This is a genomic window from Methylobacterium sp. J-043, from assembly GCF_022829505.1.
GTDB classification, from domain to species: Bacteria; Pseudomonadota; Alphaproteobacteria; order Rhizobiales; family Beijerinckiaceae; genus Methylobacterium; species Methylobacterium extorquens_A.
In genome coordinates, this window is record NZ_JAKSYB010000026.1 from 1 (window position 1) to 55,279 (window position 55,279).

The 55,279-nt window shown below is 69.3% G+C and carries 55 protein-coding genes (1 of these 55 cut by a window edge); 29 read left to right on the top strand and 26 right to left on the bottom strand.

The annotated features are described in order from the left end of the window. Together MKK50_RS02425 and MKK50_RS02430 are read left to right on the top strand one after the other, a co-directional pair. A partial coding sequence (locus tag MKK50_RS02425; RefSeq protein ID WP_499020156.1) for a carbohydrate porin occupies positions 1 to 1,245 on the top strand: 1,245 nt, incomplete at its 5' end. A 76-nt stretch (positions 1,246 to 1,321) separates the two neighbouring features. Next, positions 1,322 to 2,374, top strand: coding sequence for an aliphatic amidase (locus MKK50_RS02430; protein ID WP_253370815.1), 1,053 nt, complete (start codon positions 1,322 to 1,324; stop codon positions 2,372 to 2,374). 72 nt (positions 2,375 to 2,446) lie between these two features. Here MKK50_RS02430 and MKK50_RS02435 read toward each other — a convergent pair whose 3' ends face one another. Next, positions 2,447 to 3,046 (bottom strand): L,D-transpeptidase, encoded by a 600-nt coding sequence (locus MKK50_RS02435; RefSeq protein WP_253374027.1) that lies wholly within the window; start codon positions 3,044 to 3,046, stop codon positions 2,447 to 2,449. Between the two features lie 441 nt (positions 3,047 to 3,487). On the opposite strand from MKK50_RS02435, the gene MKK50_RS02440 reads away from it, so the two are divergent. The 4 genes from MKK50_RS02440 to MKK50_RS02455 all read left to right on the top strand — a co-directional run bounded on the left by MKK50_RS02440 (position 3,488) and on the right by MKK50_RS02455 (position 9,289). After that, the gene (locus MKK50_RS02440; RefSeq protein ID WP_499020465.1) at positions 3,488 to 3,856 is read left to right on the top strand and encodes a hypothetical protein; all 369 of its coding nucleotides are present in this window, start codon (positions 3,488 to 3,490) and stop codon (positions 3,854 to 3,856) included. A 379-nt stretch (positions 3,857 to 4,235) separates the two neighbouring features. Further along, the gene (locus MKK50_RS02445; RefSeq protein ID WP_499020159.1) at positions 4,236 to 5,576 is read left to right on the top strand and encodes an efflux RND transporter periplasmic adaptor subunit; all 1,341 of its coding nucleotides are present in this window, start codon (positions 4,236 to 4,238) and stop codon (positions 5,574 to 5,576) included. Between the two features lie 78 nt (positions 5,577 to 5,654). After that, on the top strand, positions 5,655 to 8,819 hold the full coding sequence (locus MKK50_RS02450) for a multidrug efflux RND transporter permease subunit (protein WP_499020161.1): 3,165 nt from the start codon (positions 5,655 to 5,657) through the stop codon (positions 8,817 to 8,819). Between the two features lie 146 nt (positions 8,820 to 8,965). Next, positions 8,966 to 9,289 carry a GIY-YIG nuclease family protein gene (locus MKK50_RS02455; RefSeq protein ID WP_499020162.1) on the top strand — a complete coding sequence of 108 codons (324 nt, stop codon included), beginning with the start codon at positions 8,966 to 8,968 and terminating at the stop codon, positions 9,287 to 9,289. 57 nt (positions 9,290 to 9,346) lie between these two features. Here the strand turns inward: MKK50_RS02455 and MKK50_RS02460 are convergent, their stop codons facing one another. From MKK50_RS02460 to MKK50_RS02475, 4 genes are all read right to left on the bottom strand, one after another. Beyond that, positions 9,347 to 9,652, bottom strand: coding sequence for a hypothetical protein (locus MKK50_RS02460; RefSeq protein ID WP_253370821.1), 306 nt, complete (start codon positions 9,650 to 9,652; stop codon positions 9,347 to 9,349). After that, positions 9,649 to 11,130, bottom strand: coding sequence for an Asp-tRNA(Asn)/Glu-tRNA(Gln) amidotransferase subunit GatA (gene gatA / locus MKK50_RS02465; protein ID WP_499020166.1), 1,482 nt, complete (start codon positions 11,128 to 11,130; stop codon positions 9,649 to 9,651). Before gatA ends, MKK50_RS02460 begins: the two co-directional genes overlap by 4 nt. Before the next feature lie 96 nt (positions 11,131 to 11,226). Further along, positions 11,227 to 11,514, bottom strand: a complete 288-nt coding sequence (gene gatC / locus MKK50_RS02470; protein ID WP_499020167.1) for an Asp-tRNA(Asn)/Glu-tRNA(Gln) amidotransferase subunit GatC — start codon at positions 11,512 to 11,514, stop codon at positions 11,227 to 11,229. Positions 11,515 to 11,704: 190 nt separating this feature from the next. Beyond that, complete coding sequence (locus tag MKK50_RS02475) at positions 11,705 to 11,836, bottom strand: hypothetical protein (protein ID WP_499020169.1); 132 nt, start codon at positions 11,834 to 11,836, stop codon at positions 11,705 to 11,707. Between the two features lie 214 nt (positions 11,837 to 12,050). Here MKK50_RS02475 and MKK50_RS02480 point away from each other — a divergent pair, with 214 nt between their 5' ends. Both MKK50_RS02480 and ruvX read left to right on the top strand, forming a co-directional pair. Beyond that, positions 12,051 to 12,629: an SMI1/KNR4 family protein gene (locus tag MKK50_RS02480; RefSeq protein WP_499020172.1), complete on the top strand. Its 579-nt coding sequence runs from the start codon at positions 12,051 to 12,053 to the stop codon at positions 12,627 to 12,629. Beyond that, complete coding sequence (gene ruvX / locus MKK50_RS02485; RefSeq protein WP_499020174.1) at positions 12,626 to 13,123, top strand: Holliday junction resolvase RuvX; 498 nt, start codon at positions 12,626 to 12,628, stop codon at positions 13,121 to 13,123. Before MKK50_RS02480 ends, ruvX begins: the two co-directional genes overlap by 4 nt. On the opposite strand, the gene MKK50_RS02490 is transcribed toward ruvX, so the two are convergent. From MKK50_RS02490 to MKK50_RS02520, 7 genes are all read right to left on the bottom strand, one after another. Next, positions 13,120 to 13,800: a DJ-1/PfpI family protein gene (locus MKK50_RS02490; protein ID WP_499020176.1), complete on the bottom strand. Its 681-nt coding sequence runs from the start codon at positions 13,798 to 13,800 to the stop codon at positions 13,120 to 13,122. The genes ruvX and MKK50_RS02490 overlap by 4 nt on opposite strands. A gap of 127 nt (positions 13,801 to 13,927) precedes the next feature. Continuing rightward, complete coding sequence (locus tag MKK50_RS02495; RefSeq protein ID WP_499020179.1) at positions 13,928 to 15,079, bottom strand: hypothetical protein; 1,152 nt, start codon at positions 15,077 to 15,079, stop codon at positions 13,928 to 13,930. Further along, positions 15,076 to 15,909, bottom strand: a complete 834-nt coding sequence (locus MKK50_RS02500) for an SGNH/GDSL hydrolase family protein (protein WP_499020182.1) — start codon at positions 15,907 to 15,909, stop codon at positions 15,076 to 15,078. The genes MKK50_RS02495 and MKK50_RS02500 overlap by 4 nt, the downstream gene beginning before the upstream one ends. A gap of 319 nt (positions 15,910 to 16,228) precedes the next feature. Further along, entirely contained in the window at positions 16,229 to 17,422 is a 1,194-nt protein-coding gene (dprA, locus tag MKK50_RS02505; protein WP_499020183.1) for a DNA-processing protein DprA, read from the bottom strand. A gap of 31 nt (positions 17,423 to 17,453) precedes the next feature. Beyond that, on the bottom strand, positions 17,454 to 18,062 hold the full coding sequence (gene plsY, locus MKK50_RS02510) for a glycerol-3-phosphate 1-O-acyltransferase PlsY (RefSeq protein ID WP_499020185.1): 609 nt from the start codon (positions 18,060 to 18,062) through the stop codon (positions 17,454 to 17,456). Then, positions 18,059 to 19,363, bottom strand: coding sequence for a dihydroorotase (locus MKK50_RS02515; RefSeq protein WP_499020187.1), 1,305 nt, complete (start codon positions 19,361 to 19,363; stop codon positions 18,059 to 18,061). The genes plsY and MKK50_RS02515 overlap by 4 nt, the downstream gene beginning before the upstream one ends. A 5-nt stretch (positions 19,364 to 19,368) precedes the next feature. Next, positions 19,369 to 20,316 (bottom strand): aspartate carbamoyltransferase catalytic subunit, encoded by a 948-nt coding sequence (locus tag MKK50_RS02520; protein WP_499020190.1) that lies wholly within the window; start codon positions 20,314 to 20,316, stop codon positions 19,369 to 19,371. Between the two features lie 274 nt (positions 20,317 to 20,590). Between MKK50_RS02520 and MKK50_RS02525 the strand changes: the two genes are divergently transcribed. From MKK50_RS02525 to topA, 4 genes are all read left to right on the top strand, one after another. Beyond that, the gene (locus MKK50_RS02525; RefSeq protein WP_253370845.1) at positions 20,591 to 20,902 is read left to right on the top strand and encodes a hypothetical protein; all 312 of its coding nucleotides are present in this window, start codon (positions 20,591 to 20,593) and stop codon (positions 20,900 to 20,902) included. Positions 20,903 to 21,065: 163 nt separating this feature from the next. Then, entirely contained in the window at positions 21,066 to 21,938 is an 873-nt protein-coding gene (locus tag MKK50_RS02530) for a cytochrome b/b6 domain-containing protein (protein ID WP_253370847.1), read from the top strand. Beyond that, a complete protein-coding gene (locus tag MKK50_RS02535; RefSeq protein WP_499020193.1) occupies positions 21,935 to 22,897 on the top strand; it encodes a molybdopterin-dependent oxidoreductase in 963 nt (320 codons plus the stop codon). The genes MKK50_RS02530 and MKK50_RS02535 overlap by 4 nt, the downstream gene beginning before the upstream one ends. 148 nt (positions 22,898 to 23,045) lie before the next feature. Continuing rightward, positions 23,046 to 25,778, top strand: coding sequence for a type I DNA topoisomerase (gene topA / locus MKK50_RS02540; protein ID WP_499020194.1), 2,733 nt, complete (start codon positions 23,046 to 23,048; stop codon positions 25,776 to 25,778). Between the two features lie 341 nt (positions 25,779 to 26,119). Here the strand turns inward: topA and trmB are convergent, their stop codons facing one another. The 3 genes from trmB to MKK50_RS02555 form a co-directional block, all read right to left on the bottom strand. After that, a complete protein-coding gene (trmB, locus tag MKK50_RS02545; RefSeq protein ID WP_499020196.1) occupies positions 26,120 to 26,857 on the bottom strand; it encodes a tRNA (guanine(46)-N(7))-methyltransferase TrmB in 738 nt (245 codons plus the stop codon). Between the two features lie 9 nt (positions 26,858 to 26,866). After that, complete coding sequence (gene metK / locus MKK50_RS02550) at positions 26,867 to 28,042, bottom strand: methionine adenosyltransferase (RefSeq protein ID WP_499020198.1); 1,176 nt, start codon at positions 28,040 to 28,042, stop codon at positions 26,867 to 26,869. A 203-nt stretch (positions 28,043 to 28,245) separates the two neighbouring features. Continuing rightward, the gene (locus MKK50_RS02555) at positions 28,246 to 28,653 is read right to left on the bottom strand and encodes a helix-turn-helix domain-containing protein (protein WP_253370855.1); all 408 of its coding nucleotides are present in this window, start codon (positions 28,651 to 28,653) and stop codon (positions 28,246 to 28,248) included. A gap of 732 nt (positions 28,654 to 29,385) precedes the next feature. Between MKK50_RS02555 and MKK50_RS02560 the strand changes: the two genes are divergently transcribed. From MKK50_RS02560 to MKK50_RS02580, 5 genes are all read left to right on the top strand, one after another. After that, positions 29,386 to 30,258 (top strand): DNA-binding protein, encoded by an 873-nt coding sequence (locus MKK50_RS02560; protein WP_499020467.1) that lies wholly within the window; start codon positions 29,386 to 29,388, stop codon positions 30,256 to 30,258. 6 nt (positions 30,259 to 30,264) lie between these two features. Continuing rightward, entirely contained in the window at positions 30,265 to 31,767 is a 1,503-nt protein-coding gene (locus tag MKK50_RS02565; RefSeq protein WP_499020199.1) for a M48 family metalloprotease, read from the top strand. Between the two features lie 70 nt (positions 31,768 to 31,837). Continuing rightward, entirely contained in the window at positions 31,838 to 32,743 is a 906-nt protein-coding gene (locus MKK50_RS02570; RefSeq protein ID WP_499020200.1) for a glycosyltransferase family protein, read from the top strand. Continuing rightward, entirely contained in the window at positions 32,740 to 33,672 is a 933-nt protein-coding gene (locus MKK50_RS02575) for a glycosyltransferase family 2 protein (RefSeq protein ID WP_499020202.1), read from the top strand. The genes MKK50_RS02570 and MKK50_RS02575 overlap by 4 nt, the downstream gene beginning before the upstream one ends. A gap of 107 nt (positions 33,673 to 33,779) precedes the next feature. Further along, positions 33,780 to 35,531, top strand: a complete 1,752-nt coding sequence (locus tag MKK50_RS02580) for a sensor histidine kinase (RefSeq protein WP_499020204.1) — start codon at positions 33,780 to 33,782, stop codon at positions 35,529 to 35,531. Positions 35,532 to 35,600: 69 nt separating this feature from the next. Here MKK50_RS02580 and MKK50_RS02585 read toward each other — a convergent pair whose 3' ends face one another. After that, positions 35,601 to 36,593 carry a hypothetical protein gene (locus tag MKK50_RS02585; protein WP_499020206.1) on the bottom strand — a complete coding sequence of 331 codons (993 nt, stop codon included), beginning with the start codon at positions 36,591 to 36,593 and terminating at the stop codon, positions 35,601 to 35,603. A gap of 370 nt (positions 36,594 to 36,963) precedes the next feature. Here MKK50_RS02585 and MKK50_RS02590 point away from each other — a divergent pair, with 370 nt between their 5' ends. From MKK50_RS02590 to MKK50_RS02610, 5 genes are all read left to right on the top strand, one after another. Next, positions 36,964 to 37,563: a superoxide dismutase gene (locus MKK50_RS02590; protein ID WP_015823480.1), complete on the top strand. Its 600-nt coding sequence runs from the start codon at positions 36,964 to 36,966 to the stop codon at positions 37,561 to 37,563. Between the two features lie 109 nt (positions 37,564 to 37,672). Further along, positions 37,673 to 38,239 (top strand): hypothetical protein, encoded by a 567-nt coding sequence (locus tag MKK50_RS02595; RefSeq protein ID WP_499020208.1) that lies wholly within the window; start codon positions 37,673 to 37,675, stop codon positions 38,237 to 38,239. Positions 38,240 to 38,384: 145 nt separating this feature from the next. Next, positions 38,385 to 39,914: a murein biosynthesis integral membrane protein MurJ gene (gene murJ / locus MKK50_RS02600; protein ID WP_499020210.1), complete on the top strand. Its 1,530-nt coding sequence runs from the start codon at positions 38,385 to 38,387 to the stop codon at positions 39,912 to 39,914. Positions 39,915 to 39,951: 37 nt separating this feature from the next. Continuing rightward, positions 39,952 to 40,626, top strand: a complete 675-nt coding sequence (locus tag MKK50_RS02605) for a haloacid dehalogenase type II (protein ID WP_499020212.1) — start codon at positions 39,952 to 39,954, stop codon at positions 40,624 to 40,626. A gap of 97 nt (positions 40,627 to 40,723) precedes the next feature. After that, the gene (locus MKK50_RS02610) at positions 40,724 to 41,062 is read left to right on the top strand and encodes a hypothetical protein (protein ID WP_253370875.1); all 339 of its coding nucleotides are present in this window, start codon (positions 40,724 to 40,726) and stop codon (positions 41,060 to 41,062) included. Positions 41,063 to 41,102: 40 nt separating this feature from the next. Here MKK50_RS02610 and MKK50_RS02615 read toward each other — a convergent pair whose 3' ends face one another. Further along, positions 41,103 to 42,872, bottom strand: coding sequence for a carbamoyltransferase family protein (locus MKK50_RS02615; protein WP_499020213.1), 1,770 nt, complete (start codon positions 42,870 to 42,872; stop codon positions 41,103 to 41,105). Positions 42,873 to 43,145: 273 nt separating this feature from the next. Here MKK50_RS02615 and MKK50_RS02620 point away from each other — a divergent pair, with 273 nt between their 5' ends. Further along, positions 43,146 to 43,832 carry an HAD family hydrolase gene (locus tag MKK50_RS02620; protein ID WP_499020216.1) on the top strand — a complete coding sequence of 229 codons (687 nt, stop codon included), beginning with the start codon at positions 43,146 to 43,148 and terminating at the stop codon, positions 43,830 to 43,832. 441 nt (positions 43,833 to 44,273) lie between these two features. After that, positions 44,274 to 44,528, top strand: a complete 255-nt coding sequence (locus MKK50_RS02625) for a hypothetical protein (RefSeq protein WP_253370881.1) — start codon at positions 44,274 to 44,276, stop codon at positions 44,526 to 44,528. A gap of 284 nt (positions 44,529 to 44,812) precedes the next feature. Here MKK50_RS02625 and MKK50_RS02630 read toward each other — a convergent pair whose 3' ends face one another. The 3 genes from MKK50_RS02630 to argH form a co-directional block, all read right to left on the bottom strand. Then, a complete protein-coding gene (locus MKK50_RS02630; RefSeq protein WP_499020218.1) occupies positions 44,813 to 45,487 on the bottom strand; it encodes an invasion associated locus B family protein in 675 nt (224 codons plus the stop codon). Between the two features lie 155 nt (positions 45,488 to 45,642). After that, on the bottom strand, positions 45,643 to 45,954 hold the full coding sequence (locus MKK50_RS02635; protein WP_499020220.1) for a hypothetical protein: 312 nt from the start codon (positions 45,952 to 45,954) through the stop codon (positions 45,643 to 45,645). 124 nt (positions 45,955 to 46,078) lie between these two features. Further along, positions 46,079 to 47,470, bottom strand: coding sequence for an argininosuccinate lyase (gene argH / locus MKK50_RS02640; RefSeq protein ID WP_499020221.1), 1,392 nt, complete (start codon positions 47,468 to 47,470; stop codon positions 46,079 to 46,081). A gap of 39 nt (positions 47,471 to 47,509) precedes the next feature. Between argH and tlpA the strand changes: the two genes are divergently transcribed. From tlpA to MKK50_RS02655, 3 genes are all read left to right on the top strand, one after another. Then, positions 47,510 to 48,163 (top strand): thiol:disulfide interchange protein TlpA, encoded by a 654-nt coding sequence (gene tlpA, locus MKK50_RS02645; RefSeq protein ID WP_499020223.1) that lies wholly within the window; start codon positions 47,510 to 47,512, stop codon positions 48,161 to 48,163. A gap of 89 nt (positions 48,164 to 48,252) precedes the next feature. Continuing rightward, the gene (gene nhaA, locus MKK50_RS02650; RefSeq protein ID WP_499020225.1) at positions 48,253 to 49,494 is read left to right on the top strand and encodes a Na+/H+ antiporter NhaA; all 1,242 of its coding nucleotides are present in this window, start codon (positions 48,253 to 48,255) and stop codon (positions 49,492 to 49,494) included. Between the two features lie 85 nt (positions 49,495 to 49,579). Beyond that, positions 49,580 to 49,927 (top strand): hypothetical protein, encoded by a 348-nt coding sequence (locus MKK50_RS02655; RefSeq protein WP_056202906.1) that lies wholly within the window; start codon positions 49,580 to 49,582, stop codon positions 49,925 to 49,927. Between the two features lie 36 nt (positions 49,928 to 49,963). Here the strand turns inward: MKK50_RS02655 and MKK50_RS02660 are convergent, their stop codons facing one another. Then, positions 49,964 to 50,359 carry a PRC-barrel domain-containing protein gene (locus MKK50_RS02660; protein WP_499020226.1) on the bottom strand — a complete coding sequence of 132 codons (396 nt, stop codon included), beginning with the start codon at positions 50,357 to 50,359 and terminating at the stop codon, positions 49,964 to 49,966. Between the two features lie 126 nt (positions 50,360 to 50,485). On the opposite strand from MKK50_RS02660, the gene mepA reads away from it, so the two are divergent. After that, a complete protein-coding gene (mepA, locus tag MKK50_RS02665; RefSeq protein ID WP_253370893.1) occupies positions 50,486 to 51,415 on the top strand; it encodes a penicillin-insensitive murein endopeptidase in 930 nt (309 codons plus the stop codon). Positions 51,416 to 51,583: 168 nt separating this feature from the next. On the opposite strand, the gene msrA is transcribed toward mepA, so the two are convergent. Next, positions 51,584 to 52,243, bottom strand: a complete 660-nt coding sequence (msrA, locus tag MKK50_RS02670) for a peptide-methionine (S)-S-oxide reductase MsrA (protein ID WP_499020228.1) — start codon at positions 52,241 to 52,243, stop codon at positions 51,584 to 51,586. A gap of 175 nt (positions 52,244 to 52,418) precedes the next feature. Between msrA and MKK50_RS02675 the strand changes: the two genes are divergently transcribed. Then, on the top strand, positions 52,419 to 53,483 hold the full coding sequence (locus tag MKK50_RS02675) for a PAS domain-containing protein (protein ID WP_499020230.1): 1,065 nt from the start codon (positions 52,419 to 52,421) through the stop codon (positions 53,481 to 53,483). 10 nt (positions 53,484 to 53,493) lie between these two features. Here the strand turns inward: MKK50_RS02675 and MKK50_RS02680 are convergent, their stop codons facing one another. From MKK50_RS02680 to cpdR, 4 genes are all read right to left on the bottom strand, one after another. Then, positions 53,494 to 53,967 (bottom strand): DUF1178 family protein, encoded by a 474-nt coding sequence (locus tag MKK50_RS02680; protein WP_499020232.1) that lies wholly within the window; start codon positions 53,965 to 53,967, stop codon positions 53,494 to 53,496. Between the two features lie 20 nt (positions 53,968 to 53,987). Beyond that, positions 53,988 to 54,833 (bottom strand): carbon-nitrogen hydrolase family protein, encoded by an 846-nt coding sequence (locus MKK50_RS02685; protein ID WP_499020234.1) that lies wholly within the window; start codon positions 54,831 to 54,833, stop codon positions 53,988 to 53,990. Then, positions 54,830 to 55,087: a glutaredoxin 3 gene (grxC, locus tag MKK50_RS02690; RefSeq protein ID WP_499020235.1), complete on the bottom strand. Its 258-nt coding sequence runs from the start codon at positions 55,085 to 55,087 to the stop codon at positions 54,830 to 54,832. The genes MKK50_RS02685 and grxC overlap by 4 nt, the downstream gene beginning before the upstream one ends. A gap of 111 nt (positions 55,088 to 55,198) precedes the next feature. After that, positions 55,199 to 55,279 carry the 3' portion of a cell cycle two-component system response regulator CpdR gene (cpdR, locus tag MKK50_RS02695; protein WP_003603128.1) on the bottom strand. It continues 276 nt past the right edge of the window, so 81 of the gene's 357 nt are visible here — the last part of the coding sequence; the start codon falls outside the window, past its right edge — the gene reads right to left on this strand; it ends in the stop codon at positions 55,199 to 55,201.

The window sequence follows — 55,279 nt, forward strand, 5'->3', positions numbered from 1 at the left end:
CCGTGGGCCACCCACATGGCCGAGCGCGGGCTCACCTTCGACATCAACATCTACAACTTCTACCAGGCCAACCCGTCGGCCGGCCTGCGCACCGGCGAGCAGTCGAACTCGACCTACTTCGTCCTCTCCATGACCGCCGACATGCAGCGCATCGCCAACATCAGTGGCGGCACCATCAAGTTCACCCAGACCTTCTTCGGAAACGTCCGCAACCTCAACATGGCCGCCGACATCGGCGACACCACGGTCGGCTACCAGCCGCCGTTCAACCCCAACAACAATCGCCTCTCGCTGCTGACTTACCAGCAGAAGCTCCTCGACGACCGCCTCGTCATCGAGGTCGGCCGCACCCATCCGGACCGCTACTACGGCCTGCCGCCGTGCAACTCGATCAACTCCTGCTTCCAGGACCTGTTCTACATCAATGCCGGCTTCACCTCGCCGCTCTACGCGGTCTGGGGCGCCAACGCCGCCTACCAGCTCTCGCCGACGAGCTACGTCCAGGCCGGCGCCTTCTCGGTGAACCCCGGCACCAACGCGCTCTCGGGCTACGATTTCGGCTACGAGCGGCTCTCGGGCGCGCTGGTGATGACCGAGATCGGCACCAAGACCGACTACACCATGACCGCCTATCCCGGCCGCGCCTCGCTCACCGGCTTCTTCAACACCGCCGATCACGACGACAACTTCAAGACGGTGTTCGGCACCTCGAAGGGCCTGAACCCCGGCGCCCCGGTGCTGCAGAAGAACGGTACGTCCGGCATCGTGCTCACCGGCACGCAGACGGTCTGGCGCGCCGACGGCGGCCTCGTCGCCAACCCGCACCCCACCGCGATCTCGCTCTATACCGGCACGGGCTATTCCTTCGACCCGACCGTGCCGATCCGCTTCAACTCGTTCGTCGGCGTGCGCCTCGACGCGCCCGACCAGAGCCGGCCCAACGACAGCTACGGGCTGAAGATGAACTGGCAGCGTTTGTCGGAGAACTACACGCAGTTCCTGGCGGATGCCAACTTCATCTCGGGCGGTTCGGGCGCCCCGTACTCACGCGACAAGTTCGTGTTCGAAGCCAACGCACACTTCGACGTCGGCGCGGGCGTGATCATCGAGCCGGTGGTGCAGTACGTGGTCAACCCGAACACGTTCTGGAACCCCTTCACCGCGCGGCGGGCGCGTGACGGCTTCTACGCCGGCGCCACCCTCGTCGTCCCGCTCGGCACTCTCCTCGGCCTCGCGCCGGGCTAGTCCTCGCCGCAAGCGAAGAAAGAGGGGCTCGCGCGACGAGCCCCTCCCCTCAATACCAACCGGAGGAAACACCGCCATGATGCACGGTGATATCTCGTCGAGTCAGGACAGCGTCGGCGTCGCCGTCGTGAACTACAAGATGCCCCGGCTGCATACGAAGGCCGAGGTGCTGGAAAACGCCAAGAAGATCGGCGACATGATCATCGGGATGAAGGCCGGTCTGCCGGGCCTCGATCTGGTGATCTTCCCTGAATACTCGACCCACGGCATCATGTACGACGCGGGCGAGATGTACGAAACTGCCTCCGCCATCCCCGGTGCGGAGACCGACATCTTCGCCGATGCCTGCCGCAAGGCGAAGGTGTGGGGCGTGTTCTCGCTCACCGGCGAGCGCCACGAGGAGCATCCGCATAAGGCGCCCTACAACACGCTCATCCTGATGAACGACCAGGGCGAGATCGTGCAGAAGTACCGCAAGATCATGCCCTGGACCCCGATCGAGGGCTGGTATCCGGGTGATCGCACCTATGTCTCCGACGGCCCGAAGGGGCTCAAGATCAGCCTCATCATCTGCGACGACGGCAACTACCCCGAGATCTGGCGCGACTGCGCCATGCGCGGCGCCGAACTCATCATCCGCTGCCAGGGCTACATGTACCCGGCCAAGGAACAGCAGGTTCTGATCTCGAAGGCGATGGCGTTCGCCAACAACACCTACGTCGCGGTCGCCAACGCCGCCGGCTTCGACGGCGTCTACAGCTACTTCGGCCACTCGGCGATCATCGGCTTCGACGGGCGCACGCTCGGCGAGTGCGGCGAGGAGGAGATGGGCATCCAGTACGCGGCGCTGTCGAAGTTCCTGATCCGCGACTTCCGCGCCCACGGCCAGTCGGAGAACCACCTCTTCAAGCTGCTGCACCGCGGCTACACGGGCATGATCAACTCGAAGGAGAACCGGCACGGGATGTCGGAATGCCCCTACGACTTCTACCGCCGCTGGATCGAGGACCCCGACGGCACCCGCGACGCGGTGCGCGCCATCACCCGCTCCAGCGTCGGCACCGAGGAATGCCCGATCGAGGGCATCCCCTTCGTCGGCAAGGGCGAAGGCCCGCCCGATCCGCGCTGAGCTCTTCGGCTGGCCCCGGCGGAACGCGAACTTCCAACCTCCTCGCCTCTTAACGGCGAGGAGGTTCTACATTCAGTCCTTCACAACCACCTTCGTGCCGACCTTCACGCGGTCGTAGAGATCGACCACGTCCTTGTTGGTCATGCGGATGCAGCCCGAGGACACCGCCGCGCCCATCGTCTCCGGCTCGTTGGAGCCGTGGATGCGGTAGAGCGAGGAGCCGAGATACATGGCGCGGGCGCCCAGCGGGTTGTCCTGGCCGCCGGCCATGTAGCGCGGCAGGTCCGGGCGGCGGGCGAGCATCTGCGACGGCGGGCGCCAGGCCGGCCATTCCTTCTTGCCGGTGATCGTCTTCGTGCCCGACCACGAGAAGCCGCGCCGGCCCACGCCGACGCCGTAGCGGATCGCCTCGCCACGGCCGAGCACGTAGTAGAGCCGGCGCTGGCTCGTGGAGATCACGATCGTGCCGGGCTTCTCTCCACCGGCATAGGCCACCGTGTCGCGCGGGATGGCCTGTGTCTTGAAGACGTTGATGAAGTCCGCGAGCGGCCCGCTGTCGAGCGGATTGGCGCGGGCCGGCACGAGGGTGGCCGCCGCGAGGGCGCCACCGAGGGCAAGCGTTGCGGCCAGGCGCGGCAGCGCGGAGCGGTTCGGCCGGAGGCGACCAGGCAGGGATCGGGTCGACAAGACGTTCAGTCCTCCTCGAAGGGGCTGCGCTGCAAGAGAGGGCAGCGGCAGGCGCATCGAGCGCTTTAGGGCCGGCCGTCGGGGCAGGAGGAAGGCAAGGGTGTGGGTTTTCGGCAACGCCTGCGCCGAAACGTCCGACCCGTCTGGAACAGGGTGCGGCCCGGCACATCGGCTCACCGCCGAAGCATGCTCGGCAGGATGAAAGGCCGGAGGGCTGTTCCGGGAGGCCGATCAAAATTGCCAGTGCAACTGTTCGAAGCCGCTTGAGCGAAGCCCAAATCCGCCATCCCGAAGGGATCAGCCGGATTTGGTATAAGGCCAGCAAAGAACCAGACCGATCGCTTTCGAGCGATGGCCCTGGCTAGAACGCCGCAGTCGATTGCGCGGGAAGGTTTCATCCACCACAATGATGTCACCGTGACCATCATGAACCGCCACGCCACAACGGGCCGCGCCCCGGCCGACCGACCGGCCCGCATCGTCCTGTCGACCCTGGTCGGGCTGCTGAGCCTGCTCGTCGTCATCGGATTGCCGACCGACGGCTCTGCCCTCGGTGGGATCCCGCAGGCCCGCGGTGCGGTGACGTTCGAGCAGCGCCCCGACACGGACCCGCTCACCAGTGTTCGGATCGGCCACGCCGTGCTCGATCTCGACGAGGTGGCGGGCGTGGGGCGCATGAGCGCGATCGTTCCGGGTTTCGACCGCGCGCAGGCATCGTCCCTTCCCCGCCCCATCTCGGATCGAAGCCCCACCGCCGCCGAGCGCGGTCAGCCCGAGCGTCCGCCCCGGGTCTGACAGGTGCGTCGTCTCGGTCGTGCGGGCGTTGCAAGGCGATGGGGTGATGGCGCGGTGCCGATCCGCGCCGTCGTCGGATTGCCAAACTTCGCGCCCAGGATGCACCGCGACCATGGTTGGCTGTCCCGCACAGCCGATTCCCGATGCCTCCGGCATCTTACGTCCAGGGCCTTCGATCTCCGATCGTCGCGGCGGCCCGGTGATTGCAACGGCGCGCGAGGCCGACCCGGCCTCCCCCGTCATCCGTGACGCGCGGTGACGCTCTCCTTCCGGGAGACCGCCGGCCGCGTCACGGCATCGTCCCGAAAGGTGGCCGCCGGCTTTCGGAAACAGACGATGTGAAAACAAGAGCCGAGAGCATCGTAGGAGTAATTCCATCGTGACGCCGTCTCCCCAGTCGCCCGGCAGCAGCCCCGGCCCCGCCAAGGCCGGAAGCCGCCGCAACCGCTGGTCCCTGCCGGCCTCTCTTCTCGTCGGTGCCCTCCTCGTCGCCGTCTCGGCCTGCAACGAGCAGAAGGCCGCCGCACCCGTGCCGCTGCCCCCGCCGGAGGTCAGCGTCGTCAGCGTGCGTCCGCAGCCGATCCCCTATGTCCGCGACCTGCCCGGCCGCGTCGCGCCGATGCGCATCGCCGAGGTGCGCTCCCGCGTCTCGGGTCTGGTGATCCGGCGCCTGTTCGAGCAGGGCAGCCACGTCAACGAGGGCGACGTCCTCTACAAGATCGACCCGGCCCCCTACCAGGTGGACCTCGCCAGCGCCGAGGCGACGCTGGCCAACCGGGAGGCCGCCCTCGTGCTGGCCAACCAGCAGGCCGACCGCCTCGAAACGCTTCTTGCCCGCAACACCGCGAGCCAGGCGCAGTACGACACGGCGTTCGCCGCCAAGAAGCAGGCCGAGGCCGAAGTCGCCGGCGCCAAGGCGGCCCGCGACCGGGCACGGCTCAACCTCTCCTGGACCGATGTGCGCGCGCCGATCTCCGGCCGCATCGGACGGGCGCTGCTCACCGAGGGCACGCTGATCGAATCCGGCATCACCGGTGTGCTCGCCACGATCCAGCAACTCGACCCGATCTACGTCGATATCACCCAGTCGGTGGGCGAGTTGAACAAGCTGCGCCGGGACATCGCCTCGGGCGAACTCGCCAAGCTCGCCGCCGACACCGCCAACGTCCACCTCATCATGGACGACGGCACGCTCTACGGCTCGGCCGGGCGCCTGCTGTTCTCCGACGTCACCGCCGACCCGAGCACGGGCCAGGTCACGTTGCGGGTGCAGTTCCCCAACCCGCACAACGAGCTGTTTCCCGGAATGTATGTCCGCGCCCGGATCAAGCAGGGCATCGACTCGGACGCCATCGCCGTGCCGCAGCAGTCGATCCAGCGCACCAGTGACGGCAAGCCCGAGGTCTGGGTGGTCAAGCCCGACGGCAAGGTCATGCTCCAGCCGGTCGAGGTCGGCCCCGTGGTCGGCGGCAACTGGCTGATCCGCGAGGGCCTGGAGGGCGGCGAGAAGGTCGTCGTCGAAGGCTTCCAGAAGATCACCGCGGGCATCCAGGTGAAGACCGTCCCCTGGAAGACGGAGACCTCCGCCGACGAGGGCAAGCCGATCGACGCCGACAGTCACGACACCGACGGCCGGGAGACGAGCGGCAAGGAGACGAACGGGAAAAGTTCGGCTGCGACCGATCCGGCCACCCAGCCCGTCGCCCAGTTCGCCGACTGATCCTTTCCCAAACATCGCGCGGCCGGCGGGCGTCCCGACGCCACGCCGGCCCGATGACATAGGACATCAACGCGCCTCATGGCTCGCTTCTTCATCGACCGGCCGGTCTTCGCCTGGGTCGTCGCCCTGTTCATTCTGCTGGGCGGCGCGCTCTCGATCCCGCAACTGCCGATCGCCCAGTACCCGATCATCGCGCCCCCCGCGATCGCGCTCTCGACCTCCTATCCCGGCGCCTCGGTGGAGAATCTCTACACCGGCACGACGCGCCTCATCGAGGACGAGCTCAACGGCGCGGCCAACATCCTGAGCTTCGAATCGGCCTCCGACTCGTTCGGCGTTGTCGAGATCACCGCGAGTTTCCAGCCCGGCACCGATCCCGGCTATGCCGGCGTCGAGGTGCAGAACCGCTTGAAGCGCGTCGAGGCGCGCCTGCCGGCCGAGGTGCGCCAGCAGGGCATCCTCGTGGAGGAGGCCTCCGCTGCGACGCTGAACATCATCACCCTGGTCTCCACCGACGGGAAGACCGACGAGGTGGGTCTCGGCGACTTCCTGATCCGCAACGTCATCAACGAGATCCGCCGCATCCCCGGCGTCGGCCGCGCGACCCTCTACTCGACCGAGCGGGCGCTGCGGATCTGGATCGATCCGGACAAGCTGCGCGGCTACTCCCTCAACGCCGCCGACGTGACCAAGGCGATCGGCCGGCAGAACGTGCAGATCGCCTCAGGCGCGGTCGGCGCGCAGCCGAGCCCGGAGCGCCACGCCGTCAACTTCCCCATCGTCGTCAAGGGGCAGATGACTGAGCCGGAGGCGTTCGGCGCCGTCGTCCTGCGCGCCAATCCCGATGGCTCCAACGTGCGCCTGCGCGACGTCGCCCGGATCGAACTCGGCGGCGACGACTACAAGTTCACCACCCGCCTCAACGGCGGCCCGGCGGCGGGCATCTCGGTGACGCTGGCACCCGACGGCAACGCCATCGAGACGGCGAAAGCCATCCGCGCCAAGATGGTGGAGCTGTCGCAGTTCTTCCCCGACACGGTGAAGTGGGACATCCCCTACGACATCACGCCCGCGGTCGATGCCTCGATCGAGAAGGTGCTGCACACGCTGGTCGAGGCGGTGGTGCTGGTCTTCATCGTGATGTTCGTGTTCCTCCAGAACATCCGCTACACCCTGATCCCGACCATCGTCGTGCCGATCGCGCTGTTCGGCACCTGCACCGTCATGCTGCTCGCGGGCTTCTCCGTGAACGTGCTCACCATGTTCGGCATGGTGCTGGCCATCGGCATCCTCGTCGACGACGCCATCGTCGTGGTCGAGAACGTCGAGCGCATCATGAACGAGGAGGGGCTGCCTCCGAAGGAGGCGACCCGCAAGGCCATGAGCCAGATCACGGGGGCGATCATCGGCATCACCCTAGTGCTGGTGGCCGTGTTCATCCCGATGGCGTTCTTCCCCGGCTCGGTCGGCATCATCTACCGGCAGTTCTCGATCGCGATGGTGACCTCCATCGCCTTCTCGGCCCTGCTCGCCCTGTCGCTGACCCCGGCGCTCTGCGCCACGATGCTGAAGCCGATCGAGAAGGGGCACGGCCACGCCAAGGGCGGCGTGTTCGGTGTCTTCAACCGCTTCGTCGATCGGGAGACCGCCCGCTACGGCCGCGGGGTGGCGTGGTTCATCGGCAAGTCCGGCCGGGTGATGCTGATCTATCTCGTGCTGGTGGCGGGCGTGGCCTACGCCTTCATGCGCCTGCCCGAGGGCTTCCTCCCGCTCGAGGACCAGGGCTTCTTCACCGTCGACATCCAGACCCCGCCGGGCTCCTCCTTCAACCGCACCGAGGCTGCGGTGAAGCGGGTCGAGGAGCATCTCCTCGCCCAGCCGGGCGTGGCGACGATCACCGTCATCAACGGCTTCTCGTTCTCCGGCCAGGGCCAGATGACGAGCCAGGCCTTCGTGACGCTCAAGCCGTGGGGCGAGCGCGACGCGGAGAACTCGGCCGCCCGGCTGGTCGAGGGGACCAACAAGGCGCTCGGGAGCTACAAGGATGCGGTGATCCAGGCGCTGGAGCCGCCGCCGATCGACAACCTCGGCAACGCCTCGGGCTTCTCGTTCCGCCTTCAGGACCGGGCGCAGAAGGGCTACTCGGCGCTGATGGCGGCGCAGGAGCAACTGCTCTCGCTGGCGCGTAAGAGCCCGGTGCTGACGAAGGTCTATGTCGAGGGCCTGCCGCCCGCGCCTGAGGCCGAACTCATCATCGACCGCGAGAAGGCGGCCGCCCTCGGCGTCGATTTCGAGGACATCAACAACACGATCCAGGTCAATCTCGGCTCGGTCTACGTCAACGACTTCCCGAATCGCGGCAAGATGCAGCGCGTGATCGTGCAGTCCGAGGATCTCCAGCGCCTGCACGCCTCCGACCTGCTAAACTACTCGGTCAAGAACGCGCAGGGGACGATGGTGCCGATGTCGTCCTTCGCCGACCTGAAATGGGGCGTCGGCCCGGCCCAGATCATCGGCTTCAACGGCTACCAGTCGGTGCGCATCACCGGCGATCCGGCCCCCGGCTACACCTCCGGCGACACCATCAAGGAGATGGAGCGGCTGATGACCTTCCTGCCGAAGGGCTTCGGCTACGCCTGGACCGGCCAGTCGCTCCAGGAGAAGGAGGCCGGATCACAGGCCTCGCTGCTGCTGGCGCTGTCGGTCTTGATCGTGTTCCTGTGTCTGGCCGCGCTCTACGAGAGCTGGTCGATCCCGATCTCGGTGCTGCTGGTGATTCCGCTCGGCGTCATTGGCTCGGTGGCGGCGGTGTATCTGCGCGGCATGCCCAACGACGTCTACTTCAAGATCGGGCTCATCACGATCATCGGCCTCTCGGCCAAGAACGCGATCCTGATCGTGGAGTTCGCGCGTGATCTGTGGAAGCCCGGCACCAACATCGTCCAGGCGACGATCCAGGCGGCGACGCTCCGCTTCCGCCCGATTGTGATGACTTCGCTCGCCTTCATCTTCGGCGTGGTGCCGCTGGCTATCGCGACCGGCGCCTCCTCGAAGAGCCAGCAGGCGATCGGCAGCGGCGTGATGGGCGGCATGATCTCGGCCACCGTGCTCGCGGTGTTCTTCGTGCCGGTGTTCTTCGTGGTGGTGATGCGCCTGTTCCGGCGCAAGGACGTCGCCGCGGGTGAGAACGCCGAGGCGGTGCCCGCTCCGGCGCATCAGGGGCACTCGGTGCCGGCGGAGTAGCGGATGGGAGGGGCGGTGCGCGCGCTTCGAGGTACGCGTGCCGCGCGCACCTCAGTATGAGGAGCGGGGGGTGGATCCCATATCCGTTGAGCCGGGAGGGTGGATCCGACAAGCTGCCGGGCCGCTTCTCTTCCGCTGAGGCCGCCTTGACCGCCTTCGTCGACATGCTGCGTTGCGCCGACGGCAGTGACGATGTCGGCTCGGCCCGAGGTGAATCTCTCGACGGGCGGCTGGCTGAGCATCAGGCCGGAACGCGTGTCGGCGACACCTATCACCGTCGGCCGGTGTCGCTCGTCTACGCCGAGTGGTTCGACCGCATCACCGATGCGATCGCGGCCGAGCGACGGATCAAGGGCTGGAGCCGTGCCAAGAAGGAAGCGCTGATCGCAGAGGATTGGGACAGGGTGCAGTTCCTGGCGAAGCGCCCGTCCGCCCGCGTCCGTTCATCCAACCCAAGCACCTCATCCTGAGGTGCCGCGAAGCGGCCTCGCAGGATCCTTCAGGTATCACGACGGGATTGGCAGCCTTCAGCGCTTCAGAACCCGCCGCGCGCCATACCCGGCTACTGCCCAGAGAAACGCCGAGACCGTCCGCACCGGAAAGAACGTCGGCAGGTCAGCGGCGACGGGGGCCGGCCAGGGCAGGCCGATCCGCGTCACGAGCCACGCGAACAGCACCGAGATCCCCAAAGCGGCGATGGCCGCGATGAAGACCTTGCCGAACTGATCCGCCTTCCATCCGAGGAACACGGCGATCAGGATCAGAAGGGGATCGAACCCGGCGAGGATCCAGACCGAGAACGAATAGACCGGGACGACGGGGGCGGCGTTCACGCCCACCACGCCTTCGGCAGGCTGATCCGACCGGCCGCATTCTCGATGGTCTGCGCGGCGGCGAACAGCGTCTCCTCGTCGAAGGGGCGCCCGATGAGCTGGAGGCCGAGCGGCAGCCCCTGCGCGTCGAGGCCGGCCGGCACCGAGATGCCGGGCAGGCCGGCCATGTTCACCGTCACCGTGAACACGTCGTTGAGGTACATCTCGACCGGGTCGGCCGACGCCATCTCGCCGATGCCGAACGCCGCCGACGGGGTTGCGGGGGTGAGGATCGCATCGACGCCGGAGGCGTAGGCCGCCTCGAAGTCGCGCTTGATCAGCGTGCGGATTTTCTGCGCCCTGACGTAGTAGGCGTCGTAATAGCCCGCCGAGAGCACGTAGGTGCCGATCATGATACGCCGCTTCACCTCGCGGCCGAAGCCGGCGGCGCGGGTGTTCTCGTACATCCCGGCAATATCCTTGCCGGGCACGCGCAGGCCGTAGCGCACGCCGTCGTAGCGGGCGAGGTTCGAAGAGGCCTCGGCCGGCGCTACGATGTAATAGGCCGGCAGCGCGTATTGCGTGTGCGGCAGCGAGATGTCCTTGATCGTCGCGCCGGCCTCCCGCAGCCAGTCCGCGCCCTGGTCCCAGAGGCGCTGGATCTCGGCGGGCATGCCCTCGACCCGGTATTCCCGCGGGATGCCGATGGTGAGACCCTTCACGCCACGCGCAATCGCGGCCTCGAAGTCGGGCACCGGCACATCGACCGAGGTCGTGTCGCGCGGGTCGTGTCCGGCCATGGAGCCGAGCAGGATCGCGCAATCCTGCACCGTGCGGGCGATGGGGCCGGCCTGATCGAGCGAGGAGGCGTAGGCGATGATGCCCCAGCGCGAGCAGCGGCCGTAGGTTGGCTTGATGCCGACGGTGCCAGTGAAGGCGGCGGGCTGGCGGATCGAGCCGCCGGTATCGGTCGCGGTGGCGCCGAGGCACAGATGGGCTGCCACGGCCGCCGCCGAACCGCCGGACGAGCCGCCGGGCACCAGCGGCGCCTCCGAGCCCTGGCGGCGCCAGGGGGAGATCGTCTTGCCGTAGGCGCTGGTCTCGTTGGACGAGCCCATGGCGAACTCATCGAGGTTGAGCTTGCCCAGCATCACCGCGCCGTCGCGCCAGAGCTGGGACGAGACGTTCGACTCGTAATGCGGCTCGAACCCTTCGAGGATCTTCGAGCCCGCGGTGGTGTGCACCCCTTGCGTCGCGAACAGATCCTTGATGCCGAGCGGAAGGCCTTCGAGCGGGCGCGCCTCGCCCTTGGCGATCTTCTGGTCCGAGACCTCGGCCATCTTCAGCGCGCGGTCCGGCGTCGCGACGATGAAGGCGTTGAGCGCCTGCGCCTTGTCGATGGCCTCGAGATGCGCCTGCGCGATCTCGCGGGCCGAGAAATCTTTGCCCTTCAGCCCGTCGCGAGCCTCGGCCAGGGTGAGTTCGTTGAGTGCCGTCATGCCCGTTCCAACTGTCTGCCAGGTATCCGCACCGATCCCGCGGGCGCGTGGCGTCTCGCGGGTGGCAGAGGAGCCGCTCCGTCGCGTCCCAGGGGACTACTCGACGACCTTCGGCACGAGAAAATAGTTGTCCTCGGTCTCGGGGGCGTTGGCGACCACGTCGCTCGCCCGGCCGCCGTCGTTCACTACGTCGGCACGCTTCTTCATGCGCATCGGGGTGACGGAGGTCATCGGCTCGACGCCCTCCACATCCACCGCGCTGAGTTGCTCGACGAAGGCGAGGATCGCGTTGAGCTCCCCCTTCAGCGGTCCGACCTCCTCGTCGGTCACCGCGATGCGGGCCAGATGCGCGATGCGCCGTACCGTTGTCTCGTCGACCGACATGCCGCCCGCGTCGCCTCGCCTGCCGTGAGCGCGGGTGAAAAACCTCGCGCCGGGATCCGCCGGGCTATAGCACCCGCCTTCGCGCAGGGGCAACGCGCACTCGAACGATCGATACCAGCATCGCCGTGGTTTCTTTCCGGCCGCGATCGCCGGTTGCCGAACTCCGCGCGATGACCCTGCGGAGGGCCGCTCAGACGATGACGTGGCCCCGCGTCGACGGCATGTCCACGGTGATGCCGGGGCGGCGGTAGCGGTCGGCGTTGTAGGCCCCGACGCAGAGGACCTCCAGGGCGAGCGCCAGCATCAGCACGTGCCGCCGCATGAGGCGGCGGGATCGGCCGGAGACAGGAGGGCTCGGCGTCGGCGTGAGGGGCACGGGGCGGTTCCGGCATCGTTAACGAAACCTTAACACCGCTTTCCGCTTTCCGCTCCATCCCGGGAGGGGCGACCACCCGCCATGGTTAATCTGGGCGGTGGACAAGTCCGCGCGGGCGGGCGTAAGCCCCTCCCTTGTCGGGGTGCGAGGAGGACGGGGCATGTGGGACAGCGTCTTCCGGGAATTGCGTCCGGGGCTGACGTCCAGCGAGGCGGATCTCGCCCGTGCCGAGGCCGAACTCGGCTTCCCCCTCCCCCAGAGCTACCGCAACTTCGCGCAGAGCTGCGGCGCCGGGCGGATCGGCGGGCATCTGCGCATCTTCACCCCGGTTCCGGTGGAGGCGGCGGATCTCGGCTCGCGGGCACACCTGATCTCGCACGGCGTGGCGCTCGCCCTCGACGGCCTGCGCGACGAGGGCAGCGACGAGCCGCACCGCTTCACCATCGAGGGTGATGCCGATGCCGGGCTGATGGAGCGGGCCTGCTTCTTCGGGCAGACCGAGCGGGGCGATTTCCTGTTCTTCGACGTGACGCCGGGCTTTCCCGAATACGACATCTGGGTGCTGTGCGCTGATCTGGAGACGGTGCATTTCGGCGGTGCCGATCTGCCCACCTTCCTGCGCGGGCTCCAGGGCCTCGAGATCCTGCACATCCTCGGCGACGGGGAAGGCCCGCTGCCCGCGACTTTCGCGGGCGACGAGGCGGCGGCCCTCGAACAGCTCGGAGCGGCGGCTTCGTGAACCGGGAGGAGATGGCAGCCTTCGTCGAAGCCTCGGCCGGCGCACCGCGCCTGATCGGGCTCGACCTCGGCACCAAGACCATCGGAATCGCCCTGTCCGATGTCGGCCGGCAGATCGCCTCGCCGCTGGAGACGATCCGGCGGGTGAAGTTCACGCCCGACGTGGCGCGGATCGTAGCGCTCTGCGCGACGCACGCCGTCGGCGGCCTCGTGATCGGCCTGCCGCTCAACATGGACGGCTCCGAAGGCCCCCGGGCCCAATCGAGCCGGAGCTTTGCCCGAAACCTCAAGCCGCTGTTGCCGCTGCCGGTCCTGTTCTTCGACGAGCGCCTCTCCACCGCCGCCGTCACCCGCACGCTGCTCGAAGCCGACGCCTCGCGGGCGCGGCGCGGCGAACTCGTGGACAAGCTCGCCGCCGCCTACATCCTGCAAAGCTGTCTCGACGTAATGGGCGGAATGTTTTCGGGCGCGGCCGAGGAGGCGGACGGGTTTTAACCCCGTGCCTGCGTGAGGCGGGCCACGATCGCCTCCCGCTCCCGGCGCGTCGCCGACAGCCGCTCGCGGGCGGCCGCGAGAACCTCCGGACCGGCGGTCTCGGGGCGGCCGGCATCGAAGGGCGGGGCCGGGGCGTATTCCTGCTGGAGCTGGATCGCCTGTGCGGTCGCCGCGTCGGTGAGTTCGGCCGCGAGCGTCAGACCGAAATCGATGCCCGCCGTCACGCCGCCGCCGGTGATCAGGTTGCCGTCGCGTACGACACGCCCCTGCGTCGGGATCGCCCCGAAGGAGCTCAGCAGATCGTGCGCCGCCCAGTGCGTGGTGGCGCGCCTGTCCCGCAGCAGTCCCGCCGCGCCGAGCACCAGAGCACCGGTGCAGACGGAGGTGAGGTAGCGGGCGCTTCGCGCCTGACGGCGCAGGAAGTCGAGCGTCTCGGCATCCTCCATCAGCGGGTTCACCCCCGCACCGCCGGGTACGCAGATCACGTCGAGGACCGGGCATTCGGCGAAGGTGAGTGTGGGCGTCAGCACGAGGCCGGTGGCGCTCGCGATCGGTTCCAGCGCCTTCGCAACGAGATGGACGCGGGCGCCCGGCACCATGGCCAGTACCTCGTAGGGCCCGGTCAGGTCCAATTGCTGTACCTGGGGGAAGACGAGGAAGCCGATCTCGATCGTCATAGTCCTCAATCCTCCGCTCAAAAACGCCTCGAGCCGTCGAGCTGATTGCATCAGGCCGGCGTCTCTAGGTCCCTGTTTTGACGCGCATTCTTTCGACGAACCGGCGACCGCTTCGTCGGAATGCGCTCTACCGCAGATAGATCACGCTGTAGAGCGAGGCGCGCAATTCGTCCTCGTCGAGCCAGACCCGGCCGAGGTCGCAGCGCTCGGCGATGCCCGGCCGCATCCGGGCGCAGTACTCGCCGGTATTGTCCTGCAGATGGTACTGGCAGCGCCCACCCACTTTGCGCCGGGCGATGATCGGGCTCGAATGGTCGGCGGCGATATCCGGGTCCTTCGGCAGGCGTTCCTCCAGCACGTACCAGGAATAGCCCACCACCGGCAGGCGCCCCCGGTCGAGGGCGTAGTCGATCATCCCCATCAGCCGGTCTGTGCCGGCCGTGAGGCCGGGCTCGCGGCGGGCGGCCTTGTCCATGAAGTCGAGCTGGTTGTCGGCGATCGAATCCGAGACCGGGACCAGCGGCACCGGCAGGGGCTGGCGGCGGCAGCGCCGCTCAACATGGGCGATCCAGCCGGCATTGAAGGCATCGGTCGCCGGATCGCGCAGTCGCGGCACCGTCCCGCCGAGGCTGCGCCACGAGATTTTGGGGGCGGCGACGCGGCTGCGCCAGCGCAGGGCTCCGAAGGTGCGCGCGTGCTGGCCGTAGCCGTCGAAGGAAGGAAGGTCACGGTCCGTGCAGAGGCCGCCGAGGTTGTAGAGAAGGGTCGCCGCCTCCTCCTGCCCGTCCTCTAGCTTGTCGAAATAGGGCTTGCGGCCCGGGTTGCGCTCGCGGCTCGCCTCGGTGTCGTTGCGGCTCTCGGCGATCTCCTCTGCGAGGTCGGGATGCCGGCGCAGGTAGCTCCGCAAGGCACGGTCCCGGCTGCGTTCGAGGCCCGCCGGGTCGGCGAAGTAGTATCGGGTGGCGACATCCAGCGCCGAGACGGTGACCCCGACGCGCTGCGAGATCATGTCGGCGGTGGCGTAGGCAAAGCAGATCGCGCTGTCGCCCTGGCTCATCGGCGACAGGGCCGGGTTGGGGCTGATCCGGTCGTCGAGCGGATGCGTGCCGGGCCGGCGGGCCGGCGCCACCACGGTCACGTCGTCACAGGTCGGGTTGCGGGTCGTGCGCGGGTTTTCGGGCAGCAGCCGCAGATCGATCGCCCCGGCGGGCGCCGCCGCGAGCAGAAGGCCGATCGCGAAACAACAGGCGACGCGGGCCGCCCCGGATGATGGCCTCAATCCGTCCCCGCCTCGGCGAGCGCGACCGGTGCCGCTTCGGCCCCGTCGAGCACCGCGTCCTGCGCGGCCTCGGCGAGCAGGGCGTAGCCGCCATCGGCCATGTGCAGGCCGTCGCTGGCGAACAGTTCGGTGCGGGTCAGCCGGCCCTGCCCGATCCAGTCGCGCATCAGGTCGGAGCGGCGGATCACCGGGACGCCGAGCTCGGCGCCGAGGGTGCGCACGGCGTCGCGGAACCGGTCGGCACCGGGCGTGGCGTCGAGCGCCGGACACCATTGCGGCTCCATCAGAACCACGTCGATCCCCGCCGCGCGGATGCGCTCCAACGCCGCCTCGGTGGCCTCGCGGAAGTGATCGAGGGAGACGCCGCGCAGGGCGTCGTTGCTGCCGGTCTGCCAGATCACGAGATCGGGCCGGGGCGCGATCACGTCCCTGTCGAGCCGGGCCAGCATCTCGTCCACCGCCTCACCGCCGATGCCGCGGTTGGCGACCGTGATCTTGCTGCCGAGATGCGGCAGGGCGCGTCGCAGACCCGCTTCGAGGCGAGCGGGATAGGCAGCGGCGGGCGTCGAGGCGCCGATGCCTTCCGTCGAGGAGGAGCCGAAGGCGACGATGCTCAACGGTCCGCCCAGGGCGATCTTCTGGGCGACGTGCGGAAGGCCGGTCGGGGCCGCATCCTCGAACAGGCCGAGATCGAAGTCGAAGCCGAGATCGAGGTGTTGCGGCAGCAGGTCGGCGTAGGCGAGCACCGCGGTCGAGGAGAGGGAGAGGGCCAGTATCAGCGCCGACGCGCCGACGAGCCGCCGCGGACGTCCCCTCGAGACCGGCTGCATCCGAGCCTGACGTAGAAACCGTACCACCGTTCGAGCCCCCGCCCGCGGGCCGCCTCGATTGGGGGCCTTCGCGGAATGACTGATATCGACCCTTCTAACCGAACCGAGGCCGGATGACGGCCCAATAATCGTGATTCGCCACAGTCGCAATGCGCAGTGTTTGATAGAGTCTTAAGTGCGAGACTCGGATCAAAGATTTGTTCGTCATAGAAGCCGTTTGTTCGACGCCAGCTTGAGGTCTGAGGGGCGTGTTCGAGCGCAGCAACGGGTGCTGCCTGGCTCCTGTATCATGGGCCTCCAGGGCCAGGGATCGACCGTGTCACGCCCGCGAAACCAGGGAGACCGTCCCGCTGCCGTGCCGCTCGATTTGGCCGTCGAGTTCCAGTTCGAGCAGCGTCGTCTGCACGATCCGAACCGGCAGGCCGGTGGAGCGGGCAAGCGCATCGGTCCCGACCGGTGTCGGGCTAAGGCACGCGATCAGCCGCGCGCGGTCGTCCCCGGGCTCGGGCGGATCCTCGACCGACTCCGCCGCAGCGGGAAACAGCGGCAGGGCGGTCTCGGCTCGTCCGTCGAAATCCATCTCGTCCCAGTAATCGGGCGTGCCCCAGCTTTCCGAGCGGTCGTTCAGGCCGTCCGCTTGCGGCGCGTCCCCGGCGATCAGCGGATCGAGCACCGAGAGGACGTGCTCGACCTCCGAGACCAGCGTTGCACCCTGGCGGATCAGGTCGTTGGTGCCCTCCGCCCGCGGATCGAGCGGCGAGCCGGGCACCGCGAAGACTTCCCGGCCCTGCTCCAGCGCGAAGCGGGCGGTGATGAGCGAACCGGAGCGGCGTGCGGCCTCCACGACAACGGTGCCGAGGCTGAGGCCGGAGATGATGCGGTTACGGCGGGGAAAGTCGCGCCCGCGCGGCACCCAGCCCATCGGCATCTCGGCGACCACCACCCCGCCCTCCCCCACGATCTCCTCGACGAGGCCGGCATGGTTCTCCGGATAGATCCGGTCCTGCCCGCCTGCGAGGACCGCGACGGTGCCGGTGACCAGCGTGGCCTTGTGGGCGCGGGCGTCGATCCCTCGGGCGAGCCCCGAGACTACGACGAGACCGGCTTCGCCGAAGCCGCGGGCGAGCCGCTCGGTGAAGGCGAGGCCGGCGGTCGAGGCATTGCGCGAGCCGACGATGGCCACCGACGGCTTGAGAAGCGTGGCCGGATCGCCGCGCACCGCGATCAGCGGCGGCGCGGTGTCGGTGGCGTGCAGCGCCTTCGGATAGGCCGCCTCGCCCATGGCGAGGAAGCGGATGCCGAGGCGGGCGGCGGCGGCCATCTCGCGCTCGGCCTCCGCCTTCGTGGGCGGGACGGCGCGCTTGCCCGCCCGCTTCGTCAGGTCCGGCAGGGCGTCGAGGGCGGCCGATGCGCTGCCGAAACGGTTGATCAGGCCGCGGAAGGTGCGCGGGCCGATGCCGTCGGTGCGGATCAGGCGCAGCCAATCGAGGCGTTGCGCGTCGGTGAGCTGCATCGATCCCCCTCCGTCCGGGAGGGGGCGGCGCTCACCCCTTCTTCCCGATCCGCCCTTCGGTGCCGGCGGCGAGGCGGCGGATGTTGGGCGCGTGCTTCCACCATAGCAAAGCTGCGAGCACGAGGAAGAGCGCTGCAACCATTCCGTGTCCCAGCGCCCACAGGATGAGCGGCGTGGCGGCCGACGCCACGAGCGCGGCGAGTGAGGAGTATTTCAGGGCAAAGGCGAGCCCGAGCCAGATCGCGGCGAAGGCGGCCAGCGTCAGCGGGCTTAAGCCCAGCAGCACGCCGATGAAGGTCGCTACGCCCTTGCCGCCCTTGAAGCCGAGCCAGACCGGAAACAGGTGGCCGAGGAAGGCACCGAGGCCCGCGGCCAAAGCCGGCCCCTCGCCCCAATGGCTTGCCGCGAGTACCGGCAGCGTGCCCTTGAGCGCGTCGCAGAGCAGCGTCGCGGCAGCGAGGCCCTTGCGGCCGGTGCGCAGCACGTTGGTCGCGCCGATGTTGCCCGATCCGATCGCCCGCACGTCGCCGAGACCCGCGAACTTCGTGAGGATCAGCCCGAAGGGAATCGCACCGCAGGCGTAGCCCAGGACGAGGGCCGCGATGAGGACCGGCCAGCCGGCCGCGAGAAGCGTGGTCATGCGGCGATGGCCGAGAGGGCGGAGCGGTGGACGATCCGGCCGGCCACCAGCGTCAGCACCGCCGCGCCCTGAAGACGCGCCTCGTCGAAGGGCGAGTTCTTGGAGCGCGACTTCAGCTGCCGCTTGTCGAGCAGGTAGGGCAGATCGGGGTCGATCAGCACGAGGTCGGCGGGTGCGCCTTTCTCCAGCCGCCCCGCCTCGCGGCCGAGCAGCGCAGCGGGGTTCGCCGAGAGGGCCTTCAGGAGCGTTCCCAACGGCACGTCGCCGGTATGGAGCAGGCGCAAGGCGGCCCCGAGCAGGGTCTCGATGCCGAGCGCGCCATCCGCGGCCTCGGCGAACGGCAGACGCTTGGTCTCGACGTCCTGCGGGTTGTGGTCGGAGACGATGACGTCGATCACGCCTTCATTCAGGGCGGCGATGACCGCCTTCCGGTCGTCCTCGCGGCGCAAGGGGGGCGAGAGCTTGCAGAAGGTGCGGTAGTGGCCGATGTCGCCCTCGTTGAGCACGAGGTTGTTGACCGACACGCCGCAGGTGACGGGCAGCCCTGCCTCTTTTGCCCGCCGCACGATCTCGACGGAATCGGCGCAGGAGATCATCGCCGCGTGGTAGCGCGCGCCGGTGAGGCGAACGAGCCGGATGTCGCGTTCCAGCATCACCGTCTCGGCCTCGCGGGGGATGCCGATCAGGCCGAGGCGGGAGGCCATCTCACCCTCGTTCATCACGCCTTCGCCGACGAGGTCCGGCTCCTCCACATGCTGCATCAGCAGCGCGCCGAAATCGCGGGCGTAGGTGAGCGCGCGGCGCATCACCTGCGCGTTGGTCACGGCTTTCAGCCCGTCGGTGAAGGCAACGGCGCCGGCTTCCGCCAGCAGGCCGAACTCGGTCATCTCGCGCCCCGCCAGCCCCTTGGTGATCGCGGCGGCGGGCAGGACGTTGACGCTTGCCGTGTCGCGGGCGCGGCGCAGCACGAAATCGACGATGGCCGGCCCGTCGATGACGGGATTGGTATCGGGCATGCAGACCAGGGTCGTCACGCCGCCGGCCGCTGCAGCGGCGCTCGCCGAGGCCAGGGTCTCGCGATGCTCCGCGCCCGGCTCGCCGACGAAGGCGCGCAGGTCGATCAGGCCCGGCGCGAGGGTGAGACCCCCGCAGTCGATTTTTTGGGCACCCTCCGGCGTGTCGGGGGCGGCACCCCAGGCGACATCGGCGATGCACCCGTCGCGCACGAGCACGGCGCCGGGACCCTCGCGGCCGGAGGCCGGATCGAGGAGATGGGCGTTGGAGAGGACGAGCGCGCTCATGGGTGTCACCCGTTCGGCAAGTGGGTCGCCAGCGCTTCCAGCACGGCCATGCGCACGGCGACGCCCATCTCGACCTGCTCGCGGATCAGAGACTGTGCCCCGTCGGCGATGTCGGAGGCGATCTCGACGCCGCGGTTCATCGGACCCGGATGCATCACCAGCGCGTCGGGCTTGGCCAGCGCCAGCTTGTCGCCGTCGAGGCCGTAATAGCGGAAATACTCCTTCACCGAGGGCACGAAGGAGCCGTTCATCCGCTCGCGCTGGAGGCGCAGCATCATCACGATGTCGCAGCCCTTCAGCCCCGCGCGCATGTCGGTGAATACCTCGACGCCGAAGCGCTCGATGCCGGTGGGCAGCAGGGTCGAGGGGCCGATCACCCGCACCCGGGCGCCGAGCGCCTGAAGCAGGATGATGTTGGAGCGTGCCACCCGCGAATGCAGGACGTCGCCGCAGATCGCGACCTGAAGCCCCTCGATGCCGCCCTTGTTGCGGCGGATGGTGAGCGCGTCGAGCAGCGCCTGGGTCGGGTGCTCGTGGGCGCCGTCACCGGCGTTGACCACGGCGCAATCGACCTTGCGGGCCAAGAGATGCACCGCGCCCGCCGCGTGGTGGCGCACCACGATGATGTCGGGCCGCATGGCGTTGAGCGTCGCGGCCGTATCGATCAGCGTCTCGCCCTTCTTCACCGAGGACGAAGCGACCGACATGTTCATCACGTCGGCGCCGAGGCGCTTTCCCGCAAGTTCGAACGAGGATTGCGTGCGGGTCGAGGGCTCGAAGAACAGGTTGATCTGCGTGCGGCCCCGCAGGACGGTGCGCTTCTTCTCGACCTGCCGCGACAGGGCGACGGCGGCGTCGGCGCGCTCCAGCAGCGATTCGATGTCCGGCCGGCTCAGGCCTTCGATGCCGAGCAGGTGCCGGTGCGGGAAGGCGGGTGCGGTCTGAGCGGTCATGCGGCGGTTCTGGCGTCGGCTCCGCGCTATAGGTGTCTGGGAGAGGCCCGGCAAGGCGCAGGCGTATCCGGTTGGCCGGCGTGGGCGATGGCGCCAGGGATAACGGTCTCACCCCGTCGCAGCTGAGAGATTTTCTTGGTCATCGCGAGCCCGTGATCGAGAAAAATTTGAACGAACCGGCCTCGCTTCCGTTTCCCCAACATCTGTCGGGGCTTGAGCGCGTCGAATGCCTGTCCCGGTATTCGCCTGCCTGCCCGGAAACGAAAGGTAGCCTATGAACACGCGACTTCTCCTGACCGCCGGTGCGCTCTCGCTCGGTCTCGCTCTCTCGTCCGGCGCCTACGCCCAGGGCATGCAGCGGGGCGGTATGGAGCCCGGCATGGGAGGCCAGATGGGCGGGCAAATGGGTGGCCAGATGGGCGGCCAAATGCAGCAGGGCGCCATGGGCGACGACATGGGCCAGGAGCAGCGCCCGATGAAGCGCAGCTCCAAGAAGATGAAAAAGCCGATGAAGAGCAAGAAGATGATGCGCTCGAAGCGCATGAATTCCGGCTCCGGCATGGAGTCCGGCGCGGGCGGGATGTGATCCCCACGTCACCTGACTGTGACCAACTCGCCATCTAGGCGACCATCGGCCCGCCCGGTTAGACCGGGCGGGCTTTTTCGTGTCGAACGAAGCCTTTCAAGTCCTCCCGCGCCGAGCGGTTCGCCCGCCCGGCATGGGTTGCTGCAATAGGAACAGCCGCGCCGTGGCCGCAGGATCGACGCTCTCGGGGCCGGACATCGTGGAGACGGTACGGCGACGCTGGATGTTCCGCCATCCGCTGGTGATCCGGCTGGCGCACTGGCTCAACGTGGTCTGCCTCGCCATCCTGCTGATGAGCGGGTTGCAGATCTTCAATGCCCATCCCGCGCTCTATTGGGGCGCGGCCTCGACCTTCGACACACCGTTCGTCGCGATCACCGACGACCAGCGGGACGACGGCACGCCGCGCGGCATCGTCTATGTCGCCGGTCACACCTTCGAGACGACGGGCGTGCTCGGCCTGTCGAACCTCAACGGCCAGCCCACGGGCCGCGCTTTCCCCTCGTGGTCGACCCTGCCGGCGCACCAGGATCTCGCCACGGGGCGGCGCTGGCACTTCCTGTTCGCCTGGGCCTTCGTCATCAACGGGCTGATCTATCTGCTCTACGGAATCGGCACCGGGCAGCTGCGGCGGCGCCTCGTGCCCGACGGCGACCAGATGCGCGGGTTCGGCTCCTCGATCCGCGAGCACCTGACCCTGCACTTTCCGGAAGGCGACGAGGCCAAGCGCTACAACGTGCTGCAGAAGCTCTCCTACCTCGTCGTGGTGGCCGTGCTGCTGCCGTTGATGGTGCTCACGGGGCTCGCCATGTCGCCGGGCGTCAACGCCGTGGTGCCCCTGCCCGACCTGTTCGGCGGCCGGCAATCGGCCCGCACGATCCACTTCATCGTCACGAACCTGCTGGTGCTGTTCGTGATCGTCCACGTCCTGCTCGTGCTGCTCTCCGGCGTGGCCAACAACATGCGCAGCATGATCACCGGCTGGTTCGTGATCGAGCGCAAGAAGCTTCCCGCCGGTTCGGGAGAGACCCCATGATCCCCCGCCCCATGTCCTCCCGCCCCGTGGCCCCCCGCCTCCAGATCCCCCGCCCTCATCGCCGCGGTTTCCTCACCGCGGCGGCCGGTCTCCTCGGTGTTTCGGCGCTCGGTGGCTGCGACCGTTTCGCCGCGAGCCCGACGGGGCAGCGGGCCCTGAAGGCGGGCGAGGATGCCAACCTGTTCGTGCAGCGTCTGCTGCTCACGCCGTCCTCGCTCGCCAAGGAGTTTCCGGATTCCGAGATCTCGCCCTGGTTCAAGCCGAACGGCACGATCGAGCCGCCGGACCGGGCCTACAAAACGCTGGCCGCCAAGAGTTTCGACGGGTTCAAGCTGCGCGTCGACGGCCTCGTCGAGCGGCCCCAGGATCTCAGCCTCGCCGATCTGAGGGCCCTGCCCGCCCGCACCCAGACCACGCGGCACGATTGCGTCGAGGGCTGGAGCGCCATCGGCAAGTGGACCGGCGTGCCGCTCGCCGAGGTGCTGCAGCGGGCCGGCCTGAAGCCGAAGGCCCGCTACGTCGTGTTCCACTGCGCCGACACGATGGAATACGCCATGAGTAGCGGGGAGGACGAGGCGGAACCGGAAAAGACCGCCAATCCCGGCATGGAGACGCGACCGGAGGGGGCCGAGAATCAGGCGAGCGATTCGCAGGCCGCAGGCGCGGAGGCACCGAAGCCTGAGGACGAGGAGAGCCAGGGCACGCCGGTTCGCTACTACGAGAGCATCGATCTCACCGACGCCTATCACCCGCAGACCATTCTCGCCTACGACCTGAACGGCCAAGCGCTGCCGGTCTCGAACGGCGCGCCGCTACGCCTGCGGGTTGAGCGCCAGCTCGGTTACAAGCAGGCGAAATACATCATGCGGATCGAGGTCACCGAGGGCCTGACCGGCATCGGCGACGGCAAGGGCGGCTACTGGGAAGACCGCGGCTACGAGTGGTACGCGGGGATTTAAGGGTAGGTCCGGCGCGTTCACCCGATTTGACAACGCCGCGCGGCTCACCCACTTCTGCGCGGCGCGAGAGCCGGCCTCCGACCGGTACGCATCCGCGCCATTCCCAAAACCGTATCTGCGGTGAGGCTCTGGCGAGAGGCAGAGGTTCATGAAAGTCGTCGTCGTCGAGTCGCCGGCCAAGGCCAAGACGATCAACAAATACCTGGGGCGCGATTACGAGGTTCTGGCCTCTTTCGGCCATATCCGCGATCTGCCGGCCAAGGATGGCTCGGTCGATCCGGAGGCCGACTTCGCCATGATCTGGGAGGTGGAGGATCGCGGCGCCAAGCGCGTGTCCGAGATCGCCCGCGCCGTGAAGGGAGCCGAGAAGCTCATCCTCGCGACCGACCCGGATCGCGAGGGCGAGGCGATCTCCTGGCACGTCATCGAGGCGCTCACCGCCCGCAAGGCGTTGAAGGGCATTCCCGTCGAGCGCGTGACCTTCAACGCCATCACCAAGGCGTCGGTCGACGCGGCGATGAAGAAGCCGCGCCAGATCGACCAGGCCCTGGTCGATGCCTATCTCGCGCGCCGTGCCCTCGATTACCTCGTCGGCTTCAACCTCTCGCCGGTGCTGTGGCGCAAGCTGCCCGGTGCCCGCTCGGCCGGCCGAGTGCAGTCGGTGGCGCTCCGCCTCGTGGTCGAGCGCGAGATGGAGATCGAGCGCTTCAAGGCCCGCGAGTACTGGTCGATCGTCGCCACCCTGGTGACGGAAGCGGGCGGCGTGTTCGAGGCGCGCCTCGTCGGCGCCGACGGCAAGCGCATCCAGCGCCTCGACGTCGGCAATGCCGAGGAGGCGGCGGCGTTCAAGCGCGACCTCGAACTCGCGACCTTCCAGGTGGCATCCGTCGAGGCCAAGCCCGCCAAGCGCCACCCGCAGCCGCCCTTCACCACCTCGACCCTGCAGCAGGAGGCCTCGCGCAAGCTCGGCATGGCCCCGGCGCAGACCATGCGGGTCGCCCAGCGGCTCTACGAGGGCGTGGATGTCGGCGGCGAGACCGTCGGCATCATCACCTACATGCGAACCGATGGCGTCGATATGGCGCCGGAGGCGATCCAGGACGCCCGCCGGGTGATCGGCCGCGAGTTCGGCGACGACTACGTTCCGGGTGCGCCGCGCAAGTACCAAGTGAAGGCCAAGAACGCGCAGGAGGCCCACGAGGCCGTGCGCCCGACCGATATGGGCCGGTTGCCGAAGCAGATCGCCCGCTATCTCGAGCCGGAGCAGGCCAAGCTCTACGAACTGATCTGGACGCGCACCATCGCCAGCCAGATGGAATCGGCCGAGCTGGAGCGCACCACCGTCGAGGTGAGCGCGAATGTCGGCCCGCGCCGGATCGACCTGCGCGCCACCGGTCAGGTCGTGAAGTTCGACGGCTTCCTCGCCCTCTACCAGGAGGGCAAGGACGATGAGGAGGACGAGGATTCCAAGCGTCTGCCGGCGATGAAGGCGGGCGACGCCCTCAAGCGCGAGCGCATCGCCTCGACCCAGCACTTCACCGAGCCGCCGCCGCGCTACTCCGAGGCCAGCCTCGTGAAGCGGATGGAGGAACTCGGCATCGGCCGGCCCTCGACCTATGCCGCGGTGCTGCAGACCCTGCGCGACCGCGAATATGTCCGCATCGAGAAGAAGCGCCTCCAGCCGGAGGACAAGGGGCGGCTCGTCACCGGCTTCCTCGAAAGCTTCTTCAAGCGCTACGTCGAGTACGATTTCACCGCGAGCCTGGAAGAGCAGCTCGACCGGGTCTCGAATGCCGAGATCGATTGGCGCTCGGTGCTGCGCGACTTCTGGCGCGACTTCTCGGCGGCCATCGGCGGCACCAAGGAGTTGCGCGTCGCGGAGGTTCTCGAGGCGCTCAACGGCCTGCTCGGGCCGCACATCTTCCCCGAGAAGGCGGATGGCGGCGATCCGCGCGCCTGCCCGACCTGCGGGGCGGGTCAGCTCTCGCTCAAGCTCGGCAAGTTCGGCGCCTTCATCGGCTGCTCGAACTACCCCGAGTGCAAGTACACCCGCCAACTCTCGGCCTCGGGCGTCGAGGGTGAGGGCGACGGCTCCTCGGCCGAGGGCGGACAGCCCGGCGTGCGGGTGCTCGGCGACGATCCGGCCACCGGCCTGCCCGTGACCCTGCGCGACGGGCGCTTCGGGCCGTTCGTGCAGCTCGGCGAGGCGAGTGCCGAGAAGGGCGCGGAGAAGCCCAAGCGCTCCTCGCTGCCCAAGGGCACAAGCCCTAGCAGCGTGACCCTGGAGATCGGCCTACGCCTGCTGTCGCTGCCGCGCGAGGTGGCCAAGCATCCCGAGACCGGCGAGCCGATCCTGGCCAATCTCGGGCGCTTCGGCCCCTACGTGCAGCACGGAAAGACCTACGCCAATCTCGGCAAGGACGACGACGTGCTGGAGATCGGCGCCAACCGCGCCATCGACCTCATCGTCGCCAAGGAGCAGGGCGGCGGGCGCGGCCGTCCCTCGTCCGATCCCGGCCGCACGCTCGGCCAACATCCGGACGGCGCCGCACTCGTGGTCAAGGCCGGCAAGTACGGCCCCTATGTCAGCGACGGCTCGGTCAACGCGACGCTGCCGAAGACGATGGCCGCCGAGAGCCTGACGCTGGAGCAGGCGATCGACCTCGTCAACGCCAAGCGCGCCTCCGGCGGCGGCAAGAAGCCGGTCCGCAAGACGGCGGCCCGCGCCCGCGCCCCGGCGAAGAAGGCGGAAGCCGGCGAGGCGAAGAAGCCGGCCGTGCGCAAGACGGCGGCCAAGCCGACGACCGAGGCGCCGGCGACGAAGGCCGCTGCCAAGCCGGCGGCTGCGAAGAAGGCTACTGCGAAGACGAAGGCGGGCTGACACGGTCCCCGCTTGATTCAAGCGGGGACCGTGTCAGCGAGCCCGCGCGGCGCCTGAGCGACGTCCAAATCCGCCATCCCGAAGGGATCGAACGGATTTGGTACGAGGGCTGCTTGAAGCGGCTGCTTCCTCCGGATGTCGGGTCTTTCTCGACGTCCGGACTACGGATTGCCCTTCATCCGGGTCGAGAGGGCGCACAGACGATTTCGCCGCTCGTCTTCTGCTCTCATCGCGAGCGACAGCGAACTGCTCCAGCCACGCGACCTTTCAAAGAAAGGCTGCGTCGCTGGAGCAGTTCAGCGTCGCTCGGTGATGACGGCGTGGAGTGTTGGGCAGCCGGATCAGTCCGTGCCGACCCGCTCGAACGTGAGGTAGCTCGGCCACCGGCTGGCCGCGAGGGCCTTGGCCTCGTAGCGGGTGCCCGGCCAACCCGCGAACGGCTTGCGCCAGTCGTCTGCGGTCTCGGCCGTCCAGCGCAACTGCGGGCAGCGGGCGGCGCGGACCAGGGTCCAGCCCGCGTAATCGTCGATGTCGCTGGCAAAGCGGAAATGGCCGCCGGGGCGCAGAACGCGCGCGATCTCGGCGAGCGAAGCGTCCGACACGAATCGGCGCTTGCGCTGGCGGCGCTTCGGCCAGGGGTCGGGATAGAGCAGGTAGACGCGGGCGAGGCTCGCATCCGGCAGGGCGGCGAGCAGGGCTGTCGCATCCTCGTCCCAGACGCGGACATTGCGCAAGCCGCGGTCGTCCACTGCGCGCAGCAGCTTGACCACGCCGTTGACGAAGGGCTCGCAGCCGATGATGCCGGCTTGGCGGTGGGACTCGGCCTGGGCTGCGAGGTGCTCGCCGCCGCCGAAGCCGATCTCGAGCCAGACCTCGTCGACCGGCCCCGGAAACAGGCTTGGCGGGTCCAAAAATTCGCCGCGCTCGGGCAGCGCGACGCGTAAGTGCGGCAGTGCCCCTTCGAGGCGCTGCTCCTGCCCCGGGCGAAGGCGCTTGCCCTTGCGGCGCCCGTAGAAGGCCCGCTCGGTCTCCGCCGTCCCGCCCGTCTCGGGAGGGATGTCCGCATCCCTCCCCATCATGGTTCGGGCCTAGAACGCCGACTTCAGCTTGTCGGCCAGATCCGTCTTCTCCCAGGAGAAGCCGCCGTCGGCATCGGGCTCGCGGCCGAAATGGCCGTAGGCCGAGGTGCGGGCGTAGATCGGCTTGTTGAGCTGGAGTGCCGTGCGGATGCCGCGGGGCGAGAGATCGAGCGCGTCCATCAGCACGCCTTCGAGCCGGGCCTCGTCCACGGTGCCGGTGCCGTGCAGATCGACGTAGATCGACAGGGGCTTGGCCACGCCGATGGCGTAGGAGAGCTGGATCGTGGCGCGGCGGGCGAGGCCGGCGGCGACGACGTTCTTGGCCAGATAGCGGGCGGCATAGGCGGCCGAGCGATCGACCTTGGTCGGGTCCTTGCCGGAGAAGGCGCCGCCGCCGTGGGGCGCCGCGCCGCCGTAGGTGTCGACGATGATCTTGCGGCCGGTGAGGCCGGCGTCGCCGTCGGGGCCGCCGATCACGAACTTGCCGGTCGGGTTGACGTGCCAGATGGTGCTCTCGTTGACCCAGCCCTGCGGCAGGGCCTTGAGGATGTAGGGCTCGACGATGGCGCGCACGTCGGCGGAGTCGAGCGACTCGTCGAGATGCTGCGTCGAGAGAACGATCTGCGTCACCTCGACCGGGCGGCCGTCGGCGTAGCGCACGGTGACCTGGCTCTTGGCATCGGGGCCGAGCTTGGCCGCATCACCCTGCTTGGCCTTGCGCGCGTCGGCGAGGTCCTTGAGGATTTTGTGGGCGTAGAAGATCGGGGCCGGCATCAGGGCCGGGGTCTCGTCGGCGGCGTAGCCGAACATGATGCCCTGGTCGCCCGCGCCCTCGTCCTTGTTGCCGGCGGCGTCCACGCCCTGCGCGATGTCGGCGGACTGCGCGTGCAGGTAGATGGCGACGTCGTTGTTCTTCCAATGGAAGCCCGACTGCTCGTAGCCGATGTCGCGCACGGCCTCGCGGGTCAGTTCTTCCAGATCCTTGAAGGTCACGGAATCGGGGCCGCGCACCTCACCCGCGATCACGACGCGGTTGGTCGTCGTCAGCGTCTCGACGCCGAGGCGCGCCTCCGGCATCGCCGCGAGATAGGCATCGACCACGGTGTCCGAGATCCGGTCGCTCACCTTGTCGGGGTGGCCTTCGGAGACGGATTCGCTGGTGAAGAGGTAGTCGGAACGAGGCATCGTGTGCACCCCCGATTGTCGGGCGCGCCTCGTATGTCACGGCGCTTACCCTGGTCTCCAGAGGCGCGGCTTGTCGCATCGCCGTTTCGGACGGTCAAGCCGGAATGGCGAAATCGTCCGTTTTAACGAACGCTGACGTGAGAGCTCTCGCCCTGTGCGTCCGTGCCCGCCACGGGTCGTGCGGGCGTCCCCTGCCCGATCAATCAGCCCTTGAGTTCCTGGCTCAGGATCTCGACGGCGGCGGACAGTTCGCGGCGCTGCTGCTCGGTGAAGGTTTCGGTGAACTGCCGGGCGAACGCACGGGCAAGATCGGACCACGGCTCAACAGCGTAGGCTTGCTGGCCATTGTCCGAGAAGCCGCGTTCCGTTTCCGGGTCCGGATGGGGAATGCCATCGAGAAAGTCCGAGACCGGGGTATTGGTGAGGCGGCCGAGGATCGCAAGATGAACCGCGCTGATCCGGTTGACGCCTTTCTCGTACTTCTGGAGCTGCGCGGCAGACATCCCGAAGCTATCGGCGACAGCGCGCTGCGTCAGTTTCGAGCGTTTTCGCTGCTCGGCAATGCGACGTCCGAGAAGGACGTCGCGCTCATCGGTCTTCTGGCCTGCCATTTTCGTTCTGCCCAAGCTCTTTCGGGCGATGCTTCGAACGAAAACTTTCCTGTTGCAAGGGCGCTTCGGAGGCCAATCGCGACGACACACCTGTTATGTCATTTGTTATAGATGCGGCGTGGCGTCGCACTCAGATCGCAGGAAGTATCGAATGTTCGCCTGCAATCTCAGGCAGTGAAACGATTGGCGTCCCCGGCAGGGCTCGAACCTGCGACCCCAGGTTTCATACCACTTCGACTTTCGCCGCCACGCTGTTCGCGCGTTCGTGGTCTGGACTATCCCTTCACCGTGAGCTTCGAACGAAGCCTTTAGGTGCCACCCGTCTAGTCTCTACACCTTCCCTCGGACCGTGACCGGACCTCGGGCTTGGCTCGGGATCGGCAGGGCGCCGCAGCGCCGGAAGCTTTCCCCGAATTTGAGCGGATCCGCCGTGCGGTTTCCCATCACGGCGCCCAATTGTGGAGTTTAGGAAACCTGTGCTCTGTCCAGCTGAGCTACGGAGACGACCGTTCAGGCTTAGCATCATCGCAGGGGGGCGCCAACCGCTCCGGCCTGGGCCGTCGACGATTGTATGGGAAGAGCCGGAGCACGCGTTCGGCGAGCTGTTGCTTGGGAGGCGCACGGGCCGGCAATCCGCGATTGCGCGCCGGCGGTGCTCTCGCGTGCCGCGATCCGAGCACTTTTCGCGCGGCATCCTCGCCTGAATCGAAAGGCCGAGCGCGAACGGTGACGATGTTGCCCGGTGATGGTCACGAGATCGGCCCGCATGGGGGGCCTCATGGTGGGAGCCGGACGAGCCGAGGCGGCGCCCCGGCTCTCGTCTGCCTGCTCGCCGCCACCTGCGGCGCGCCCGGCAACGCGTCGAGCGCTCCGCGGATGGACGAGGCATGCCGGCAGGCCGCCTCGGTTGAGGACCGCCTTGCCGACATCGGAGCCAGGGGCGAGCTGCATTTCGCATCCGGCCGCCGGGCCGTGCTCTCCGGGCTGCGCTGGCCCGACGAGCCGGCGTTCGACGCGGCTGCGCGGGGCTGGCTGAACGCCTTTCGCGGCGCGTCCCTGGTTTTGACCGAGCGCGGCGCCGAGGACCGCTGGGGCCGCCGTCACGCTGACGCGATCACGGGCGGGATCGCGGGCGAGGCGGAGCCGGTCGATCTCGCCGGAGGACTGGTTGCGGCCGGGCTTGCCTATGCCGATGCTGGCGAGGCCGACACGCTCTGCCGCCCGGCGCTTCGCGCCGTTGAGGCGGTGCCGCGGGCGGCCGGGCTCGGTCTGTGGGCCGGCGGCCCGCTCGCGGCGACGGATGTGGCGGCGCTGAGCGCGCGCGCCGGGCGCTTCACGGTGGTGGAGGGTCGCATCCTGCATGTCGGCGAGCGGTCGGCCCGAACCTATCTCGACTTCGCGCGCCGGGGCGGGCAAGGCTTGACCGTAACCGTGCAGAAACGCTCTTGGCGGATTCTGGGTGAACAGGGTTTGTCTGCGGCCACGCTGAGGGGCCGCCTCGTGAGAATCCGCGGCATGGTCGAGATCGGTCGGGGGCCGTTCATCGATCTCGCTGGCGTCGAAGGCATCGAGGTTGTCGAGGGGGAGCAGGCGCTGCGGCGCTAGAACGGCATGACGGGGGATCGGCAACACACATCGAGGCGGCGGCGCATGCGCGGGGGCGGCCCTCGGGAACTTGCGCGGCTGGCCGCGCTGGCCATGCTTGCGGGCTCGCTCGCGGCCTGCGCCGCCGACCAGACCGGAAGCGTGCTGACGCCGGCGGTCATCAAGGTGCCCGAGCAGGCACCGAAGACCACGGGGCGCGCCCGGTCGGACGAGGCGGACCACGCCAAGCTCGTGGCCTCGTTCGGCGGCGAGTACCGCGCGCCCGCCGCTCACCGGCTCATCACCGAGATCACCGACCGGCTCGTGCGGGTCAGCGACCGGCCGGAGGAAAGCTACGCGGTCACGCTGCTCGATTCGCCCGTCGTCAATGCCTTCGCCCTGCCGAGCGGCCGGCTCTACGTCACCCGTGGCTTGCTGGCGCTCGCCGGCGACAGCTCGGAGGTCGCGGCGGTGCTCGCGCATGAGATCGCCCACGTGACCCTACGCCATGCCACCGCCCGCAGCGAGATGGCCCTGCGCTCGCAACTCGTCAGCCGCGTGGTCGCCGACGTGCTGAACGACCCCGTTACGGGGGCGCAGCTCGAGAGCCAGTCGAAGTTCACCCTCGCCCGCTTCTCCCGCGAGCAGGAGCTGGAGGCCGACACCAACGGCGTGCGCGTGCTCGCCCAGGCCGGCTACGATCCCTTCGGTGCCGGCCGCTTCCTCGACGCGCTCCAGCGCACCATGGCGCTTAAGGCCGGCAACGGCAGCGCGGCTGAGCCCGACATGCTCGCGACCCATCCGGCGACCGCCGAGCGCATCGCGCTCGTCACCCGCGCGGCCCGGCGCATCGGCGCCCCCGGCCTCGGCGCCGACGACCGAGCCCGCTACCTCGCGGCGATCGACGGACTCGCTTACGGCGACAATCCCGGCGAGGGGCTGGTGCGCGGGCGCCGCTTCCTGCATCCGGGCCTCAATATCGCCTTCGAGGTGCCGGACGCCTTCGCCATCGAGAACACCCGCAACGCCGTGCTCGGCACGACGCCGGAGGGCAGCCGCCGCCTGCTGTTCGATCAGGTCGAGGCGAGCGGCGACCGCAGCCTGGAGGATGTGCTGCGCGCGACCTGGAACGACGCCATCGAGGCGGGTTCGGTCGAGAATCGCATCGTCGGCGGGCGCTCGGCCGCCACCGCCCTGTCGCGGGGCAAGGATTGGACGTTTCGGCTGGCGGCGATCCGCATGGGCGAGACCACCTACCGCATGATCATGGCGGCCAAGGGCGCGACCGACCCCGAGCCGGCCTTCCGCCGCTGGCTGGAGAGCCTGCGCCCGATCGAGCCGGAGGAGACCGCCGCCCTCAAGCCGGCGCATCTGCGGATCGTCACCGCCGCTCCGGGCGACACCGTGGAGGGGCTGGCCCGCCGCATGAGCGTGCCCGACCGCGCCGTCGATCGCTTCCTCGTGCTCAACAGCCTGCAGCGCGGTGCGGTGGTGAAACCCGGTCTGAGCTACAAGCTCGTCGTCGAGTGAGGTGCGAGGCCGTCGGGGTTGCACGTTCAGAGGCCGGCGCTTAGGCCCTTGGCCGCAAAACAGGTCCGACGTGCAGCGCTCCGATCCCTCCGCCGACACCGCCGTCGCGGTCGTCTTCTTCCGTCCCTCCCCTGAGCAGGTGGCGCGGATCGTCGAGCGCTTTGCCGGGCGCTTGCCCGTTCTCGTCTACGACAATGGCGGCATCCCGCCCGAGGCGCTGGCGCAGTTGCGGTGCGCGGAGGAGCTCACGCGGCTCGGCGAGGGCCGCAACCGCGGCATCGCCGCCGCCCTCAACGCGCTGGCCGAGGCGGCGACGGCTGCCGGGTTCCGCCGCCTGTTCCTGCTCGATCAGGATGCCGACGCCACCGTGGAGACGGCGCGGGCGCTGGGCCACGCCCTCGACCGGGCCGTGGGCGCGGACCCGCCCCCTGCCCTCGTCGGCCCGGCGCCCGCGCCAAAGCCCGGCCACAAGGCACCGGTCTATCCGCCGCGCTCCGGCGTGACGCCCCGCAAAAACCTTCGGCCGGTCGAATTCCTGGCGACCTCCGGCTCGCTCGTGGATCTGGCGGCCTTCGCGAGAGTCGGCCCGTTCCGCGAGGATTTCTTCATCGACGCGGTCGATCTCGAATGGTGCTTTCGCGCTTGGGCGCGCGGGCGAAGCTGCTGGATGGATTCCGGCACCGCCATCCCGCACAGCGTCGGGCGCGGCACGATCCGGATGCGATTCCTGCCGGTGGCGATGCCCGACCAGCCGCTGTTCCGTATGGCCGTCTACGTGCGCAACTCCGCCTATAGCTGGCGCCTTCCGCACGTGCCGGCCCGGTGGAAGCTGAAGCAGGCCGCCTACATGCCGCTCCAGATCGGTCTCTACTGGGGCCGCCACCGGTTCTCGCCCCGCGTGCTCGCGCGCCTTCTCGCGGCGCTGGCCCAGGGTCTGACCGGGCAACTCGGCCGGCCGGCGGACGCCCCGCCGTGACCGCGAGCCTCGACGTCGTCATCGTCAACTGGAATGCCGGAGATCAGCTCCGGGCCTGTCTGACGAGCCTCGCCGCGAGCGCGGGTGCGGAGCAACTGCGCGTCGTCGTCGTCGACAACGCTTCCTCCGACGGTTCGGCAGAGGGGCTGGATTCGCCGGGCCTCGCGCTCACGGTGCTGCGCAACGCCGACAATCGCGGCTTCGCCCGTGCCTGCAACCAGGGCGCGGCGCTGGGATCGGCCGCTTCCATCCTGTTTCTCAACCCCGATACGGAGGTGAGCCGGGACGGGATCCGTGTCGCCCGCGCGCGGCTCGATGCCGATCCCGGCACCGGCATCGTCGGCGCCCGGCTGGTCGATGAGGCGGGGCAGACGCACCGCACCTGTGCCCGCCACCCGACGGGCGCCCGCCTGATCGCCCACACCCTGTTCCTCGACCGGCTGCTGCCGCGCCTCGTGCGTCCGCACTTCCTGCTCGACTGGGACCATGCCGAGACCCGGCCGGTCGATGCGGTGATGGGCGCCTTCCTGATGATCCGGCGCCCGCTCCTCGCTGCACTCGGTGGGTTCGACGAGCGCTTCTTCGTCTACTGGGAGGATGCCGACCTCTGTGCCCGCGCCGCTGCTGCCGGCTCCGCAGTGTGTCACGTCGCAGGGGCCGAGATCCGCCACCGCGGCCAGGGCACCACCGAGGCGGTGAAGGACCGTCGCCTGTTCTACTTCCTGCGGGCGCAGACGCTCTACGCGCACAAGCATCACGGCCGGGCGGTGTCGCTGGCCGTGCTGGCGGCGGCGCTGGCCGTGAACCTGCCCGTCCGCCTTGGCCGGGCGCTGGTGCGGGGCTCGGGGGGAGATGCGGGTGCGGTGATCCGCGCTGGGCTGATGCTGACACGGGCCCTGCCGCACCTGTTGACCGGTCGCTTTCGATGAGGCTTGCCTCACCTGCGCATCTTGTTGTCCGCGGCGGCCTCCGTCATGGTGCCGCCCTCCGGACGGTCCCGCTTGCACCCGCGGCGGGCGGCTGAACGGGGAGTATCGTGTACGACAGCGCGGACAAGGGCTCTCGACCGGCGGATCTGTCGCCCGCCTTGTACCGCGCGGCCTTCGACCGCGCGCCGGTGGGGCTCGCCGTCTTCTCGCCCGATGGGCGCACGCTCCGCACCGCCAATCCCTGCCTCTATCGCTGGCTCGGCTACCCCTCGGGTGCCCTCGACGGCCGCCCGATCGACGAGGTGATCGGCCGCGACGCGTTCGACGGGGAGACGCCCGGTCTGAAAGCCGGCATCCGCCGCTGGCTGCGGGCGGATGGCAGCAGCCTCGATCTGCGCCTGACCCTCTCCGGAGAGGACGGCGCCGAGACGGTCGCGGTGGTGGACCTCGTCGATGCCGACGATCTGGTGCGAGCCGAGCAGAACCGCGACGCCCTGACGGCGGCGGGCCTCGGCGAGTGGCGCTGGGATCTCGTCGCCGGGCAGATGGTGTTTTCCCGCCGCGCGGCGCAGATCCTCGGCTATGCGCCGGGGCGCTCCGTCACCTGGGAGGGCATGCGCGGCCAGGTCGATCCGGAGGACGCCGAACGGATTCAGGTCGCGGTCGCCGCGGCCATCGCCGAACGGCGCGCTTACGCGTTCCAGACCCGTTTCCGGCGCGCCACCGACGGCGCCGAGATCTGGATCGGCGCCCGCGGCGAGGCGCTGCTGGCCGCCGACGGTGCGCCCATCGGCATCGTCGGCGTCGTGCAGGACGTCACCACCCGGGTCGAGGCCCGGGAGGCCCTGGCCGAGCGCGAGGAGCGCCTGCGGGTCGCCACCACGGTGGCCGATCTCGGCATCTTCGAGTGGCACGTCCTCGATGACCGGGCGACCTGGGAGAACGAGCGGATGTTCGCGATCTTCGGCCGCCGGCCGGACGAGGGTAGCATCGGCAAGTCCGCCTTCCTCAAGGAAATCCTCCATCCCGAGGATCGCCCCGTCTTCCGGCAGGCGATCCTGCGGGCGCTGCGGGAGGACACGATCCTGCACGCCACCGGCCGCATCCGCCGCCACGACGACGGCCTCTGGCGCACCATCGACATGGCCGGACGGTTCGAGCGAACCCGGCCGGGCGGGCTACCGCGGCGCCTGATCGGCGTCGTCGCCGACGTGACCGACCGCCACCTCTCCGAGGAGCGCCGCAGCCTCCTGATCCGCGAGTTGCACCACCGGGTGAAGAACACGCTCGCCACGGTCCAGGCCATCGTCGGCTCGACGGCGCGCACCGCCACCAGCATCGACAGCTTCCATGAGGCCTTCGTCGGCCGCATCAAGTCGCTCGCCCACACCCACAGCGTGCTCACCGAGGCGACGTGGCAGACGGCGAGCCTGCACGACCTGCTCGCCTCCGAACTGATGCCCTATGCCGAGAGCGAGACCGAGACCTCGCCGGACCTGCGCATCGTCCTCGATGGCCCGGCCGTGGACCTGCCCTCCGAGATCGCCGTGCCGATCGGCATGGCGATCCACGAATTGACCACCAACGCGGCCAAGTACGGCGCGCTCTCGACCGGGCGCGGCCGGGTCGCGATCACATGGAGGATCGAGGCCGGCATGCTGCACCTCGATTGGCGCGAGAGCGGCGGCCCCCTCGTCGCCCCGCCGACCCGCCAGGGCTTCGGTTCACGCCTGCTGCAACGGGTGCTGACCGCGCAGGTTCAGGCGCAGATCACCACCGATTACGCGCCCGAAGGGTTCCATCTCACGCTCGCCGCGCCCCTGCCCGCACGAAACCCGGCGCTCAACCCCCTGGCGTGAAGGGGCCGGCGTGCCATCGGGCGACGGTGGCGTTGCGCGCGTCCGGGCGTCGGCAGGGACGCGCAGCCCTCAGGCCGCGCCCCGAGCCTCCTCGCCCCCGGCATTGACGAAGCTCTTCAGTTCGTCGAGCGAGGCGAAGGTGAAGCGACCGCGCGGCGTATCCGCCTCGATCGAGCCATCGGAGAACATCACGTAGGTGTTGGCGCCCGACGCGTAGGAGCCGACCGCGTGCCGCTCCTCCGGGGCACTCGCCTCCGGCTCGGGGGCCTCGGCCCCCGTCTCGTGAGCTGCGATCTCCTGCGGTGCAGGCGCCACGGCCTCGGGCTCAGGCGGCGCGACCGGGGCCGGCGCGGGCGTCGGGTCGTCGAGGAAGGAGCGCAGGCCGATCGGTTCGGCCGCCGGCGTCTGGGCGGCGATCCGTGCCTCGTCCCGCTCCTCGGCGATGAGGTTCGGGAGCGTCACCGGCTCGGGTGCGGGAAAGGCCGGCGCCCGCTCGGGTTCGCGCGCGGGCTCGGACACGCGGAACAGGTCGTCATCGCTCGCATGCGGCGGCGCGGCCTCCGGCAGCAGGTTGGGCAGCAGCGGCTCGGCGGCGTTCGGCTGCGGTTCGGCAGAAAGCGTCGGATCCTCGAAAACCGGTTCGGAGCCGCGCGCACCCGGCCGCAGTGCGCCGATCGACAGCCCCGCGAGGCCGGCCGCACCCGCGCCTGCCAGGCCCATACCGGCGAGCGAGGGCCGCTCCGGCGGCGAAACCTCGGGAGCGGTGAAGGCCGGCGCCTCCGCTGCCGACACCTCCCAGGGCACGACCCCGGCGGGCGTTGCGGCCGGGATGCTCGGCTGGGGGGATGCCTCGCGCAAGCTTTCGACGGCGCCGTGGAGGGTGCGCAGGCGGTGCACGATGGCCGTCAGGCCGAGCAGGACCACACCGGCCGAGGCCGCGGTCGAGCCGCCGATCACCATCGCCAGCCCGCTCTCCAGCCGGACGTAGGGAAAGCCCTGGACCACGGCGGCAACGCCACCGAGGATCATGACGGAACTGAGCGCGAGCAGCGCGACGACCATGGTACTCTCGACTGACTGTCGCGGGCGGCGTGATGCCGACAGGATAACTCCCCGCCCGCTCATTGCAAAATCGCACGGCCACGCCTCGCGCGGAAACCGGCCTTTCCGTCGCTCCATGCACAACCGAGTGCCCGCCTCGCGGTGTCCTCACGCACGGGATCGGGCGATTGCGGCGGCCGATGCCTTCCGTAAAACGGTGGATGCCGTGCTCCGATCGGTCACATGCGCACGGATACGGCTCCGCTGGCGTTGCCGAGCCCGGTCCCCCGACTTACCTACCCGCGCGTCACCTCGCCGGCTGCGCGCTTCGAACGACCTTGCGCGCTTCGCCTCCGCTCCCCGCGAGACCCGGACAACCCAGGAGACACGCATGACGTTCACCCTGCCCGAGCTGCCCTACGCCTACGACGCGCTGGGGCCCTACATGTCGAAGGAAACCCTCGAGTTCCACCACGACAAGCACCACAAGGCCTATGTCGATACCGGCAACAAGCTGCTCGAAGGCACCGACCTCGCCGGCAAGAGCGTCGAGGAGATCGTCAAGGCGAGCTACAACACCAATCAGGCGCTCTTCAACAACGCCGGCCAGCACTACAACCACCTCCACTTCTGGAACTGGATGAAGCCCAACGGCGGCGGCCAGCCCCCGGCGGCGCTCGCTCAGAAGATCGACGAGGATCTCGGCGGCTACGAGAAGTTCAAGGCCGACTTCATCCAGGCCGGCGTCGGCCAGTTCGGCTCCGGCTGGGCGTGGCTCGCGGTCAAGGACGGCAAGCTCGCCATCCTGAAGACCCCGAACGGCGAGAACCCGCTGGTCCACGGCGCGACCCCGATCCTCGGCGTCGACGTGTGGGAACACTCCTACTACATCGACTACCGCAACCGCCGCCCCGACTACCTCAAGGCGTTCATCGAGAACCTCGTGAACTGGGAGTACGTCGAGAAGCTGTACGGCGAAGCGAAGGCCTGATCCGCTTCGAGGTTTGATGCCGCCGCCCCGTTTACCGACGGGGCGGTTTTTGTTTTCTGGAATGCAGCATTTCGTTTGTTGATCGTTGCAAGATCGGTGCGGAGGCACGGTGAACTGGCGCTGCGGACTCTTGCTGGCGACGTTTCTGAGCCTAGGCGTACCGAACGCGGTTCAGAGCAGGTCCGGGCCGGTTCTCATCAACTCGCCTGTCCCAGATGACCTGAAAGATCTTGTCGCGGCGATGCTCAGGAGGGAGCGGCCTCATGACGCCGAAGCGGCGCTTGCCGGCACCAAGGCGCTCGATAGCTCCTGGCAGTCAGGCCAGTTGCTCATCCTGAGGATCGAGGCCGATTGTCGGGATGATCTCTGCATGACGGTGATCGCGCGGGTGACCCACGGTGCGATCGTCCCCGAATTGACGCTCAACGTCGGCCCGACATTCTACATGCCTGACACCGCCTCGACGCTCTGGGGTTCGGAGCATCCGGTCTGGGGCATGGTCTTTAAAGGCACTGGCGGTTCACGCCTGATTGCAATGTTGCGCAATGGCCAGTGGGTCGTGGAAGCGAACGGCCCATGGCAGCCGCCAGCGGCTAGCATGATCGAGGAGCCTCGGAAGTCGCCTCTACCTCTGCCTTTGGAGGAGTTCCGGCGGCAGCTCGGCCTGGAGCCGTAGGCCTGCCGGCCGGTGGCTTTTCAGAGTTGCCGTGACTCCACGGCCATTGTCGCGCCTTGCCCCATAGGCTTACTGCCAAGACAGGGCGGGATAGAGATCAAGCGTCGCTCGCCTCCTCGCCCGCACGGGGTCAACCGCGAAAAACATGATCCGCTCGATCCTCTCCGTCGGCGGCTGGACGCTGGTCTCGCGGGTCACGGGCTTTGCCCGCGACGTGGTCACCGCCGCCGTGATGGGGGCCGGGCCGATGGCGGATGCCTTCGTCGTCGCCTTCCGCCTGCCGAACCACTTTCGCGCGATCTTCGGCGAGGGGGCGTTCAACACCGCCTTCGTGCCGGCCTACACCCATCTGGAACAGGCGGGTGCCGAGGATGCCGCCGCCCGCTTCGCCGACCGCGTCTTCACCCTGATGCTGATCGTGCAGGTGGCGCTGCTCGCTCTCGCGCTTCCGGCGATGCCCTGGATCGTGCGGGCGCTGGCGCCGGGCTTCTCCGCGGACGGGGAGCGGTTCGCGCTGGCGGTCAGCCTCACGCGGATCACCTTCCCCTACCTGCTGTTCATGACGCTGGTGACGCTGTTCTCCGGCATCCTCAACGCGCATCGGCGCTTTGCCGCCGCGGCCGGCGCGCCGGTGCTGCTCAACCTCTCGATGCTGGCGGCGCTGGCGCTGGCCTTCCTGTTCCCCAACGCGGCCACTGCCGCGGCCTGGGGCGTCTCGGTCTCGGGCGTTCTGCAATTCGCACTGGTTTGGTGGGACGCGCGCCGACGCGCCTACGCGCCGCGGCTGACGAAGCCGACCCTGCGCGATCCCGACATGATCCGGTTCTTCAAGATCCTAGGGCCCGCCGTGATCGGCTCGGCCGGCTTCCAGATCGCGACGTTCGCCGACACCATCATCGCGAGTTTCCTGCCGACCGGTGCGGTCTCCGCGCTGTACTACGCCGACCGGCTCTACCAACTGCCCTTCGGCGTCATCGCCATCGCCGCCGGCACGGTGCTCCTGCCCGAGATGAGCCGGCGCATCGCCGCGGGCGACGTGGCCGGGGCGCACGCGGCGCAGAACCGGGCCGCCGGCTTCTCGCTGGCGCTCTCGGCCCCCTTCACCATCGCCTTCCTGACGCTGCCGGGGCTGATCATGGCGGCGCTGTTCCAGCGCGGCGCCTTCACCGCCGAGGATGCCGCCCGCGCGGCCTCGGTGCTCGCGGCCTATGGGCTCGCTCTACCCGCCGTGGTGATGGTGCGCTCGGCCGTGGCGAGCTTCAACGCCCGGCAGGACACGACGACGCCGCTCTACGCCTCATTGACGGCGATTGCCGTGAACGTCGCGCTCAAGCTCGTGCTGACCGGTCCCTACGGCGTTGCCGGCCTCGCCCTCGCCACCGCCATCGCCCAGTGGATCAACCTCGCCCTGCTCTATGGACTGGCGCTCCGCCGCGGCTGGACCGCGCCGGGGCGGGTCCTCGGCATCACCGTCATCGCGGTCGTCGTAGCGAGCGCGGTGCTGGCGGCGCTCGCCGTCTACGGCCTGCCTTTCGCCGAGCGGATCGTGCCCGTCCTGCCCCATCTGCGCGAGATCGCGGTGCTGGCGCTCCTCGGCTTGGCCGGGGCGCTCGCCTATGCCGGCACCCTGCTTGCGGTGATGGGGGCGTTCGGCGTGCGATTGCGCCGCAGGTAGGCTTTCCGGATCGGGTCCGCGCCTCATCTCACCCGGTATGGCCCTCCCCGATCTCCGCCCCGGCGAAAGCTACGCCGTCTTCGATGCCTACGGCACGCTGTTCGACGTGCACTCGGCGGTCGCGCGCCATGCCGGCGCGCTCGGGCCTCAGGCGGAAAACCTCTCCGAGCTGTGGCGAACCAAGCAGCTCGAATATTCCTGGGTGCACGGTCTGATGGGCCGCTACGTTAGCTTCTGGGACCTGACCGAGCGCGCCCTCGATTTCGCACTGGCCCGGCACCCCGAGATCGACCCGGCATTCCGCGAAAAACTCCTCGACGCCTATCGCGATCTCGACGCCTACGACGAGGTGCCCGGCGTGCTGGACCGCTTCCATGAGCACGGCGCGAAGACGGCCCTGTTCTCCAACGGCAACACCGCGATGCTGGAGCGGGCGGTGGCCTCGTCCGGCCTGGGTGAGCGGCTCGACGCGGTGCTTTCGGTCGATCCCATCCGGACCTTCAAGACGGCGCCCGCCGCCTACCAGATGGTTCTCGACCAACTCGCCACCGACCGGAACCGTGTGGTCTTCTTTTCCTCGAACCGCTGGGACATCGCGGGGGCCACCGCCTTCGGCTTCGATGCGGTGTGGGTGAACCGGAAGGGGCAGCCCGACGAGTATCCCGACCAGCCGCCTCGCGCGGTCGTGAAGAGCCTCGACGAGTTGATCTGAACCGCCGGCAACGGGGCGTTCGCCAATCCTTAAGCTTGACCGGATTAATTCGGGCTCACGTGCCTGATTTATCCGGTTGCTCGAAGGATCGGTTCTCGTGCCCGCCCTGTCTCTTTCCATTCTCGCCCGCAAGGGCATCTGCGCGGCGCTTCTCGGCGCTGCCGTCCTCTCCGCCGCTCCGGTTTCCGCTCGCGACGGCCGCAACGGAGCCCTGATCGGTGGCGCCGCGGCCGGCGTCATCGGCGGCCTCGCCGTCGGCGCGCTTCTCAACAATGGAGCCCCGCCCCCGCCGCCCGCGCGGCGGGTCTATGTCGAGGAGGAACCGGTCTACGTCGCGCCGCCGCCGCGCCGTGGCCCGATCTGCCACTACGAACGGCGCAAGGTGTGGCTCGACGAGGTCGAGTTCACCTACCGCCGGGTCGAGGTCTGCGAGTAACGTCTTCGCGTTCCCCGCAGCACGATGAAGGGCGTCCGCCTCAGGCGGGCGCCTTTTTCGTCAGGATCCAATCCTCGACCACGATGGCGTCGAGCCCGGTGGTGTAGAACATCACGATCGCGTCCTCCGCCGTGTGGAGGATCGGCTTGCCCATTACGTTGAAGCTGGTGTTGAGCAGGATCGGCACGCCGGTCAGATCCGCGAACGCTTCGATCAAGGCTGCGTAGGCCGGGTTGCGCTCGCGGGTGACACTCTGCAGCCGCCCGGTGCCGTCGGCGTGCACCACCGCCGGCACCCGGTCCCGCACCGCCTCGCGCCACACCAGCGTGCGCTCCATGTAGGGGCTGTCGGCGTAGTCCTCGAACCAATCGGGTCCCGCCTCGGCCAGGATCGAGGGCGCGAACGGGCGGAACGCCTCGCGGTACTTCACCTTGGCGTTGAGCGATGCCTTGGCATGGGCCGGGCGCGGGTCGGCGAGGATCGAGCGGTTGCCGAGCGAACGCGGTCCGAACTCCGCTCGGCCCTGCACCCAGCCGACGAGCCCGCCCTCGGCCAGGATCTTCGCCGCCTCCCGCGTCACGCCCTCGTGGCCGAGGCGACGGGCGCGGGGCTCCCACTCGGCCATGCGCTCCAGCGGCTCGGTCGAGACGGTCGAGCCGAGATAGGGCGTGAGCGGGCGCGTCTCGCGCTTCGGCCCCTTCCAAGCGGGATCGTCCTCGGCCAGCGCCAGCCACGCGGCGCCGATGGCGTTGCCGTCGTCGGCCGGGGCCGAGGGGACGTGCAGACGCCGGAAGCCCGAGCGCCCGAGCACGCGCCCGTTATAGGAGGAATTGAGCCCGCAGCCCCCGGCGATGACAAGATTCTCGGATGGCGCCAGCCGCCAAGCCTCGGCCACCAGAACGTCCATCAGCTCCGAAAAAATGTCCTGGCCGCAGCGGGCGAGGTCGGCCCAGCCCTGCTCGCCCACATCCCCCGGGCGCCGCGACAGGATCTCGGCGGCCACCGCCTGCACGGTGGCCTCGTCGGCGAATTTCAGGCGTCCATCCTCGACCGTGTAGAGGCGACGCAGCAGCGCCATCAGGTCGGGGTCGGTCCGTCCATAGGGCGCCAGCCCCATGATCTTCCATTCCTCGCCCTTGATCTGGTCGAAGCCGGCAAGATCCGTGACGAGCCCGTAGAGGAAGCCGACCGAGCCGCGCCCGCGCTGGCGCCGCACCTCCTCGATCCGGCCGTCCTTCAGGCGGTAGATCGCCGCTGCGCCGGTCTCGCCCATGCCATCGACGATAAGCGCGGTCGCCTCCTCGAACGGGCCGCTCCACAGGGCGTAGGCGGCATGCGCCAGATGGTGGGCGTAGCGCCGCCGCCCGGCGATGGTCGCCCGCGGCTTGCCGCTGAGCCCGCGGGTTTCGTTGTCGAGCGCCAGCACCGTGCCGTTGCCGGCCCGCGCCTGCATGGCGTGGAGATCGGCGATGAAGACGCGCTCGGCCCGCTCCGGCACGAAGGAGCGGTTGAGGGTGGAGGGGTGCTCGGCCAGGGCCAGCAGCTCGAAGGCGCCGGACGCCGCCTGCCCTTTGAGAAACTCCGAGAACTGCTCGCCCCAGGAGGTGGCGATGACGAGGTCCGTCCCCTCGGGCACGTACCGCTTCAGCAGGCCCGCCATGCGGGTGCCGGGATCGGGCTCGCAGTTCGGGGCGCGCTTGTATTGCAGGTAGCGCTCGGCGGCCTCGGCGAACAGCACGGTCCCGTCCGGCCCGACGAGGGCGAGCGCCGGATCGTGGAAGGTCGTGGCGAGGCCGAGATAGGTGCGCATGCTGCCGGGCTACACGCCGGCACGCGAGGCGACAACCGCGTTGCGCCGGGCAATCGCTCGACCGCGATTGCCCTGGTTTTTGCCCGGCCTCAAACGCCGGCGGCCGCCTCCGCGGCCTTGGCTTTCGCTGCGCTCCGTGTTCGAGCGACCGTTCCGGTCCCTCGAACCCGCTCCGCGGGGCGCTCTTCGCGCCCGGCATGCGGTGCCATCACGCTTGGCGCGATGGCCCAGCCGCGTTGCGGTGCTCTGGTTGCCGTGCGAGACGGGCCGCCGATGACGGACGCCTTCCCCGCCTCGCCTCCCCTCGCCCTCGTGATCTTCGACTGCGACGGCGTGCTGATCGACAGCGAGCCGATCAGTCTCGCGACCCTGACGCGCGGGCTCAACGGGATCGGGCTCGCCATCGGCCTCGACAGCGTGCGCGAGCGGTTTGCCGGCACGTCCATGACCTCGATCATGGAGCGCGTCGCCCGCGAGGACGGGATCACGGCCCCGGACGGCTTCGTCGAGCGGGTGAAAGCGGAGACGCTTGCAGCCTTCGAGGCGGAGCTAGCCGCCATGGCCGGCATCGCGGACGCCGTGGGCAGCCTCCGGCTACCATTCTGCGTCGCCTCCAGCAGCGATCCCGTGCGGCTGCGCCGCTCGCTCTCGCTCACCGGCCTGCTGCCGCTGTTCGAGGGGCGCGTCTTCTCCTCCGCGCAGGTGGCGCGCGGAAAACCGTTCCCGGACCTGTTCCTGTTCGCGGCGGAGCGGATGGGCATCGCGCCGGAAAACTGCCTCGTGATCGAGGACAGCGTGCCGGGTGTGCAGGCGGCCCGCGCTGCGGGAATGCGCGTCGTCGGCTTCACCGGCGGCGGGCATTGGGGCCACGACCGGGCCGGGCGGGATCTCCTCGATGCCGGGGCCGCCGGGGTGTTCTCGGCGCATGCCGATCTCGGGCGCATCGTCGCCGGGGCATGAGGCCGGCTTCGGCCCAGGGTTTGCTAGGCTCGGCCTAAGCCCTTGCCCGACAGGCGAGACGCGCCGCGGAACGCTCGAATCGCGGCGCGATCTTTCCCTGTCAAGCTGAACTTCGAAAGAACATTCCGTTGACGGTCGGGGTTAGACACCTCATCTTTAGGACGTGCGAACGACTTCGCGCCGCGGTGATTTGTAGTGGCAAGCTTGCGCCGCGTTATCAAACGCTAATGCATCACGACGCATTTGCGCCGTGGTCCTCGCGAGAGAGGAGGACTGGCCTTGAATAGCCTCTTTATTTGGAAGAATTCGAGACTTCCCGGCGGATGGAGCGGCCGGGCGTGGGGGTGTTGTCGGCAGACAGTCACATCCGTGGGCTAGAGCAGCGCCCACGAACGCCTTGCCGATAACCGGCCGACGAAGGCCGCAGGAGTTCACCCCGTCATGACCCGTGTCCAGACCGCTTACCTCGACGATGACGCGCTCGACCTTTCCGTCGCGGACGCGACCCCCGCCCGCGTGATCGAGATCGGCGACATCACCGCCGGCATCGCCGTGCCCGAGCGCGGCGGTGTCCGCTTCTTCTCGTCCGAGCGCCGCTTCGATGGGCTCGATGGCACGCTGTTCCGCACCGTGGAGCAAGCGGCCCGCGCGGCGCGCGAGAAAGGCCGCCAGCCGCGCCTGCGCGCGGTGGTGTGACCTTCCGCGACAATCCGTGTGCAAGACAGCCGGCGGCGCCGATTCGGGTCGCCGGCTTGTTTTTGCGGCGTTCGTTTCTTACCAAATCCAGCTGATCCCTTCGGGAAGGCGGATTTGGACCTCGCTCAAGCGCCGCGCGGGCTTGCTGATACGGTCCCCGCTTGATCCAAGCGGAAACCGTATCAGTCGCGTCATCGATCCGAGACCGCCCCGTCCGTTCGCGACGATCCCGGATCAGCCCGCCCGCGCGGAAGGCCGGCGATGCGGCCCGCCGATATGTTGATCTATTTGCACTCTTCGCGTGCGCGCTTGAGCGCATCGGCGAAGCCGCCGAGCGCATACTCGTCCTGAGTCGGCTTGCCGCGCTGGGAGGTCGTGCGGATCGTCGCGGTCTGGGTCCGGCTCATCTCCGTGACGATGCGCGGCTCGTCGGCTTGGTTCTGGATCCAGGCGTTCTCGTCCTTCGCCACGAGGCCGTAGCGGGTGCTGCCGACCGTGAGGTAGGGGTCGCTCGGGGTGGCGGCCGCGCCGGGCTTTGCTTGCGCGGCGGCGGGCTTGGGCTTGAAGCCGAGCATCACCGCGATCTCCCCCTGGGCACCGCCCTTGGGGAAAGTGACGAACAGGTAGCCGGTGTCGCGCGCGAGCGTCTTGGGGCTGCGGGTCGTCGGCTGGGCGATGACGTAGCAGAGCTTGTCGCGGCCCTGAGCGCCGTTGGTGAAGACGTTCCAGTCGCCGAACACCGCCAGCGGCACCGCCTGCTGCATCCCCGGCGGCAGCGCCGAACTCTTCGGCTGGCGGCGGCTCGACCGGGCGAGGATGATTTCCGCACCCTGTAGGCCCTCCTGCGCCAGGGCGCGCCCGGACGGGCCAGGCAGAGCCGCGGCGGCCAGCACCAGGGCCGCGAGGGCGCAGCCGGTACGGGGGGCAGGATGAACGATCGGAAGGCGGTGCCGCTGCATCTGGACTCGGGTGTACGGACGGCCGGGCCGGCCATCTTCACGCGCCGTCAGGATGACGGGCCGCAGCGGAACAGGAAACCCCCGCCCGCTCCGATTAACCGAAAACGGCCATGGGCCGCACCCGCTGGCGCGGCCGGCCGCTCTCGGACGCGGTGTCAGGCCGCCCGGATTTCCGCAGCCAGCGTCGCAGCGGCCAGGGCCGCCGCGGGCAGGTCGATCGACGAATCGATCGCGGGAAGACGGATCTCGACCGCCGACGGGAGGGCGCCGGGCGCCGGCTCGACCGGCTTGGGCTGCGCCGGCTTCGCCGGATCGTTGTAGGGCGTGTTGTAGGCCTTGCGGATCGAGGCCCAGAAGGCGCCCCGTTCCGCATCGGTGAGCCGTGCGAGGCGCGCATCGATGACCGCCATCGCCTCCGCGGCCAGGGCCGGCGTCTCTTCGACGGTGATCCAACTCTCAACGTTCATCGCAACGTTCATCGACGGCACTCCGCGGGTTCGACGGTCGGCGGGTTCGACGGTCGGATAGCCAAGCTCAGTTAGCTGAATCCTGAACGCCGCATTTTCCGTGCCTGTTCCCGCGGGGTTGTCCCTACTTCTCCACAGGGCCGAGCTTTTCCAGCCAGCCTTCCGCCTGCCGGCGCACGTTGTCCGGCGCGGTGCCGCCGTAGCTGGTGCGGCTCGCCACCGAGTTCTCGACGCCGAGAACGGCGAAGACGGCATCCGTGATCCCGGGCTCGATCGCCTGCATGGCCTCGAGGGAGAGCTCTTCCAGCCCGATCCCGCGCTCGGAGGCCGCCGCGACGACGCGGCCGGTGACGTGGTGGGCCTGCCGGAACGGCATGTTCAGTTCGCGCACCAGCCAGTCGGCGAGATCGGTCGCGGTGGCGTAGCCCGAGCCGGCCGCGCGCTTGAGCGTCTCGGCCACGGGCTCGAGGTCGCGCACCATGCCGGCCATGGCGGCAAGGCACAGCGAGAGCGATTGTAGGGCGTCGAAGGTGCCTTCCTTGTCCTCCTGCATGTCCTTCGAATAGGCGAGCGGCAGGCCCTTCATCACGATGAGCAGGCCGGTGAGCGCGCCGATGATGCGGCCCGCCTTGGCGCGCACGAGTTCGGCGGCGTCGGGGTTGCGCTTCTGCGGCATGATCGACGAGCCGGTGGTGAAGCCGTCCGACAGCCGCACGAAGCCGAACTGCGCCGAGGTCCACACCACCAGTTCCTCGGCGAAGCGCGAGAGGTGGACCGCGCAGATCGAGGCCGCCGAGAGCGATTCCAGCGCGAAGTCGCGGTCGGCCACCGAATCGAGCGAGTTCGCCGTCGGCCGGTCGAAGCCCAGCGCCGCCGCCGTGGCGTGCCGGTCGATCGGGAAGGAGGTGCCGGCGAGTGCCGCGGCGCCGAGCGGGCATTCGTTGAGCCGGGCGCGGGCGTCGCGGAACCGGCCGCGGTCGCGCGCCAGCATCTCGACATAGGCGAGGCAGTGATGGCCGAAGGTGACGGGCTGGGCCGATTGCAGGTGGGTGAAGCCCGGCATCACCGTCCCGGCATGCTTCACCGCCGTCTCGGCCAGCGCCCGCTGGAGGTCGGCGACCTGCGCGTCGAGGGCGTCGAGGGTGTCGCGCACCCACAGCCGCATGTCGGTGGCGACCTGATCGTTGCGCGAGCGGGCGGTGTGCAGGCGCCCGGCGGCGGGGCCGACGATCTCGGTCAGGCGGCTCTCCACCGCCATGTGGATGTCCTCCAACTCGCGCCGGAAGACGAATTCGCCGCGCGCGATCTCCGCCTCGACGGACTTGAGCCCGGCTTCGATGGCTGCCACATCCTCGGCCGGCAGGATGCCTTGACGGCCCAGCATCGCGACATGCGCCAGCGAGCCGCGGATGTCCTGGGACGCGAGCCGCTTGTCGAACCCGATGGAGGCGTTGATCTCCTCCATGATCTCGGCCGGGCCGCTGGCGAAGCGTCCACCCCACATCCGGTTGCTCATGGCTGATCCCACCTTCCGCACGCGAAACGAGGTTCGGCCGTGACGGCGACCCCGAAAATTCTCACTGTGAGCCTTGCCGCGGGCGGCGCGCTCGCCGCCGTCCTCGTCGGCGGCCTCGCCCTATACGGGACGGGCTCGAACCTCGGCAACCTCGCGGCCTCCGGCCCCTGCGCCGAAGCCGCCCCGGTGGCGGCCCGGCTCGCGCCGCTGGCCCGCGGCGACGTCGCCGCTTTCGACGCGTCCGCCGCCCCGAAGCCGGCACCCGCCGTGGCCTTCAAGGGCCCGGACGGCGCGCCGACCGATCTTGCGTCCTTGCGCGGGAAACGGCTCCTGGTGAACCTCTGGGCGACGTGGTGCGCCCCCTGCAAGGCGGAGATGCCGGCCCTCGACCGCCTCCAGGCGGAGCTCGGCGGCGACCGCTTTCAAGTGGTGGCGATCAATGTCGAGACGCGCAACCTCGACAAGCCGCCCGCGTGGTTCAAGGCCAACGGCATCGCGCACCTGACCTATTACGGCGACCCCGAGGGCAAGGTGCTGCCGGTGATCCAGTCGGCGGTCGGCTCCACGGGGCTGCCGACGACGATGCTGATCGACGCCAAGGGCTGCACGCTCGGCGTGATGAAGGGGCCGGCCGAATGGTCGGGCGAGGACGGCAGGCAACTGATCAAGGCGGCGCTGGCGGAATCCTCCTGATTTTCCAAGGTGCGTGATTTCTCAAGGCCCGTGATTTTCCAAGCCAGCCGGATTGCGGTGCCGGCCCGGGGCGGGCAACGGGTCAGGGCATGAAGCCGCCGCCTCCCGCCGTCCGTGCGCTCCCACGCCGTCTGCAACGCTCGTATTCGGCGACGCGCCGCTTCCTCACGAACGAGGCGGCCGGCGGCCTCGTGCTCATGGCCGCGGCGGGTGCGGCGCTCGTGGTCGCCAATTCGCCCCTGGCGCAGGCCTACCACGACCTCCTTCACATCCATCTCGGGCCCTTGAGCCTGATGCACTGGATCAACGACGGCCTGATGGTCGTGTTCTTCCTGCTGGTCGGTCTCGAGATCAAGCGGGAGGGGCTGGACGGGCGCCTGCGCACCTGGCCCGACCGGGTGCTGCCGGGGCTTGCCGCCGCGGCGGGCATGGCCGTGCCGGCTCTGGTCTACCTCGCTTTCAACGCCGGGCAGCCGACAGCGCGGGGCTGGGCGATCCCCGCCGCCACCGACATCGCCTTCGCGCTGGGCGTCCTCGCGCTGCTGGGCTCGCGCGTGCCCATCTCGCTCAAGATCTTCCTGTCGGCGGTGGCCATCGTCGACGATCTCGGCGCCGTGGTCATTATCGCGCTGTTCTACACGGGGCAGCTCGACGCAACGATGCTGGCGGCCTCGGCCGTGATGCTGGCCGTGCTGTTCGCCCTCAACCGGCTCGGTGTGCGCGCGCTTCTGCCCTATGCGCTCGCGGGCCTCGTCCTCTGGGTGTTCGTCCTGCGCTCCGGCGTTCACGCCACCGTGGCCGGGGTGCTGCTCGCCCTGTTCGTGCCGATCCGCCCGAGTCCGGGCCGACCGGAGGACACGACTTCTCCCCTGCACCGCCTGGAACACGCCCTGACGCCCTGGGTCTCATTCCTGATCGTGCCGATTTTCGGCTTCGCCAATGCCGGGGTGACGCTCCTCGGCTTGCCGGCGCGGGCCTTGATCGAGCCCGTGACCCTCGGCGTTGCGCTCGGCCTGTTCATCGGCAAGCAGGTCGGCATCTTCGCGAGCGTGCGGCTCGCCGCCGCCCTCGGCCTCGTGTCCCGCCCGGCGGGGGCGACCTGGGTCCAGGTCTACGGCGTCGCGCTTCTGTGCGGCATCGGCTTCACCATGAGCCTGTTCATCGGCGCGCTCGCCTTCACGGATGGCCTGCACGAGACCGAGACCAAGCTCGGCGTGCTGGGCGGCTCGCTGCTCTCGGCGCTGTTCGGTGCCGTGGTGCTCGCCCGGGCGGGCACGCGGGAGACGAAGCCGCGCCGGGACCTCGGAGCCGGGTCCGACCGCTTGCCTTGACCTCCGGCCTCGGCCTACTCAGGCCGGAAGCGTCGCGGTGGCAGGTGGTCCGTCCTCCGGCCCGCCATCCCGCGCGAGGGCGAACATGCTGCGAACCGTTTCCCGTTTCCTCGGACTGCCGTTCTTCAGCCGGGCGCTCGGGCTCGTGGTGATGGCGGCGGGCTTCGTGCAGCTCTGCTACGACGGCGCCCGCTCCATCGCCAATAACGGCCTGCGCGTGACGAGCCTTGCCGAACTGATCCAATCCCTGCCGCAGGAGCGGATCACCGCCCTCGGAACCGCGATCCGGCAGGCGGCGCCCTGGGCGGATACGGTGCTGCTGACCCCGCTCGGCCTCGTCCCCGCGGCCCTGTTCGGGCTCGGCCTCGGGGCGGTTCTGGTCTGGCTCGGCCAGCCCCCGCGGGAGCCGATCGGGTTTTTGACGCGGCCGTAGGGCATCGTCCCGAACGCTGCCTTGCTTTAGCTGTCCTCAAATCCCCCAATACGGCGCCGCGTTGTAGTAGCGGTGGACGTGCTCTTCCCAGGCACGCTCGTCCTCCGGGTCGCCGCCCTCCGGCGAGCGGGCGGGCGCGTCGCGCAACTGCGCCTCGGTGATGTCGATGACGTAGGCGTCGAGTCCGGTATCGTAGCGCAGCACCGCCCAGGGCAGCGTGTAATACTCTTCGCCCATGCCCAAGAAGCCGCCGAAGCTCATCACCGCGTAGGCGACGCGGCCGGAGCGCTTGTCGAGCATCAGTCGCTCGATGCGGCCGACCTTGCTCCCGTCGGTCCGGCGCACTTCGGTGCCGATGACGCGATCGCTGGCGATCAGGCTGCGGGGCGGGAGCGCTGCATTGGCCGCAGCTTCGGAACGGACCGGATCCATGGCGATCATCCTGCAACGTTGTTACAGCTTGCCATAAAAAACGCCCATGCGGCCGGGCACGTTCCGGCCAGCCCCGCCCACGCTCTTGCCCCACCCTGCCCCGCCATACCGGACGAGCCACCGCGCATGCCGCTGACCCGCCTGACACTCCCTGCCCTCGCGCTTGCCCTCCCGGCGCTGCTGAGCCCGGCCGCGGCGCAGGACCGCGGCAGCGTCAACCCGAAGCCGCTGCCGCCGCTGGCCAACCCGAACGATCCCTCGACGCCGGCCAAGGCCCTATTCGGCCGCGTGACGGGCCCGACCGGTGGGCCGGCGCGGCCGTTCGGCTCCTACGCGAAGGGTTGTTTCTCCGGCGGCGAGGCGCTGCCCCTCGACGGGGCGACCTGGCAGGTGATGCGGCCCTCCCGCAACCGGATGTGGGGCACACCCCATCTCGTCGATTTCATCGAGCGGCTGGCCGCCCGCGCGCCGCAGGCCGGATGGCCGGGCCTTCTCGTCGGCGACATGTCGCAGCCCCGCGGCGGGCCGATGCTGACGGGCCACGCCTCGCACCAGCTGGGCCTCGACGTGGACGTCTGGCTCACCCCGATGCCGGACCACCGCATGACCCGGGCCGAGCGCGAGGAGACCTCGGCCACCGACATGGTGCGCTCGGACCGGCTCGACATCGACCCCGACGTCTGGACGCGCCAGCATACCGGGCTGATCCGCATGACCGCCAAGCAGCCGGAGGTGGCGCGCATCTTCGTGAACGCGGCGATCAAGAAGGCCCTGTGCCGCGAGGCGGGTGGGGATCGCGGCTGGCTTACCAAGGTGCGCCCGATGTACGGGCACAACTACCACTACCATATCCGCCTCGCCTGCCCGGCCGGCGACGGCGCCTGTGACGACCAGGCGCCCCCGCCCTCCGGCGACGGCTGCGGCTCCGAACTCGATTACTGGTTCAGCGCGGCGGTACTGAACCCGCCCAAGCCGAAGACGCCGCCGAAGCCCCGCCCGCCGATGACGCTCGCCGGCCTGCCCGACGCTTGCAGGGCGGTGCTGCACGCGCGGTAGCTGTCTCTCCCTTTCTTGGTGTCCGGCCGAGAACCGGTCGGTCGGCGCCATCGGCAGGCCGGACGCCACGAACACCTCGTGGGTGCTCGCCATCCCGGTCGGGTCGCGCTCGCTCTTCACGTCGAGGAACGGTCCCGGACTGGAGCGCCTTGCCGGTCGCAACAGAGATTACTCCGCCGCGACGCCGACCCCGACGGGGCAGGACACGCCGGTGCCGCCGAGCCCGCAATAGCCGCCGGGATTCTTGGCCAGATATTGCTGGTGGTACTCTTCCGCGAAATAGAAGGTCTCGAGCGGGACGATCTCCGTCGTGATCGGCCCGTAGCCCCGTGCGTCGAGCGCCTGCGCATAGGCGTCACGAACCGACCGGGCCGTCGCGGCCTGGGCCTCGCTGCCCGTGTAGATGCCGGAGCGGTACTGGGTGCCGACATCGTTGCCCTGGCGGTACCCTTGCGTCGGGTTGTGGCTCTCGAAGAAGGTCTTGAGCACGGCCTCCAGCGTCAGCACGGCGGTGTCGTAGGCGACCAGGACGACCTCGTTGTGTCCCGTGAGCCCGGAGCAGACCTCCTCGTAGGTCGGGTTGGGTGTGGTGCCCCCGGCATAGCCCACGGCGGTGACATAGATGCCCTGGGGCAGTTCCCAGAACTTGCGCTCGGCGCCCCAGAAGCAGCCGAGCCCGAGCACGATCGTCTCGACGCCCTCCGGATACGGTCCCTTCAGGGGATGGCCGTTGACAAAATGGCGCTCGGCGGTCGGCAGGGGATGAGGCCGGCCGGGAAGCACTTCGGACGGGGCCGGCATCTCGGGCCGCTTGCGGAACAGAAGCATCGCTGTGTCCTCTGATGATGGCGGAGCGTGGCGCACGGCCGGAGCACCGGTGTGCGTCTCGCTCGATTTCGCTTGATATGGTCATCGCCGTCTGCTTTGGCGACAGGGTCAGGTGAGGCCGCGCCCTCGGCGGCTCCGGCCGCGCCATTCGCGCCTGAGGAGCGATCGGGAACAGATGGAGCCCGGCGACGACTGGCAACTGACGGCGCGCGTTCGGGCCAGCGCCCGTTCCGGCAAGGGCGATCCCTTCGCGGCGGCCGTGCGGGCCACGCGGATGGCGATGATCATCACGGATCCGCGCCAGCTCGACAATCCGATCATCTACACCAACGACGCGTTCCTGCGGCTCACCGGGTACACGCGGCTGGAGGTGACAGGCCGCAACTGCCGCTTCCTGCAGGGGCCCGGCACCGATCTCGACGCGGTGGCGCGGATCCGCGCCGCGGTCGATGCCGAGCAGGACGTGAACGAAGAACTCCTGAACTATCGCAAGGACGGTTCGACCTTTCACAACGCGCTGTACATCAGCCCCGTCCACGACGAGGACGGCACCCTGCTGTTCTACTTCGCCTCGCAGTTCGACGTGAGCGAGCGCCACGCGCTCGCCGCCGAGCGCGACCGGACGCGGACCGCCCGCGACGCGAACGCCCTGCTGCTGCGCGAGATCGGACATCGCGCCCGCAACGATCTCCAGATGATCTCGGCCATGCTGACGCTTCAGAGCAGCAACAGCGCCGAGCCGGCGGTTCGCGCGGCGCTCGGCGAGGCGATCGGGCGCATCGATGCCCTGGCCACGCTCTATCGCCAATCCGCCCCGGCGGAGGAGAGCGCGGGCCACGATCTTTCCGATCTTGTCCGCGAGATCGCCGAGATCGTGGTAGAGGCCTCGGGCCGACGCGACATCGCGCTTGCGCTCGATCTCGCACCGCTTCGCGTCCGGCCCGAGGTGGCGGGACCGCTCGCGCTCATCGTCAACGAGGTTGTCTCCAACGCCGTCCGTCACGCGTTCCCGGCCCGGGCCGGACGGCTCACCGTCCGCATCACCCGCGATGGGACGGATGTCACGGTGACCGTGGAGGATGACGGGATCGGTCTGAGCGCGGTGGGCGACGGCAGCTTCGAGGCGACGCTGATCGATGTTCTGAGCCGGCAGATCGGCGGTTCGATCCGCGTCCGGCCGCGCGATCCGGCGGGCACCGCCGTCGAACTCCGCTTCCCGGCAGAGCGGATCGGGGCCTGAGGCCCGGACCTTAGTGCCGGTCGTCGGGGGGCGGCAGGGGCATGACCTCAATGCCTTCCTCGACCAGCGCCGCGGCCTCTTTCGGGCTTGCCTGGCCGTAGATCGGGCGCCCTTCCGCATCACCGTAATGGATCGCCCGCGCCTCGTCGGCGAAGCGGTCGCCGACATGCTCGGCGGTCGAGACGACGTGCTCGCGCACGGCCCGCAGCAGGGCGCGCAACTGGCGCTCCGGCTCGGCGGCGAGCATCGGCATCGGTACCTCCGGCGGCGCCGCCGGAACCGGAGGCTGCGGTGCGGGCGCCTCGGCCCGGCCCCGGTCGCTCCTCGCCACCGCCGGGGCCATCGGCGCCTTGGCGACTCTGGCCGAGTCGCAGATCGGGCAGGTGACGAGGCCGCGGGCCGACTGCTCGTCGTAGGCCGCGTTGGAGGGAAACCAGCTCTCGAACCGGTGGCCCGAATCGCAGGCGAGTGTGAAGCGGATCATGATGGAGAGATGGGGAGGGTTCAGGCGCGGCGCACGCTGAAGCGGCGCGCATGGGACAGGGTGGGAATGCGGGCGCGCGCATCCGCGACCCGCGCGAGGTCGATCTCGGCGAGGATGATGCCCGGCGCGTCGCCCTCGGCCTCGGCGAGGATGCGGCCCCAGGGATCGATGATGAGCGAGTGGCCGAAGGTCTCGCGTCCGTCCTCGTGCCGCCCGCCCTGCGCCGCCGAGATCATGAACGAGCCGGTCTCGATGGCGCGTGCCCGCTGCAGGATGTGCCAGTGCGCTTCGCCGGTCTGGCGTGTGAAGCAGGCCGGTGCCGTCATCACCGTGGCGCCGGCCTCGGCCAGCGCCCGGTAGAGGGTGGGAAAGCGGATGTCGTAGCAGATGGTCAGCCCGAGGCTGGCGAGCGGCGTCTGCGCGACCACGGCGCAATCACCGCCGGAATAGGTCGCCGATTCGCGCCAGCTCTCGCCGTTGGGCAGATCGACGTCGTAGAGGTGGAGCTTGTCGTAAGCAGCCTGGATCTCGCCCGCGGCGTCGATCAGGAAAGCGCGGTTGGCGATCTTCTCGCCCTCGCGGATCGCCAGCGAACCGATCTGCAGGACGATCTTTTCCGCCCGCGCGACCTCGCGGAGGGCGGCGAGCGTGGCGTCGCTCTCCTGCGGCCCGACCTTCTCGAAAAGGGCGGCGCGGTCGCGCTCGATCAGCGAGGTCGTCTCCGGCGTCTGCACATAGGCCGCACCCCGGCGGGCCGCCTCGCGCACCGCCTGCACGGCGGCCTCGCGGTTGACGGCCGGATCGCGCCCGCCGCGCATCTGCACGCAGGCGGCGATGAAGGGCTTGCTGTCGGACAGATCCGTCATGCCGCGAGCAGCGGATCGAGATCGCCCGCCCGCTCCAAGGCGTAGAGGTCGTCGCAGCCGCCGACATGCCGGTCGCCGACAAAGATCTGCGGCACCGAGGTACGTCCGCCGGCCCGCTGGACCATGGTCGCGCGAGCGCCCGCCGTCTTTTCGACGTCGATCTCGCTGAAGGACACGCCCTTTTCGCGCAGCAGGCTCTTGGCCGCCGAGCAATAGGGGCACCAGGCCGTAGTGTAGATCGTGACCGGCTGCATGGGTCCGTCGCGTGCCCGAGTGGGGAGAGGCGACGGATATAGGCGAGCCGCGAGGATCTTCCTACTGCGGAAGGGACACAGCGTCGGACGATCGCCGCGCCGGCTCTCCGCTCAGGCGGCCAGCAGCTTCTCGACCTCGTTGACGAGGTCGCGCAGGTGGAAGGGCTTCGAGAGCACCTTCGCATCCTTCGG

Bases quoted from the DNA above. Each gene is read 5' to 3' on its own strand.
- MKK50_RS02430 (WP_253370815.1), top strand. From the start codon at position 1,322: ATGATGCACGGTGATATCTCGTCGAGTCAGGACAGCGTCGGCGTCGCC.
- trmB (WP_499020196.1), bottom strand. From the start codon at position 26,857: ATGATGGGGAGGGATGCGGACATCCCTCCCGAGACGGGCGGGACGGCG.
- MKK50_RS02490 (WP_499020176.1), bottom strand. From the start codon at position 13,800: ATGACGATCGAGATCGGCTTCCTCGTCTTCCCCCAGGTACAGCAATTG.
- MKK50_RS02685 (WP_499020234.1), bottom strand. From the start codon at position 54,833: ATGACGGATCTGTCCGACAGCAAGCCCTTCATCGCCGCCTGCGTGCAG.
- MKK50_RS02520 (WP_499020190.1), bottom strand. From the start codon at position 20,316: ATGACCGCTCAGACCGCACCCGCCTTCCCGCACCGGCACCTGCTCGGC.
- gatA (WP_499020166.1), bottom strand. From the start codon at position 11,130: ATGACGGCACTCAACGAACTCACCCTGGCCGAGGCTCGCGACGGGCTG.
- MKK50_RS02560 (WP_499020467.1), top strand. From the start codon at position 29,386: ATGTTGCCCGGTGATGGTCACGAGATCGGCCCGCATGGGGGGCCTCAT.
- MKK50_RS02440 (WP_499020465.1), top strand. From the start codon at position 3,488: ATGAACCGCCACGCCACAACGGGCCGCGCCCCGGCCGACCGACCGGCC.
- MKK50_RS02565 (WP_499020199.1), top strand. From the start codon at position 30,265: ATGACGGGGGATCGGCAACACACATCGAGGCGGCGGCGCATGCGCGGG.
- mepA (WP_253370893.1), top strand. From the start codon at position 50,486: ATGCCGCTGACCCGCCTGACACTCCCTGCCCTCGCGCTTGCCCTCCCG.
- MKK50_RS02480 (WP_499020172.1), top strand. From the start codon at position 12,051: ATGTGGGACAGCGTCTTCCGGGAATTGCGTCCGGGGCTGACGTCCAGC.
- nhaA (WP_499020225.1), top strand. From the start codon at position 48,253: ATGAAGCCGCCGCCTCCCGCCGTCCGTGCGCTCCCACGCCGTCTGCAA.
- MKK50_RS02450 (WP_499020161.1), top strand. From the start codon at position 5,655: ATGGCTCGCTTCTTCATCGACCGGCCGGTCTTCGCCTGGGTCGTCGCC.
- MKK50_RS02635 (WP_499020220.1), bottom strand. From the start codon at position 45,954: ATGAACGTTGAGAGTTGGATCACCGTCGAAGAGACGCCGGCCCTGGCC.
- MKK50_RS02585 (WP_499020206.1), bottom strand. From the start codon at position 36,593: ATGGTCGTCGCGCTGCTCGCGCTCAGTTCCGTCATGATCCTCGGTGGC.
- MKK50_RS02535 (WP_499020193.1), top strand. From the start codon at position 21,935: ATGATCCCCCGCCCCATGTCCTCCCGCCCCGTGGCCCCCCGCCTCCAG.
- MKK50_RS02655 (WP_056202906.1), top strand. From the start codon at position 49,580: ATGCTGCGAACCGTTTCCCGTTTCCTCGGACTGCCGTTCTTCAGCCGG.
- argH (WP_499020221.1), bottom strand. From the start codon at position 47,470: ATGAGCAACCGGATGTGGGGTGGACGCTTCGCCAGCGGCCCGGCCGAG.
- msrA (WP_499020228.1), bottom strand. From the start codon at position 52,243: ATGCTTCTGTTCCGCAAGCGGCCCGAGATGCCGGCCCCGTCCGAAGTG.
- plsY (WP_499020185.1), bottom strand. From the start codon at position 18,062: ATGACCACGCTTCTCGCGGCCGGCTGGCCGGTCCTCATCGCGGCCCTC.
- MKK50_RS02675 (WP_499020230.1), top strand. From the start codon at position 52,419: ATGGAGCCCGGCGACGACTGGCAACTGACGGCGCGCGTTCGGGCCAGC.
- MKK50_RS02555 (WP_253370855.1), bottom strand. From the start codon at position 28,653: ATGGCAGGCCAGAAGACCGATGAGCGCGACGTCCTTCTCGGACGTCGC.
- MKK50_RS02615 (WP_499020213.1), bottom strand. From the start codon at position 42,872: ATGCGCACCTATCTCGGCCTCGCCACGACCTTCCACGATCCGGCGCTC.
- MKK50_RS02590 (WP_015823480.1), top strand. From the start codon at position 36,964: ATGACGTTCACCCTGCCCGAGCTGCCCTACGCCTACGACGCGCTGGGG.
- grxC (WP_499020235.1), bottom strand. From the start codon at position 55,087: ATGCAGCCGGTCACGATCTACACTACGGCCTGGTGCCCCTATTGCTCG.
- MKK50_RS02620 (WP_499020216.1), top strand. From the start codon at position 43,146: ATGACGGACGCCTTCCCCGCCTCGCCTCCCCTCGCCCTCGTGATCTTC.
- MKK50_RS02630 (WP_499020218.1), bottom strand. From the start codon at position 45,487: ATGCAGCGGCACCGCCTTCCGATCGTTCATCCTGCCCCCCGTACCGGC.
- MKK50_RS02680 (WP_499020232.1), bottom strand. From the start codon at position 53,967: ATGATCCGCTTCACACTCGCCTGCGATTCGGGCCACCGGTTCGAGAGC.
- MKK50_RS02515 (WP_499020187.1), bottom strand. From the start codon at position 19,363: ATGAGCGCGCTCGTCCTCTCCAACGCCCATCTCCTCGATCCGGCCTCC.
- MKK50_RS02500 (WP_499020182.1), bottom strand. From the start codon at position 15,909: ATGCAGCCGGTCTCGAGGGGACGTCCGCGGCGGCTCGTCGGCGCGTCG.
- gatC (WP_499020167.1), bottom strand. From the start codon at position 11,514: ATGTCGGTCGACGAGACAACGGTACGGCGCATCGCGCATCTGGCCCGC.
- dprA (WP_499020183.1), bottom strand. From the start codon at position 17,422: ATGCAGCTCACCGACGCGCAACGCCTCGATTGGCTGCGCCTGATCCGC.
- topA (WP_499020194.1), top strand. From the start codon at position 23,046: ATGAAAGTCGTCGTCGTCGAGTCGCCGGCCAAGGCCAAGACGATCAAC.
- MKK50_RS02525 (WP_253370845.1), top strand. From the start codon at position 20,591: ATGAACACGCGACTTCTCCTGACCGCCGGTGCGCTCTCGCTCGGTCTC.
- murJ (WP_499020210.1), top strand. From the start codon at position 38,385: ATGATCCGCTCGATCCTCTCCGTCGGCGGCTGGACGCTGGTCTCGCGG.
- metK (WP_499020198.1), bottom strand. From the start codon at position 28,042: ATGCCTCGTTCCGACTACCTCTTCACCAGCGAATCCGTCTCCGAAGGC.
- MKK50_RS02605 (WP_499020212.1), top strand. From the start codon at position 39,952: ATGGCCCTCCCCGATCTCCGCCCCGGCGAAAGCTACGCCGTCTTCGAT.
- MKK50_RS02475 (WP_499020169.1), bottom strand. From the start codon at position 11,836: ATGCGGCGGCACGTGCTGATGCTGGCGCTCGCCCTGGAGGTCCTCTGC.
- MKK50_RS02625 (WP_253370881.1), top strand. From the start codon at position 44,274: ATGACCCGTGTCCAGACCGCTTACCTCGACGATGACGCGCTCGACCTT.
- MKK50_RS02660 (WP_499020226.1), bottom strand. From the start codon at position 50,359: ATGGATCCGGTCCGTTCCGAAGCTGCGGCCAATGCAGCGCTCCCGCCC.